Origin of the sequence: Marinobacterium sp. xm-d-564 (genome assembly GCF_013283345.1) — a bacterium.
In the GTDB taxonomy this organism is placed as follows: Bacteria; Pseudomonadota; Gammaproteobacteria; order Pseudomonadales; family Balneatricaceae; genus Marinobacterium_E.
In genome coordinates, this window is record NZ_WBYO01000006.1 from 57,408 (window position 1) to 114,510 (window position 57,103).

At 49.5% G+C, this 57,103-nt stretch carries 57 protein-coding genes (2 of these 57 only partly in view); 29 read left to right on the forward strand and 28 right to left on the reverse strand.

Annotation, left to right across the window (positions count from 1 at the left end; translation table 11 throughout):
- The 5 genes in view from apaG to lptD are tightly spaced (at most 26 nt apart) and all read right to left on the reverse strand, a layout consistent with a single transcriptional unit that may run on beyond the window.
- Window positions 1-131 carry the 5' portion of a Co2+/Mg2+ efflux protein ApaG gene (gene apaG / locus XMD564_RS07815; RefSeq protein WP_173481247.1) on the reverse strand. Its footprint begins 256 nt before the window's first position, so 131 of the gene's 387 nt are visible here — the first part of the coding sequence; the start codon lies at window positions 129-131; its stop codon lies off the left edge, out of view.
- A 26-nt stretch (window positions 132-157) separates the two neighbouring features.
- A complete protein-coding gene (gene rsmA, locus XMD564_RS07820) occupies window positions 158-973 on the reverse strand; it encodes a 16S rRNA (adenine(1518)-N(6)/adenine(1519)-N(6))-dimethyltransferase RsmA (protein ID WP_173481246.1) in 816 nt (271 codons plus the stop codon).
- Window positions 974-979: 6 nt separating this feature from the next.
- A complete protein-coding gene (gene pdxA, locus XMD564_RS07825) occupies window positions 980-1,969 on the reverse strand; it encodes a 4-hydroxythreonine-4-phosphate dehydrogenase PdxA (protein ID WP_173483049.1) in 990 nt (329 codons plus the stop codon).
- Complete coding sequence (locus tag XMD564_RS07830) at window positions 1,969-3,255, reverse strand: peptidylprolyl isomerase (protein ID WP_371740262.1); 1,287 nt, start codon at window positions 3,253-3,255, stop codon at window positions 1,969-1,971. Before XMD564_RS07830 ends, pdxA begins: the two co-directional genes overlap by 1 nt.
- Window positions 3,242-5,950 carry an LPS-assembly protein LptD gene (gene lptD, locus XMD564_RS07835; RefSeq protein WP_173508102.1) on the reverse strand — a complete coding sequence of 903 codons (2,709 nt, stop codon included), beginning with the start codon at window positions 5,948-5,950 and terminating at the stop codon, window positions 3,242-3,244. The genes XMD564_RS07830 and lptD overlap by 14 nt, the downstream gene beginning before the upstream one ends.
- Window positions 5,951-6,061: 111 nt before the next feature.
- On the opposite strand from lptD, the gene XMD564_RS07840 reads away from it, so the two are divergent.
- The 13 genes from XMD564_RS07840 (at window position 6,062) to dnaB (ending at window position 17,738) form a co-directional block, all read left to right on the forward strand.
- A complete protein-coding gene (locus XMD564_RS07840; RefSeq protein WP_173481242.1) occupies window positions 6,062-7,084 on the forward strand; it encodes an aminoglycoside phosphotransferase family protein in 1,023 nt (340 codons plus the stop codon).
- A 5-nt stretch (window positions 7,085-7,089) separates the two neighbouring features.
- Window positions 7,090-7,767, forward strand: a complete 678-nt coding sequence (gene murU, locus XMD564_RS07845; RefSeq protein ID WP_217363707.1) for an N-acetylmuramate alpha-1-phosphate uridylyltransferase MurU — start codon at window positions 7,090-7,092, stop codon at window positions 7,765-7,767.
- Window positions 7,767-8,573 (forward strand): co-chaperone DjlA, encoded by an 807-nt coding sequence (djlA, locus tag XMD564_RS07850; protein WP_173488683.1) that lies wholly within the window; start codon window positions 7,767-7,769, stop codon window positions 8,571-8,573. The genes murU and djlA overlap by 1 nt, the downstream gene beginning before the upstream one ends.
- Before the next feature lie 91 nt (window positions 8,574-8,664).
- A complete protein-coding gene (rpe, locus tag XMD564_RS07855; RefSeq protein WP_173483045.1) occupies window positions 8,665-9,336 on the forward strand; it encodes a ribulose-phosphate 3-epimerase in 672 nt (223 codons plus the stop codon).
- Window positions 9,333-10,013 (forward strand): phosphoglycolate phosphatase, encoded by a 681-nt coding sequence (locus XMD564_RS07860; RefSeq protein ID WP_173508103.1) that lies wholly within the window; start codon window positions 9,333-9,335, stop codon window positions 10,011-10,013. Before rpe ends, XMD564_RS07860 begins: the two co-directional genes overlap by 4 nt.
- Before the next feature lie 38 nt (window positions 10,014-10,051).
- Window positions 10,052-11,038, forward strand: a complete 987-nt coding sequence (locus XMD564_RS07865; protein WP_173494877.1) for an AEC family transporter — start codon at window positions 10,052-10,054, stop codon at window positions 11,036-11,038.
- Between the two features lie 140 nt (window positions 11,039-11,178).
- On the forward strand, window positions 11,179-12,204 hold the full coding sequence (gene trpD, locus XMD564_RS07870; protein ID WP_173481236.1) for an anthranilate phosphoribosyltransferase: 1,026 nt from the start codon (window positions 11,179-11,181) through the stop codon (window positions 12,202-12,204).
- The gene (trpC, locus tag XMD564_RS07875; RefSeq protein ID WP_173488681.1) at window positions 12,204-13,013 is read left to right on the forward strand and encodes an indole-3-glycerol phosphate synthase TrpC; all 810 of its coding nucleotides are present in this window, start codon (window positions 12,204-12,206) and stop codon (window positions 13,011-13,013) included. Before trpD ends, trpC begins: the two co-directional genes overlap by 1 nt.
- A 12-nt stretch (window positions 13,014-13,025) precedes the next feature.
- Window positions 13,026-13,430, forward strand: a complete 405-nt coding sequence (locus XMD564_RS07880) for an OsmC family protein (RefSeq protein WP_173481234.1) — start codon at window positions 13,026-13,028, stop codon at window positions 13,428-13,430.
- Window positions 13,431-13,574: 144 nt separating this feature from the next.
- Complete coding sequence (rpsF, locus tag XMD564_RS07885) at window positions 13,575-13,982, forward strand: 30S ribosomal protein S6 (protein WP_173481233.1); 408 nt, start codon at window positions 13,575-13,577, stop codon at window positions 13,980-13,982.
- Window positions 13,983-14,002: 20 nt separating this feature from the next.
- Entirely contained in the window at window positions 14,003-14,233 is a 231-nt protein-coding gene (gene rpsR / locus XMD564_RS07890) for a 30S ribosomal protein S18 (RefSeq protein ID WP_173481232.1), read from the forward strand.
- An 87-nt stretch (window positions 14,234-14,320) separates the two neighbouring features.
- A complete protein-coding gene (gene rplI / locus XMD564_RS07895; protein ID WP_173481231.1) occupies window positions 14,321-14,767 on the forward strand; it encodes a 50S ribosomal protein L9 in 447 nt (148 codons plus the stop codon).
- Window positions 14,768-14,870: 103 nt separating this feature from the next.
- Entirely contained in the window at window positions 14,871-17,738 is a 2,868-nt protein-coding gene (dnaB, locus tag XMD564_RS07900) for a replicative DNA helicase (protein ID WP_173483039.1), read from the forward strand.
- A 132-nt stretch (window positions 17,739-17,870) separates the two neighbouring features.
- On the opposite strand, the gene XMD564_RS07905 is transcribed toward dnaB, so the two are convergent.
- The gene (locus tag XMD564_RS07905) at window positions 17,871-18,470 is read right to left on the reverse strand and encodes a glutathione S-transferase family protein (RefSeq protein WP_173483038.1); all 600 of its coding nucleotides are present in this window, start codon (window positions 18,468-18,470) and stop codon (window positions 17,871-17,873) included.
- Window positions 18,471-18,472: 2 nt separating this feature from the next.
- A complete protein-coding gene (locus XMD564_RS07910) occupies window positions 18,473-18,904 on the reverse strand; it encodes a thioesterase family protein (protein ID WP_173508104.1) in 432 nt (143 codons plus the stop codon).
- Between the two features lie 88 nt (window positions 18,905-18,992).
- Between XMD564_RS07910 and XMD564_RS07915 the strand changes: the two genes are divergently transcribed.
- Together XMD564_RS07915 and XMD564_RS07920 are read left to right on the forward strand one after the other, a co-directional pair.
- Window positions 18,993-20,159 (forward strand): MFS transporter, encoded by a 1,167-nt coding sequence (locus XMD564_RS07915; RefSeq protein ID WP_173508105.1) that lies wholly within the window; start codon window positions 18,993-18,995, stop codon window positions 20,157-20,159.
- A gap of 150 nt (window positions 20,160-20,309) precedes the next feature.
- The gene (locus tag XMD564_RS07920; RefSeq protein ID WP_173508106.1) at window positions 20,310-23,465 is read left to right on the forward strand and encodes a PAS domain-containing sensor histidine kinase; all 3,156 of its coding nucleotides are present in this window, start codon (window positions 20,310-20,312) and stop codon (window positions 23,463-23,465) included.
- A 69-nt stretch (window positions 23,466-23,534) separates the two neighbouring features.
- Here XMD564_RS07920 and XMD564_RS07925 read toward each other — a convergent pair whose 3' ends face one another.
- The 5 genes from XMD564_RS07925 to XMD564_RS07945 are packed head-to-tail and all read right to left on the reverse strand — an operon-like array spanning window position 23,535 to window position 29,659.
- A complete protein-coding gene (locus XMD564_RS07925; protein WP_173481225.1) occupies window positions 23,535-24,413 on the reverse strand; it encodes an amidohydrolase family protein in 879 nt (292 codons plus the stop codon).
- A gap of 11 nt (window positions 24,414-24,424) precedes the next feature.
- Window positions 24,425-26,275, reverse strand: coding sequence for a feruloyl-CoA synthase (locus XMD564_RS07930; protein WP_173508107.1), 1,851 nt, complete (start codon window positions 26,273-26,275; stop codon window positions 24,425-24,427).
- A gap of 32 nt (window positions 26,276-26,307) precedes the next feature.
- The gene (locus XMD564_RS07935) at window positions 26,308-28,080 is read right to left on the reverse strand and encodes an acyl-CoA dehydrogenase (protein WP_173484361.1); all 1,773 of its coding nucleotides are present in this window, start codon (window positions 28,078-28,080) and stop codon (window positions 26,308-26,310) included.
- A 24-nt stretch (window positions 28,081-28,104) separates the two neighbouring features.
- Window positions 28,105-28,872, reverse strand: a complete 768-nt coding sequence (locus XMD564_RS07940) for a 3-hydroxyacyl-CoA dehydrogenase (RefSeq protein ID WP_173481222.1) — start codon at window positions 28,870-28,872, stop codon at window positions 28,105-28,107.
- Window positions 28,873-28,888: 16 nt separating this feature from the next.
- Window positions 28,889-29,659: a crotonase/enoyl-CoA hydratase family protein gene (locus tag XMD564_RS07945; RefSeq protein ID WP_173481221.1), complete on the reverse strand. Its 771-nt coding sequence runs from the start codon at window positions 29,657-29,659 to the stop codon at window positions 28,889-28,891.
- A 207-nt stretch (window positions 29,660-29,866) separates the two neighbouring features.
- Between XMD564_RS07945 and XMD564_RS07950 the strand changes: the two genes are divergently transcribed.
- From XMD564_RS07950 to pobA, 3 genes are all read left to right on the forward strand, one after another.
- Entirely contained in the window at window positions 29,867-30,337 is a 471-nt protein-coding gene (locus XMD564_RS07950; RefSeq protein ID WP_173481220.1) for a MarR family winged helix-turn-helix transcriptional regulator, read from the forward strand.
- Between the two features lie 4 nt (window positions 30,338-30,341).
- Window positions 30,342-31,241 carry a helix-turn-helix domain-containing protein gene (locus tag XMD564_RS07955; RefSeq protein ID WP_173508108.1) on the forward strand — a complete coding sequence of 300 codons (900 nt, stop codon included), beginning with the start codon at window positions 30,342-30,344 and terminating at the stop codon, window positions 31,239-31,241.
- Between the two features lie 110 nt (window positions 31,242-31,351).
- Window positions 31,352-32,563, forward strand: a complete 1,212-nt coding sequence (gene pobA / locus XMD564_RS07960; protein ID WP_217362084.1) for a 4-hydroxybenzoate 3-monooxygenase — start codon at window positions 31,352-31,354, stop codon at window positions 32,561-32,563.
- A 63-nt stretch (window positions 32,564-32,626) separates the two neighbouring features.
- Here pobA and XMD564_RS07965 read toward each other — a convergent pair whose 3' ends face one another.
- The 3 genes from XMD564_RS07965 to XMD564_RS07975 form a co-directional block, all read right to left on the reverse strand.
- Window positions 32,627-33,802, reverse strand: coding sequence for a YbfB/YjiJ family MFS transporter (locus XMD564_RS07965; protein ID WP_371740263.1), 1,176 nt, complete (start codon window positions 33,800-33,802; stop codon window positions 32,627-32,629).
- A gap of 79 nt (window positions 33,803-33,881) precedes the next feature.
- Entirely contained in the window at window positions 33,882-34,790 is a 909-nt protein-coding gene (locus XMD564_RS07970) for a DMT family transporter (protein ID WP_173481217.1), read from the reverse strand.
- 80 nt (window positions 34,791-34,870) lie between these two features.
- Window positions 34,871-36,370, reverse strand: coding sequence for a CoA-acylating methylmalonate-semialdehyde dehydrogenase (locus tag XMD564_RS07975; protein WP_173483030.1), 1,500 nt, complete (start codon window positions 36,368-36,370; stop codon window positions 34,871-34,873).
- A 111-nt stretch (window positions 36,371-36,481) separates the two neighbouring features.
- Between XMD564_RS07975 and XMD564_RS07980 the strand changes: the two genes are divergently transcribed.
- Both XMD564_RS07980 and XMD564_RS07985 read left to right on the forward strand, forming a co-directional pair.
- On the forward strand, window positions 36,482-37,360 hold the full coding sequence (locus XMD564_RS07980) for a LysR family transcriptional regulator (RefSeq protein WP_173483029.1): 879 nt from the start codon (window positions 36,482-36,484) through the stop codon (window positions 37,358-37,360).
- A 5-nt stretch (window positions 37,361-37,365) separates the two neighbouring features.
- Window positions 37,366-38,307 (forward strand): ketopantoate reductase family protein, encoded by a 942-nt coding sequence (locus XMD564_RS07985; protein ID WP_173488671.1) that lies wholly within the window; start codon window positions 37,366-37,368, stop codon window positions 38,305-38,307.
- A gap of 8 nt (window positions 38,308-38,315) precedes the next feature.
- Here the strand turns inward: XMD564_RS07985 and XMD564_RS07990 are convergent, their stop codons facing one another.
- Window positions 38,316-38,507, reverse strand: a complete 192-nt coding sequence (locus XMD564_RS07990) for a hypothetical protein (protein ID WP_173481213.1) — start codon at window positions 38,505-38,507, stop codon at window positions 38,316-38,318.
- Between the two features lie 105 nt (window positions 38,508-38,612).
- Between XMD564_RS07990 and purU the strand changes: the two genes are divergently transcribed.
- Window positions 38,613-39,482: a formyltetrahydrofolate deformylase gene (gene purU / locus XMD564_RS07995; protein ID WP_173481212.1), complete on the forward strand. Its 870-nt coding sequence runs from the start codon at window positions 38,613-38,615 to the stop codon at window positions 39,480-39,482.
- Here purU and XMD564_RS08000 read toward each other — a convergent pair whose 3' ends face one another.
- The 7 genes from XMD564_RS08000 to XMD564_RS08030 all read right to left on the reverse strand — a co-directional run bounded on the left by XMD564_RS08000 (window position 39,483) and on the right by XMD564_RS08030 (window position 45,818).
- Entirely contained in the window at window positions 39,483-41,027 is a 1,545-nt protein-coding gene (locus XMD564_RS08000) for a cryptochrome/photolyase family protein (RefSeq protein WP_173488670.1), read from the reverse strand. It lies immediately after the preceding gene.
- Window positions 41,024-41,167 (reverse strand): DUF2256 domain-containing protein, encoded by a 144-nt coding sequence (locus XMD564_RS11505; protein WP_173481210.1) that lies wholly within the window; start codon window positions 41,165-41,167, stop codon window positions 41,024-41,026. The genes XMD564_RS08000 and XMD564_RS11505 overlap by 4 nt, the downstream gene beginning before the upstream one ends.
- Window positions 41,167-42,471, reverse strand: a complete 1,305-nt coding sequence (locus XMD564_RS08010; protein WP_173494911.1) for a DASH family cryptochrome — start codon at window positions 42,469-42,471, stop codon at window positions 41,167-41,169. Before XMD564_RS08010 ends, XMD564_RS11505 begins: the two co-directional genes overlap by 1 nt.
- Window positions 42,472-42,538: 67 nt before the next feature.
- Window positions 42,539-43,501 (reverse strand): SLAC1 anion channel family protein, encoded by a 963-nt coding sequence (locus XMD564_RS08015; protein WP_173494912.1) that lies wholly within the window; start codon window positions 43,499-43,501, stop codon window positions 42,539-42,541.
- A gap of 57 nt (window positions 43,502-43,558) precedes the next feature.
- Complete coding sequence (tsaA, locus tag XMD564_RS08020; RefSeq protein WP_173494913.1) at window positions 43,559-44,239, reverse strand: tRNA (N6-threonylcarbamoyladenosine(37)-N6)-methyltransferase TrmO; 681 nt, start codon at window positions 44,237-44,239, stop codon at window positions 43,559-43,561.
- 4 nt (window positions 44,240-44,243) lie between these two features.
- Window positions 44,244-45,059 carry an SDR family oxidoreductase gene (locus tag XMD564_RS08025; protein WP_173481206.1) on the reverse strand — a complete coding sequence of 272 codons (816 nt, stop codon included), beginning with the start codon at window positions 45,057-45,059 and terminating at the stop codon, window positions 44,244-44,246.
- A 60-nt stretch (window positions 45,060-45,119) separates the two neighbouring features.
- Window positions 45,120-45,818, reverse strand: a complete 699-nt coding sequence (locus XMD564_RS08030; RefSeq protein ID WP_173481205.1) for a ComF family protein — start codon at window positions 45,816-45,818, stop codon at window positions 45,120-45,122.
- A 99-nt stretch (window positions 45,819-45,917) separates the two neighbouring features.
- On the opposite strand from XMD564_RS08030, the gene bioD reads away from it, so the two are divergent.
- Window positions 45,918-46,580 (forward strand): dethiobiotin synthase, encoded by a 663-nt coding sequence (gene bioD / locus XMD564_RS08035; RefSeq protein ID WP_173508109.1) that lies wholly within the window; start codon window positions 45,918-45,920, stop codon window positions 46,578-46,580.
- Here bioD and XMD564_RS08040 read toward each other — a convergent pair.
- The 4 genes from XMD564_RS08040 to xseA are packed head-to-tail and all read right to left on the reverse strand — an operon-like array spanning window position 46,569 to window position 50,204.
- Entirely contained in the window at window positions 46,569-47,327 is a 759-nt protein-coding gene (locus tag XMD564_RS08040) for an alpha/beta fold hydrolase (protein ID WP_173508110.1), read from the reverse strand. The genes bioD and XMD564_RS08040 overlap by 12 nt on opposite strands.
- A gap of 3 nt (window positions 47,328-47,330) precedes the next feature.
- A complete protein-coding gene (locus tag XMD564_RS08045) occupies window positions 47,331-47,957 on the reverse strand; it encodes an FKBP-type peptidyl-prolyl cis-trans isomerase (protein WP_173481202.1) in 627 nt (208 codons plus the stop codon).
- 49 nt (window positions 47,958-48,006) lie between these two features.
- Window positions 48,007-48,819: a peptidoglycan DD-metalloendopeptidase family protein gene (locus tag XMD564_RS08050; protein ID WP_173481201.1), complete on the reverse strand. Its 813-nt coding sequence runs from the start codon at window positions 48,817-48,819 to the stop codon at window positions 48,007-48,009.
- A gap of 29 nt (window positions 48,820-48,848) precedes the next feature.
- Window positions 48,849-50,204 carry an exodeoxyribonuclease VII large subunit gene (gene xseA / locus XMD564_RS08055; RefSeq protein WP_173481200.1) on the reverse strand — a complete coding sequence of 452 codons (1,356 nt, stop codon included), beginning with the start codon at window positions 50,202-50,204 and terminating at the stop codon, window positions 48,849-48,851.
- A gap of 170 nt (window positions 50,205-50,374) precedes the next feature.
- Between xseA and guaB the strand changes: the two genes are divergently transcribed.
- The 7 genes from guaB (at window position 50,375) to tadA (ending at window position 56,244) form a co-directional block, all read left to right on the forward strand.
- Complete coding sequence (guaB, locus tag XMD564_RS08060; RefSeq protein WP_173481199.1) at window positions 50,375-51,844, forward strand: IMP dehydrogenase; 1,470 nt, start codon at window positions 50,375-50,377, stop codon at window positions 51,842-51,844.
- A gap of 90 nt (window positions 51,845-51,934) precedes the next feature.
- Entirely contained in the window at window positions 51,935-53,515 is a 1,581-nt protein-coding gene (gene guaA / locus XMD564_RS08065) for a glutamine-hydrolyzing GMP synthase (RefSeq protein ID WP_173483014.1), read from the forward strand.
- A 3-nt stretch (window positions 53,516-53,518) separates the two neighbouring features.
- The gene (locus XMD564_RS08070) at window positions 53,519-54,064 is read left to right on the forward strand and encodes an NnrU family protein (protein ID WP_173481197.1); all 546 of its coding nucleotides are present in this window, start codon (window positions 53,519-53,521) and stop codon (window positions 54,062-54,064) included.
- A 30-nt stretch (window positions 54,065-54,094) separates the two neighbouring features.
- Window positions 54,095-54,646, forward strand: coding sequence for a hypothetical protein (locus XMD564_RS08075; protein ID WP_173508111.1), 552 nt, complete (start codon window positions 54,095-54,097; stop codon window positions 54,644-54,646).
- A 2-nt stretch (window positions 54,647-54,648) separates the two neighbouring features.
- Entirely contained in the window at window positions 54,649-55,200 is a 552-nt protein-coding gene (locus XMD564_RS08080) for a hypothetical protein (protein WP_173508112.1), read from the forward strand.
- Window positions 55,201-55,335: 135 nt separating this feature from the next.
- On the forward strand, window positions 55,336-55,638 hold the full coding sequence (locus tag XMD564_RS08085; RefSeq protein WP_173483010.1) for a hypothetical protein: 303 nt from the start codon (window positions 55,336-55,338) through the stop codon (window positions 55,636-55,638).
- A 102-nt stretch (window positions 55,639-55,740) separates the two neighbouring features.
- On the forward strand, window positions 55,741-56,244 hold the full coding sequence (gene tadA, locus XMD564_RS08090; RefSeq protein ID WP_371731755.1) for a tRNA adenosine(34) deaminase TadA: 504 nt from the start codon (window positions 55,741-55,743) through the stop codon (window positions 56,242-56,244).
- Here the strand turns inward: tadA and mltF are convergent.
- Window positions 56,228-57,103 carry the 3' portion of a membrane-bound lytic murein transglycosylase MltF gene (gene mltF / locus XMD564_RS08095; RefSeq protein WP_256415755.1) on the reverse strand. It continues 537 nt past the right edge of the window, so only the last 876 of its 1,413 coding nucleotides appear in the window; its start codon lies off the right edge, out of view; the stop codon is at window positions 56,228-56,230. The genes tadA and mltF overlap by 17 nt on opposite strands.

Genomic DNA, 57,103 nt, shown 5'->3' on the forward strand with positions numbered 1-57,103 from the left:
ATAGGGTTATGGTTGGTGATGGTGATGTGGTAAGAAAAGACGTAACGGTGTGTCTCTGGATCCGATTGGTCGGTCAGATAGTCGGTTGTCACATCGATCGCTACGTTTCGGCTCAGTTCATAATCTTGCATGTATAGACAGTCTCGTCGTGCAGTGCTTATTCAGCGCTGTTTCGTAAATCATAGATCGCGTCAGCGATGGCGACAAATTCAGCGAGAGAGAGGCGCTCAGGGCGTAATCCAGGATCAATACCCAAGGCTTCAAGTTGCTCGCCGGTAATCCAACCCTTCATATTGTTACGCAGAGTTTTACGTCGCTGACTGAAACCGGTTCTGACAACGTCAGCCAACAGCTCAGCACTTTTTGCTTGTATGGGTAGCGTTTTGTGCGGAATCAATCTAACAATGGCGGAATCGACCTTCGGTGCCGGATTAAAGGCGCCGGGTGGTACGATAAAGAGCTTCTCTACCTGACAGTAGTACTGCGCCATTATGCCAAGGCGGCCGTAGTGATTTTCCCCCGGCTGTGCAGCTAGACGTTCCACCACCTCTTTCTGCAGCATGAAGTGCATGTCGCTGATCAATCCTGAAAAACTCAAGAGATGGAAAATCAGCGGCGTTGAGATGTTGTAGGGCAGGTTGCCGATCACGCGAAGTGGGCGCTCATCTTGTTGCAGTGACGAGAAGTCAAACTTGAGAGCATCCGCCTCGTGAATCTTAAACTTATCTTCATACCTAAAAAACTTGGTACGCAGGACTGGGACGAGATCACGGTCTAACTCTACCGCTTCCAGCGCACCGGCGAGCTCTAGAATCTCTTCTGTAAGTGCACCTAAACCGGGACCAATCTCAACGAGGTGCTCTTCAGGTTTTGGATTAATCGCAGAGATGATACGACCAATAATAGTAGGGTCGTGCAGAAAGTTCTGACCGAAACGTTTGCGGGCCACGTGCCCAGGGTTTTTACTGCTCATATCAACCTATGATTGTTTACGGTTAGAAGCCATCTCGGCAGCATAACTAAGGGCGGTCTGCAAAGAGCCTGCATCGGCTCTGCCTGTGCCGGCAAGATCCAACGCGGTGCCGTGATCGACTGAGGTGCGCACAATAGGCAGACCCAAGGTGATGTTCACTGCTTGGCCAAACCCTTTGTACTTGAGAACCGGCAGCCCTTGGTCGTGGTACATCGCAAGCACCGCATCAGCGTCTTTTAGATGATGTTCGGTGAAGAGCGTATCGGCAGGGAGTGGGCCAATCAGGTTAACACCCTGTTCCCGGTAGCTATTCAATACCGGTTCGATCGTGTCGATCTCTTCACGTCCCATATGGCCGCCTTCGCCAGCATGGGGGTTTAAGCCTGCAACCAAGACGCTGGGTTTGTCACAACCAAAGTAGTGCTTCAGATCATCCAACAGAATATCGATGACCGAACGAAGTAGCGGTTGCGTTACCGCTTGAGGCACTTCAGATAATGGCAGGTGTGTCGTTGTAAGAGCAACTCGTAGCCCTTCGGTCGCCAACATCATAACAACCTGATCGACGTCACAACGCGATTGTAGAAACTCTGTATGGCCTGTGAAGGGGTAACCGGCATCATTGATAACACCCTTATGAACCGGTGCTGTGCAGATGGCATCAAACATGCCACCCAAAGCCCCGTCTACAGCTAAACGAAGGGTATTCAGAACATAGACGCTATTGAGCGGATCCAGTTGGCCTGGAATAACATCGGCATTCGATGGGGTGCCAATGTAAAAGAGCTCTCCAGGCTGACAGCCAACGGCAGGCTGGTCCGGATCAAACTCATGCAGTTTGATCGGCAAGCCTAAGAGTTTTGCGCGATCGACAATAATGTCAGGGTCACAGATGATGACCAGTTGGTGTTCAGAGCCTTGCTGGGCAATCTGAACACAAAGGTCTGGACCGATGCCGGCAGGCTCGCCCGGGGTTAGTGCAATTCGAAGAGCCACTACTTCACCTTAATGTCGACGTAGGCTTCTGAGCGAAGTTCACGTAACCAAGTGGAGAGTGCTTCATCGTACTTACGTTTACGGATTTCTGAACGGGCTTGGTTTTCACGCATCTCAGTGGTGAAGTCCTGTTGGCGACGCTCTTGTACTTGAACAATATGCCAGCCAAAGCGAGATTCGAAAGGCTCGCTCACCTCATTAATAGCCAATTTATCCATCTGCTGTTCAAACTCAACAACCATCTTACCCGGTTGTATCCAGCCCAGTTCACCACCCAATGAGCCGCTGCCCGGGTCATCGCTGTAGCGGCGCGCCAACTCTTCAAATGGCTCGCCCTCTTTGTATCGTGAGTAGAGCTCTTCAGCGAAGGCTTGAGCCTGTGCTGATGTGCGAATCTCTGAAGGGGCTACCAAAATGTGGCGTGCTCGAGTTTCTGTTACCAGTGTGGCTTGATCGCCACGACGCTCGCGCAACTGCAGTAGGTTAAAGCCTGAAGGGGTTCTAACCACTTTAGAGACTTCGCCATTTGATAGACCCGACACAGCAGAGAATATTTGGGTCGGTAGCTCTTGTGCTTTACGCCAACCCAGGTCACCGCCATTAAGCGCATTGGGTGCGTCCGAGCTGCGTACTGCTAGATCCGCAAAATTAGCGCCTTGATCCAGTTCGGCTTTGAGTTGGTTGGCGCGCTCTTGAGCAGATTTAATCTGTTCTGGTGACGCAGGTGAAGGGAGAGCCACTAGAATGTTGCTCAGTAGATATTCACTGCGGTCTTGGTTCTTCGCCAAATCTGAATTGAGGTAGTTCTGAACCTCTTGGTCCGTTACGGTAACTCGACGGTTGACGTTGCTCTGCTGAACACGGCTAATGATCAGTTCACGACGAATCTGATCACGCACCTGCTGATAGTCACGCCCTTCGTTGATCAACGCTTTACGGAAATCACTCAGGGATAGGTTGTTCTGCTGAGCGATGCGGTTCATCGTACTGTTCAGCTCACTATCACTGACGCGAATGCCTTGGCGCTCTGCCAGTTGCAGTTGAATACTCTCAATGATCAGCTGCTCTTTGACTTGATTAGCCAAAACCTCAGCGGGTGGTAGCTGAGCTTTACGTGCCGTTAATTGAGCACGGATATCACGAATTCGCTGATCCACTTCGGAGCTCATGATGATGCTTTCGTTAACTACGACGGCAACACGGTCCAGTGCAACGGGCTCTGCAAGCACGGAGCTGCTTGAGAGGGCAAGAATCGCCGATGCGATCAAATGTTTAAAAGTTGTCACGGTCATCCTCGTTATAACCCGTTAAATCCTCAAGGAACTGACGACCTTCGCTCTGGCCAAAGGCGCCCAGACCGCGAAGAATGAATTGAATGTAGAACTTGTTCTCACGTTCGAAATCGCTGCTGCCGTCGACAATGCTTCGCTGTCCGGTAAAGCGCACCTTCCAACAGCAGTTTTCGTACTCGATACCGGCAAGCGTCTCTAGGTTTTCAGACTCTTTGATATCTTGGGTGTATCGTGCAACGCCGCTCCACTCTGTCGTGATCGGCCAACGCGTGGCCAGATCGATCTGGTTGAAGGTGTTGTTACCGTCACTGCTCTGCGTTTTACGTAGGTTTGCGTAGAGTAGTCGCTCATCATCTGGACGGTAGTAGGCACGATAGTTTTCGGTCAGTAACGCAGCTGTTTCACGATCAATGCGCGAGTCATGGCTCAGCGTCAGCACTTCAGAGGGCTTCCAGCTGGCGTAGACAGCGTAATCCGATTGATCTGCTGTACCGGTTGAATCGCCTGGGCGAGCATCGTGATCACCAAAGTAGTGAGCCTGTGCAATGCCTGCCGAGATCAGCTCACGCCCCGTTAGACTGTAGACTTTGCTCTCTAGACCTAGGGTTGCTTGATCGGTATGGCTGACACGGTCATTACCGGAGTAGCCTAAATTATCGAACAGGTTGCCGTAGCTAAAGCCAAGGGCGCCTGAGTCAAAGTTAAGTGTGTCTGTATCCTCACCATCAACATGTATCAGTTTGATGCGTGGCTCTAGCGTCTGAGTGGCAATCTCGCCCTGACGTTCAAAGATCAGGCCTGAATCCAACGAGGCAAACAGGTTGGTGTGCGACGCACTGCTATTATCTGAGAAGTCATAGCTTGAGTGCCAAACGCCCGCTTCAGGTCGTAGGTAACCCCAAGTGGTCTCCGCGCTGTAACCGATTGACTGGCGGGCATGAAGACGACTGCCGTCGGTTGCGCTCTCATTGGTTGAATCAAACTGTGTGTACTGCACGGCGAGATTCAGCACTGTCTCATTCAGACTTTGGCTGGTACTGAAGTTGAGCTGAGGCATGCGCTTGTAGCTGGTTGAGTTATCTAGAATCTGATAATCATTAACCAGTGCCGATGCACTCCAGCCATTACCGCTATAGGCTACTTGAGCACGCTGAGAAAGTACATCAGCAGCCGGTACTGCCAGCGTTACCGGCGTTAGGTCGTCAAAGTAGTTGTCATCACTGACGCGAGTGAAGCTGACATCACTCGACCAGTTGGGTGCCGGAGTGCCGGTATGATTGAAGTCGATCAACCAACGTTCACTCCCCTGAAGATCATCATCGGGAAGCCAGCTGGTATTCAGCGTGTTCATGCTGAAGCTGTTGAGGTAGCGCGCCTCGTTTTCAAACAGTACGCCACGCTGTTCGATGATGCGCGTCGTTAGCGTGTCATCGATGTTAGGCGCAATGTTGAAGTAGTAGGGCAGAGCCAGATCGTAACCATCCTGCTCGCTGGTGCTGAGGGATGGATAGAGTAGGCCCGTTCTGCGCGTGTCATTCAATGGCCAGTAGAAGTAGGGCAGGTAGAAGACCGGTACACCAGCAACTTCAAAGCGGGTATTCCACGCCTCTCCATACCCCTCTTGAGGATAGAGCTCCATCTGCGCAGCTCGAATACCCCAATCGTTATTACCCGGTTCACAGTAGGTAATCAGTGTATCTTCGGCTTCAACTCGCTGATCACCAAAGCGAGTCATCGATTCTGCATCACCGCGCATATGTTGATCATGCATGACGAAACGCGCTTCATTGGCGATGGCGATCTTATTGTTCAGGTCAGCAGACATGGCATCTGCAGTCATCAACAGGTTGGGTTCACGGTAACGCACATCGCCACGCAGTAGGGCTTGTCGCGATTGCGCTTCAAACTCGGCAAGGTTGGACTTAATCTGGCGACCAGACTCTTCGATGATGACGTTGCCACGTAAAATGGATAAACCATCGAGATCGGCATCGGACTCATCAGCGTTGATGACGGTGCTGCTCTCTTCGTTACCGGGAGCCAGATCGCCAACCCAGATGTCAGGCTCATCATAGCGACCTTTGCAGACCAGTCCTTCAGCATCCAGAGGTGCTAAACGAACCCAGTCTAAATTGATGTCACGTCGATCATCACTAGGGTCGCGAATGATGGCTAGCTCACTGTTTGTATCTGGTTGTGGCTCTGGAGAAGGCTCGGGTCTATCTGCTAAAGCCGGTGGTTTAGGGGCGACACTCTCCTCTAGCTTAGCCGGAAGGGTGACCGCCTCAATCGTCTCTGCTGACGCTTCGTTCGTTGCAGTCGTTGCAACAACCTTAGTGTCAGGCTCTGGTTTAGCGTCCGTTTTAACGGGTTCAGGTTTGGCGGCGATTGTCTGTTCTGGTTTCTGCTCTGGCTCGGCGGTCAGAGAATTTTTGGGCTCTTGCTCTTTTTTGGGCTCTGGCAGCGGTTTAGGCAGCGGTTTTGTGATCTGTGCTTCGATCGCATCTTCAGTTGCTGAGATGCGAGTTAACGGAACCGGTTCAGGTTTGTAATCGGCAGAAGCACCGCAGCTCCAACCTCGGTCAGTCTGCTGACAGTCCCAGGCGCCCGCTGCATTAGCGGCGTTTGAACCACCTGCAACAACCAAGCCTAAAATGATTTTTGTAATTGCGTTTTTTTCGAAGGGCATTGAATGCGATCCGCTGGCTACCGAGACGACGTTTAAGTAGCCTCAAAAGTCGAGTAATATTGGGCACTTATAATAAAGATTCCCGCTCTTCAGTACCAGAGGTTAACGTAAATGGGTTCGCGCCAAGCGCAATTAAAAAACTGGGCTAGACAGGTTTGGCCCTATGCCGATCGCGACCAGCTAGAGATTACCCCTGTCAGCGGTGATGCCAGTTTCCGTCGATACTTCCGTGCGTCGACGCCTACAGCAGAGTTAATCGCTGTGGATGCCCCACCAGAGAAAGAGAATTCAGAGCCATTTGTGCGTATCGCTAAAGAGTGGTCTGAAAAAGGCATTCATGTGCCTGAAGTGGTGGCTGATGATCTTGCTTTAGGCTTTATGCTGCTGGAGGATTTTGCTGATCAGCAGCTCTTAGATCGCCTGAAATCCGAAGGTGATGCGTCCTATCTTCAGGCATTAGAGACGCTGTTGGGTATTCAGATGCTGCCGGCTGAGGGCTTGCCCAACTATGATGCCGCCGTGCTGACACGTGAGATGAATCTTTTCCCAGAGTGGTTCTTAGGTGAGATGCTTGGCATCACAGAGGGCTGGGATAGCCTTCTAGAGAAGACCTATCAGCAGTTGATCGAATCGGCGTTCAGTCAACCTCAAGTTTGTGTGCATCGCGACTATCACTCGCGCAATCTAATGCCGTTAGTCGATGGCGGACTGGGTGTGATCGATTTTCAGGATGCATTGATCGGTCCTGTCACCTATGACTTGGTGTCACTGTTACGTGATAGCTACATCGAGTGGCCAGAGTCAACGGTCGCTGAATGGGTAGAAAACTACCGCCTCATGCTGATGGATGTCGGTTTCTCTTTGCCAGACTCAGTAGGGTTTAAAAAGCTCTTCGATCTGATGGGCATGCAGCGTCAGCTCAAGGTGTTGGGTATCTTCTCCAGACTATACCTGCGTGATGGGAAATCGGGTTACCTTAAAGATATTCCATTGACCTTCGAATACCTCTATCGAGCTGCTTCGACCCATTCGGAATTCTCCGATCTAAAAGAGGCGCTATCTGGGCTGATACCTGCCATGCGTCAACACGAGCTGCTTGGTCAGCATATCGCTTCAGAGTGGCCAAAACCGTGAAAGCTATGATTTTAGCGGCGGGCTTGGGAACTAGAATGCGCCCGCTGACACTAACAACCCCCAAGCCTTTGATACCGGCTTTGGGAAAGCCTTTGATTGTTTATCAGATCGAAAATCTGGTTCGCGCGGGCATCACTGATATTGTGATTAATCACGCTTGGCTCGGTGATCAGATTGAGCGAACACTGGGCAGTGGCGAGCAGTTTCGTTGCTCATTGCGATATTCAGCTGAGCAGGAGCCTCTTGAGACGGCAGGTGGTATTCGTAAAGCTCTGCCGATGCTCAAATCAGAAGATTCAGATCAGCCTTTTATTTTGGTCAATGGGGATGTCTATCTCTCCCAAGAGTACTCAGATCTGGATTTAACTCTGGATTCAGACGACCTGGCTAAACTCTGGTTGGTTGATAATCCAAGCTGGCACAGCGATGGCGACTTTGCCCTGTCTGATCAGCGAGTCTCACTTCAGGGTGACGAAAAGCTGACTTTTGCGGGTGTGAGTCTGTTACGACCTTCACAGTTTGATGAGTTGGCGCTTAACGAAAAAGCGGCATTAGCGCCGCTTTTACGCAGAATGATAGAGCAGTCTAAAGTGGCCGGTGCTAAGCTAGGCGGATATTGGAATGATGTGGGTACGGTGGATCGCCTTGCCGATGTTGAAACCTTTTTGAAAGAGGCGGGTTGATGAATCCTCAAGCCATAGGCGAACAAATTTTTCGATACCGTACCGGTGTAGTCTTAGGTGCACTGGTAGGCCTGTTTACCGGTGGTATCTGGGGTCTGATTTTTGGTGGTTTTTTAGGCTTTCAGTTAGAGCGTGGCATTCGTTCAGCTAAGCAGATGGCACCACAGTTAATCTTCTTTCGAGCGACCTTTGCCGTCATGGGGCGTATCGCAAAAGCGGATGGGCGAGTAACCGAGGATGAGATCGCATACGCCCGCTCCGTGATGGATCGAATGCAGCTCGATGAGTCCAAGCGCCGAGAGGCGATAGAGTACTTTACCGAGGGTAAGTCCCCAGACTTTGATCTGGATCCACTGTTGCGCCCACTTGCTGCAGTCTTTAGACATCGTAATGACCTGCGCATGATCTTTTTTGAATTGCAGATGGCAGCGGCTTTTGCCGATGGTGAAATCAGCGATGCCGAGCGTTTGGTGATTGTCGATATCTGTCAGCGACTGGGTCTTAAACGCGATGCCATTGATGCTCTGATTCGTCGAATGCAGGCGCAAAGCAGTTTTCATCAGCACTGGCAGGGTGGTGCACCGACTCAGCAGCGTATCGATGAGGCCTATGGTGTACTCGGTGTCGATGCCAGTGCCACTGATGCACAGGTAAAAAGGGCTTGGCGTAAGCTGATGAGTCAGCACCACCCTGATAAGCTGGTCTCAAAAGGTTTGCCAGAAGAGATGATGCAGCTGGCTAAAGAGAAGGCACAAGAGATCCAGGCGGCCTATGACCTGATTCGAGAGGTCCGCAAAGCCAGTTAACGGCCCATTAAAAGAGTCTTCAGTTTTTCTTTCTGTTGTCTCTTTTAGCACTGACTTAAAATGAACCCAATTAAACAGCTAGGTTAGACCCATGAAAGATTTTTTGATTGCCCCTTCGATATTGTCAGCGGATTTTGCTCGTTTAGGTGAAGAGGTTGAAAACGTATTGGAAGCAGGCGCCGATATTGTCCACTTCGATGTGATGGATAATCACTACGTTCCTAACCTAACCATTGGCCCAATGGTCTGTAAGGCACTGGTTAACCATGGCATTAAAGCGCCAATTGATGTGCATCTGATGGTTAAACCTGTCGATCGTCTTATCGGTGACTTCATTGATGCTGGCGCCAGCTACATCACCTTCCACCCTGAAGCGTCTGAGCATATCGATCGCTCACTGCAGATGGTGCGTGACGGGGGGTGTAAATCTGGCCTGGTGTTTAACCCAGCGACGCCGCTGCACTACCTTGATCATGTCATGGATAAAGTCGACATGATTCTTCTAATGTCGGTGAACCCGGGTTTTGGTGGTCAGAAGTTCATTCCAGGAACGCTGGATAAATTGCGCGAAGCACGTCGTCGTATTGATGAGTCTGGTTTGGATATCCGACTGGAGATAGACGGTGGTGTAACGACCAGTAATATTGCAGAGATCGCTAAAGCGGGTGCCGATACATTCGTTGCAGGCTCTGCGATCTTCAATACCGATGACTACAAAGCGACCATCGACACTATGCGTGCGGAGCTAGCTACCACGCGATGAGACTCTTTGCCGATCAAGCACCCAAACTCATCATGTTGGATCTGGATGGTACTCTAGTCGATTCCGTTCCAGATCTTACCGTCGCGGTCGATCAGATGTTAAAAGCCGTTGGCAAACCCGAGGCGGGTGATGCCAAAATTCGAACCTGGGTCGGTAATGGTGCACATGCGCTGGTTGCTAGAGCGCTGTCGGATGCCATGGACTATCCCGCTGATCTTCAAGAGACACCTGAGTATCAGCAGGCTTATCAGTTGTTTCTTAACTACTACGAAGCCTCTAATGGCGTGACGGCTTGTACCTATCCTGGGGTTAAAGAGGCGTTGGCGCGTTGGAGCCAAAAAGGCATTAAGCTGGCGGTCGTTACTAATAAGCCTATGCAGTTCACCACTCCATTAATTGAAGGGGTGGGCATTGCTCATCTGTTTGATTTTGTCAGTGGTGGCGACTCGCTACCTAAACGTAAGCCCGAACCTGATCAGTTACTGGATATCATGGCTAAAGCGGGTGTGAGTGCCGACGAATCCCTCATGGTGGGTGACTCTTCCAATGACATTAATGCCGCTCATGCTGCCGGCGTAGCCGCTCTGGCAGTGCCTTACGGATACAATCATGGGCTCCCTATTGAAGAGTGCAACCCAGATCAAGTAGTCGAGTCACTGGACTCTTTTCACCACTAATTGGCTATTAACTTTCAAGGATTGATGGTTAGCGCTTTATGGATAAGCTCTCCTTTTCGCTGTTCATTATTTTTGCTGGTCTGGGCAGTGGCTACCTGCTGCGCAGAGTCGTTGAAGCGTCTTTTATTAGGCTCCCTTTTGCGTTAACAACACTCAGTCGTGTGACGCGTGATTTAGGTATCATGGTGATGATACCCATCGCCTTTCTATTAGCGATCTGGGTGCTCGAGTTTACCGATACGACTCTGCTGGCACTGCCTTTGATCTGCCTATTTGCTTTGATAGTCGGCGGTCTGTTGGGGTATGGCTTAGGGCTATTGAATAAACAGGATCGTCCCGGTCGCGCTGTGATGGGCTTAACCACCAGCTTCACCAATATTGGTGCCATGGGATCCTTGGTGGTCTACCTCTTCTTGGGCGAGGCGGGCTTTGCGTTGGTCACCCTCTATCGACTGTTTGAGGAGATCTTCTATTTTCTGGTGGGGTATCCGGTCGCGCAGTGGGTTTCAGGTAAAGGGAGTGAGGGGCTGACTCGTTTTCAGCGACTCATTAAGGTGATTAAGCAGCCATTTCTTATCGCCATTTTAACGGCGTTTAGCCTTGGGTTTCTGTTTAACCTCAGCGGAATAGACCGCCCTCTATTTCTAGACAGTGCGAATGATTGGGTCATTCCGATCGGGACCTTCAGTATGCTGGTGTCGGTCGGCTTGGGATTGAAAGTGACCAGTATCGCGCGCTACGCCAAATATTCACTGCAAGTGGCCATTACCCGCGTCACTCTGGTACCGCTGTTGACCCTCTCTATGGCCTGGTTGGTTGGATTGGGCGAATACGCCGGTGGCTTGGCGCTCGGCGTCGTGTTGATATTGAGCTCCATGCCCCCTGCGGTCAACTCAGTGGTGGCCAGCGCCTATTACGATTTGGATGTTGATCTGGCTAACTCAAATTGGATTGTCTCGACGCTTTCGATGGCGTTGGTGGTTCCTTGGCTCTACTTCGCTCTGCATTTAATGCAATTGGTCTAGGATCGCCTAAAGGCTAAGGATTTTCTTCTAAAGAGGTTGCGAACCCGATTGGGATTGGGCATCGTACAGCATCACCAAAAGATAACAGTGATTGTTATAACAGTTGCGCGTGCGCTGCGAGCACGAAGAAAGGAAATACCATGGATATTAAAGAGGCATTAGCCTTAGTTGTTGCGGGGCATCACCTATCGCGTGATGAGATGACCGCGGCTATGCGCCAGATCATGACAGGTGAGGCGACCGACGCACAGATTGGTGCTTTTCTAACAGCGCTTCGCATTAAAGGCGAAACGGTAGAAGAGATTACCGCAGCAGCCGATGTTATGCGCTCTCTAGCAGTGCCGGTGAGCGTCACAGACCCTCAAGCGGTGGATATTGTCGGTACAGGCGGTGATGGTTCAAACCTGTTTAATGTCTCTTCTGCGACCTCGTTTGTTGTCGCAGCTGCGGGCGGTACTGTAGCAAAGCATGGTAATCGTTCGGTCTCTTCAAAATCAGGTGCTGCAGATCTTCTTGAGGCGGCGGGGATTCACTTGGCGCTGAACCCAGAGCAGGTGGCTCGCTGTATTGATGAGGTGGGAGTCGGCTTTATGTTTGCGCCTCAGCATCACAGTGCGATGAAGCATGCCATCGGTCCTCGTCGTGAGTTGGCGATGCGCACGCTGTTTAATGTTTTGGGTCCTCTGACCAACCCAGCGGGTGCCAAGCACTACCTCATGGGTGTGTTTGATGAGTCTCTATGTCGTCCTATGGCTGAGGCTTTGCGCAGCTTGGGTGCCGTGCACGCTTTGGTCGTTCACTCTAATGATGGTCTGGATGAGATCTCGCTTGCGACCACAACGCAGGTGGCAGAGCTGAAAAACGGTGAAGTGACTGAGTATGAAATTACCGCTGAAAGCGCCGGTTTGGAGGCGCAAACCTTAGAAGGTTTGCAGGTGGCTGATGCGAACGAAAGTCTTGCTCTGATTCGAGCAGCGATGAGTGGTGCCAACCCTAAAGCAGCCGATATGGTAGCGCTGAATGCGGGTGCTGCACTCTACGCGGCAGACAAGGTTGAATCACTTAAAGCGGGTGTCCAGTTGGCGGTCGAGACGATCGCATCCGGTGCGGCGTTAGCGAAAATGGAAGAGCTGGCTCGTTTCAGTCAGGCGTTTAAGGAAGCCTAATGTCAAATATCCCAACGGTACTAACCCGAATTATTGATCGTAAATTTGAAGAGATTGCCGAGCGTTCAGAGCAGGTCTCTATCACTGATCTGAAAGCTCAAATTGAAGCGAACCGAGGCGGTGCCACTGATCCGCGCGGTTTCGTGAAATCGATGCGAAATGCATTGGCAGAAGGTCGCTCGGCCGTCATTGCTGAGATTAAAAAAGCGAGCCCCAGTAAAGGGGTGCTACGTGAACAGTTCCACCCAGCTGATATCGCGCAATCTTATGCCGTCGGCGGTGCAAGTTGTCTGTCGGTATTGACCGATGTTGATTTCTTTCAGGGGGCTACTGAGTACCTACAGCAGGCTCGTGCAGCCTGTTCGCTACCGGTCATTCGCAAAGACTTTATTGTCGATGAGTACCAGGTCTATGAAGCGCGTGCCATGGGTGCGGATTGTATACTGCTGATCGTCTCGGCGCTGGATGATGCCAAAATGAAAGAGCTCAACGACCTAGCTATATCGCTGGGTATGGATGTGCTAATCGAAGTGCACGATCGTGACGAGCTGCTCCGTTCTCTGCCGCTGGGCAACACCCTAGTGGGTATTAATAACCGTAACTTGCACACCTTTGACGTTAGCTTAGATGCCACCATACAGCTGTTGGCGGACATTCCTGATGATCGTATTGTAGTCACCGAGAGTGGTATTTTAGGGCCCGACGATGTGGCGCTAATGCGTCAGCATCAGGTTAACTCCTTCTTGGTGGGTGAGGCATTTATGCGTGCCGACGTGCCGGGTGAACGTCTGGCTGAGCTGTTTAAATAAAAGGATTTTATTATGCATGTTGAAGTGAGCTGGGAAGGGGAAGAGCGTTTTAAAGCGATTACCGACTCTAAGTTTGAAGCACATATTGATCGTGATTTAGAGACTGGGCCGCGTCCAATGGAGTACATCTTGGTTGGCTTAGGTGGCTGTGCCAGTGTTGATGTCATGAGCATTCTGAAAAAAGCGCGCCAGGATGTGGTTAGCTGTGTTGCCTCCATTGATGCTGAGCGAGCAGACGCTGTGCCTGCTGTCTTCACTAAGATCCATCTGACTTTTAAGGTGACTGGTCACAACCTCAAGCCGGCCGCGGTTGAACGTGCGGCTCGTTTGTCGGCTGAACAGTACTGTTCAGTCTCTAAGATGTTGGAAGGCGGTGGAGTCGAGATTACTCACAGCGTGGAGATCAACGACGTATAATCCCGCACTGGACTTGCAAAAGGGCGCGCAGATCAGTATGATCACGCGTCCTTTTTTATATCAACCTCCTTGCTTTTGGAAAGATCGGCTGTAAAGGGGCCGGTCACTGACGATCCAAAGGCTAATAAACCGTAAGGAGCTACAATGCGTCACTACGAAGTACTGTTCATGGTTCACCCGAACCAGAGCGAGCAAGTGCCTGCAATGATCGAGCGTTACACGACTCTGATCGAAGGCGATAACGGCAAGATCCACCGTCTAGAAGACTGGGGTCGTCGTCAATTGGCTTACTCAATTAACAATGTACACAAAGCACACTACGTTCTTATGAACATCGAAGCTACTCAAGCTGTAATGGACGAGCTAGAAAACTTGTTCCGCTACAACGATGCTGTGCTACGTAACATGGTTATTCGCACTAAAGAAGCGATCACAGAGCCATCTCCAATCAAAGCTGCTGAAGCACGTGAAGAGCGTAAGCCTCGTCGCGAAGAGCGTCCAGCGCCAGCTAAAACTGAAGAAACTGCTCCAGCAGCAGCTTCTGAAGAATAATTTAAGTAGGAGATATTCAGATGGCACGTTTTTTCCGTCGTCGTAAGTTCTGTCGTTTCACTGCAGAAGGCGTTACTGAGATCGATTACAAAGATCTAGACGTCCTAAAAGGTTACATCACTGAAACTGGCAAGATCGTACCTAGCCGTATCACTGGTACTAAAGCTAAGTACCAGCGTCAGCTAGCTACTGCTATCAAGCGCGCTCGCTACGTAGCACTTCTTCCATACACTGACGGTCACGACCGTTAATAGTGATTGATAGCTCTATAGCTATCTTTGGGTGATTGTTTAATTTTTTACTGCAGGTATACCTGCAGCCTAAATGAGGTTTGAGAGATGGAAGTTATCCTCCTCGAGAAGATCGGTAAACTAGGTGCACTAGGCGATAAAGTTAACGTTAAAGCTGGCTTTGGTCGTAACTACCTGATCCCACAAGGTAAAGCAGTTTCTGCAACTGCTGCCAACGTTGCACGCTTCGAAGAGCGTCGTGCTGAACTAGAAGCGGCTGCTGCTGAAGCACTTGCTGCTGCGACTGCACGCGGTGAAGCTCTAGAAGGCAAAGAAGTAACTATCACAGCTACTGCTGGTGATGAAGGTAAACTGTTCGGCTCTATCGGCGCACGTGACATCGCAGAAGCGATCACTGCGGCTGGTGCTGAAGTAGAGAAGAGCGAAGTTCGTCTTCCAAACGGTGTTCTACGTAACATTGGCGAATACGAAATCGTTGTTCAACTACACGCAGAAGTATCTGCTACAGTGAACCTTAAGATCGCTGCTGAGTAATCAGACGCTTTCTTAAAAAAAACCGCGCTTCGGCGCGGTTTTTTTATGCCTAAACAGGTATAGTTACTTGCTCTAATCATTTTATTTCTGCAGTAATTAGACCATGCTCGATTTCCAAGACGACGATCTTACACAGGCCAAAGTACCCCCTCACTCGATAGAGGCGGAGCAGTCGGTGCTGGGTGGCTTGATGCTCGACAACAACGCCTGGGACGTTGTGTCGGAAGTCTGTCTGGAACAGCACTTCTACACCGGTGGGCATCGCATGATGTTCCGCACCATGCAGAAGCTGATCGATCAAGGCCGTCCGATCGATGTTGTCACGCTTTCTGAAGAGCTGGACCGTACCGGTGAGCTGGAACGTGCTGGCGGGCTAGAGTATTTGGTTGATCTTGCGCGCAACACGCCAAGTACATCCAACATTCGAGCCTACTCAGAGATTGTCCGCGATCGTGCCTTACTGCGTCAGATGATTTCGGTCTCGACAGAGATCTCAGACGCCTCCTTCTTCCCAGATGGTCGTTCGGCCGATGAGGTCTTGAATGAGGCGGAATCTAAGATCTTTCAAATTGCAGAGAACCGTCCCAACCAGAGTGGCCCTCAATCGGTTAACCCGCTGCTTAAAGCGGCCGTTGAACGTATCGATGAACTGTTCAGTAATGGCGATGCACTCACCGGCCTAACGACTGGCTTTGATGACCTGGACGAGCGCACCGGTGGTCTGCAGCCGTCAGATCTGATCATCGTTGCCGCAAGGCCCTCGATGGGTAAGTGCATTGTTTCAGGTTCACGATTAGTCGACCCGAAAACGGGCTCACGATTAACGATCGATGAGATGGTTGCCGAACAATATGGTGCAGTTACTTCAGTTAATGATCAGTTTAAGTTAGTGGAAGCCCGTGCTTCACAATTTGTGGATGATGGCATTAAACCTGTATTTGAAGTCAAAACCGCACTCGGTCGCTCGATTAAAACAACGTTAACTCACCCATTTTTAACGGGTAAAGGGTGGAAAAAACTAGCCGATATATCCATTGGTGAAAAAATTGGTGTGCCAAGGGCGCTGCCAATTTTTGGCTCGACACCCTTGCCAGAGTATCAAGTTAAAGCCCTGGCTTATTTCTTGAGCGATGGCGGTACCACGCAAACTAACCCCATCTTTACTAATGTAAATAAAACCATTGTTGCTGACTTTAAACAGGCCGTTGAACAGTTTAATTCGGCTAAGGTGACTCGTACCAGTTACGATCATCGTGCGCCAAGCTACCGTGTTTCTGGGCGCTCTGAAAATACCAATCTAATGAGAGTTAGATTTGCAGCATATTTAGAAAACGCGATGCAAAGGTTTGGACTCTCAGGTAAAGCGTTAGCCAATAGATTATCACTCCAGCCGTCGACAATTAGTGCCTGGCGTAATGCCGTTTCTGTGCCAAATCCATTAGGTTACCAGTCCCTTTGTGATGTTTTTGGAAGTGAGTTCCAGCAGGAGACCTATGAGGTTTATGAGTCTGGTTCAACGTTAATTAACCCGGTGACAGTGTTCTTGAAAGAGCAGGGTGTTTGGGGTTGTTTAGCGCATGATAAGGTTATTCCAGAAGCAGTTTTTAGCTTGCCAAAAAGTCATTTGAAGCTCTTCCTAAATCGTATTTTTGCATGTGATGGTGGAGTCTCATTCAGTTCAACTGGGCAGATTCGGATTAGTTACAGCAGTGCCAGTGAATCCCTAGCGAGTGATATCCAACATTTGCTTTTGCGTTTTGGAATAGTTGCCAAGCTAAGAACTAAGACGCACCACAAGCGTGACCAGTTCGAAGTTGAGCTGATTTCGCGCGAATCGATAGAAACCTTTATCACTCAGATAGGAATGATTGGTAAAGAGGATCGTCTTGCAAATGCCAAAGCTGAGTTGTCATTAAAAAGATCTCACACAAACCGAGATGCACTGCCGGATTCAGTCAACGACTATATCCTTGAACTGAAAGGCGAGCAGAGCTGGCCAGATCTATTTGCACAGAAAGGGTTAGAGTGTCCGAATGGATTTAATCCACATTTACAGGGTGTAAGTAAGCGTTCGTTAAGTCGCCAAAAAGCTCGTTTTTATGCAGAGCTCTTTGATGATAGCTATCTGATGAGTCTCTCTAGTTCTGATCTATATTGGGATGAGATAGTTTCGATCGATTATGTTGGAAATGATCAGGTTTATGATTTAACCGTCCCTGAACTACACAACTTTGTCGCTGAAGATATTTGTGTCCATAACACCACCTTCGCTATGAACCTGGTGGAAAACGCCCTGATGGGGGACGATAAACCGGTTCTAGTCTTCAGCCTCGAGATGCCTGCCGCTCAGTTGATGACGCGTATGTTGTCATCGCTTGGTCGTATCAACCAGACGCGTGTGCGAAACGGTCAATTGGAAGATGATGATTGGCCTAAGCTGACAGCGGCCGTCAACATGTTGAAGAACAAGCCCCTGTATATCGACGATCAGCCGGGTATCAGCCCTAACGAGATGCGTACCCGTGCCCGTCGTATTGTGCGTGAGCATGGTGAGATCGGCATGATCATGGTCGACTACCTGCAGTTGATGCAGATTAAGACCGGTAAGAGCGAAGGGCGTACCGCCGAGATCTCAGAGATCTCCCGCTCGTTGAAAGCGCTAGCCAAAGAGATGAACTGTCCGGTTGTCGCACTGTCGCAGCTTAACCGATCTCTGGAGCAGCGCCCTAACAAACGCCCAGTGAACTCCGACCTCCGTGAATCCGGTGCGATCGAGCAGGATGCCGACGTCATCATGTTCATCTATCGTGATGAGGTTTATAACGAAGATTCGCCAGAGAAAGGGGTAGCTGAGATCATTATTGGTAAGCAGCGTAACGGCCCGATCGGTACTACTCGACTAGCCTTTATCGGCAAGTACACCCGTTTCGAAAACCTTGCACACAGCTACGAATACCCACCGGACGAGTAATGTTCTGATCGGAAAGTGACTGGCTTTAGCCTGTCATCTGCCGTTGCAGCCTTTTCCAGAGATTCACTGTTTGTAGTGAGCGGATGACAGGCTGAAGCCAGTCACCAAGACCTTGGGAGCTCGCTGACACCGTCAATAAAACTCGGTCAGATGAAACGGCTCAGATGCTTTTAACGGCTTACACCACTCTACCAGTTTCGCTCTTTCGGTCGCGTTCATTTCTGGAAAGCGAAACTCTAAGTATTCAAGCGCACACAGTAATAGTATCTGGCCCATTCCAGGCGTGGCTCCAACGACTCTTGGCGGGTGTTCAGCGAGCTCATCTAACAGGCGTTCAATGGCTCGTAATCGACGAGTAGGTAGTACGCTGTTACGGTTCTCGTCAGTCGCCAGTGATTTGTTAAAGAGCATCATCCAGACGGTTGCATCGAGTAAACCGATGGCTCTGCCTGCCAGCGACATCTCTTGAATGGCTTGAGCATTGGGAAAAAGCGGAGGGTTGGGTGCGCGGCGCTCCAAGTACTGCATGATCAGCAGGGTTTCGGTCAGGGTAGTGCCATCATCCAGAATCAGCGTGGGGACTTTGACACTGGGGTTGGCCTGAACCAGTTCAGGAGTGTTTGATGCGGGATCAACCCAAACCATGCTGCACTCTGAGTCTAGCCCTTTAAGCATGATCGCGATGCGCACCGCCCGTGCATAGGGCGAGGTATGTGAGAGCATTAACTGCATGGCTAAGCCTCTTTCAACAAATTAGCCCGAAACGCCTCTGGTAATCCCACCACTTTGCGTGCGTCATAATTAAAGAAGACGATGCCAGTTTTTACGTGGGCTATCTCAACGGCTGTGGCTCTGTTAGTCATCAGATAGAAGATGTCGCAGCCATACTTGTTGAAGTCCCCGACCGTGATGTCGATCTGAATTTGGTCACCATGGAAGCCTTCCGCTTTGTAGACAATGGCGCTGTCGGTCATGATGATGCCTAACCCCTCCACGTCCAACTCTGTATACCCGTACTGTCGCAAAAAACGGGTACGTGACTCGTGTACAAAACTCAGCACACTGTCGTTACTTAGATGGTTTGCGTAGTTGATATCGCTTATACGAACATCCATTACCGTTGAAAATAGGTAGTTATCGGGCATATCAATTTTTATACGTGCCATGGGCTGTAAATCCTTCTTGTAACACTAATCCCTATATGAGAACTTAGCCTGTTATCGCACACAGCACTAGTGCTTTTAAGGAAATCTTATGTCTTCTGCTTCAACCAATGTAAAACTCTACCCCGTTGCGCAAGCACTAGGGGCGTCGACTCCGCCAATCATCATCTCGTTGGGCGGTCTGGTCAGCCTCTCTCTTAATGCACCGCAAGACCTGATCACCATGCCGGTGTTTCTGTTCAATTTAGGGGTTGCGCTTAGTACTTTGCCGGCGGCCTTTATGATGCGTCAGTTCGGTCGAAAAGCCGCTTATCTGTTTGCCGCCATGGTCTGCGTATTGGCAGGAATTGTGGCAGGGACGTCAATCATCAATCAGTCGTTTATCTGGTTCTGTAGCGGCACCTTCTTGGCGGGTTTCTACGCAGCGCATGTTCAGAGCTACCGATTTGCCATTACCGAAGGGGTGGCGAGTGAAGAGCAGGGTAAGGCGATATCACGCGTTATGATTGGTGGTCTAGCCGCTGCGATTATTGGTCCACAGGTCGTTGTCTGGACCGAAGGGGCACTAGAAGCGCAATATGCTGGTAGCTTCCTGTCGATGTCAGTGCTGGGTGTGTTGGCCATTATACTGCTGACTCAGCTTAAACCGGTGGAGTCCGGCTCTAAAGCGAAGTCGGGTGGCTCAAAGTTGGAAGCGCTGGCGCTGCTTAAGCGCCCCGCCTATCTGACAGCGGTTGCTGCCGGTGTGGTCTCCTATGGCCTAATGGCCTTTGTCATGACCGCTGCACCGATCGCCATGGTCTCGCACGGTCACGAGGTACATCAAGCGGCGCTGGGAATTCAGTGGCACGTGTTGGCGATGTTCGCGCCGAGCTTCTTTACCGGGAAATTAATGGCTAAGTATGGCAAAGCGCGTATCACAGCCATAGGGCTTCTACTCATTGCGCTCTCTGGATTAATTGCGCTGTTTGGCTTGGAGCTGACCCACTTCTGGGGTTCGTTGATTCTGTTGGGTATCGGTTGGAACTTTGGCTTCATTGGTGCGACGGCGTTGGTGGCGCAAAGTGTTCCGGAAGAGGATAAGAGTGTTGCCCAAGGTTTAAACGACTTTTTGATCTTCTCCATTGTGGCGGTCGGCTCGTTTATGTCCGGTTTGCTGCTCAACTCGACCAGTTGGCAGGTACTTAATCTGGTGATCTTCCCGACTGTTGCGTTGGCGCTTGGTTTGATGCTGTTTAATCAAAAGCGTTCTAGTTGAGGATAAGTTGGCCTGAAAATTGCTTAGCTCTATTTAGGGCTTTATTAAGCTATTTTAGCTCCATCTGTCTTAAATGAGCCTTGTTATTTTGCAAATTCTCTCTATGTATTTGCAATTTGCAACGCAAAATAGTTAAAAGTTGGTTGATATATGAACAGTGCTTCAAAAACGATTTATGACAAGTTAGCGATTAAAGTCGCCTTTTTTATGGTGTTGCTATCGCTGCCAGCACTTGTGCTGAGCCTGTGGGGCGCTATCGCTATTGATGGTGCGTTCGGGCCAGTGATGGCCCAGGGTGTCTTGTTCATCTGTTTGATCATCGCGTCGCTGCGTTCTATTCCGCTGCGTTATCAGCACCGACTAATGATTTCGATCCTGGTTATCTTTATAGCGGGTGCAGTGGCAACGCTTCGTTATTCAAACCCAACGGTCGGTTATACCTACAGCCTGATCATCACACTGTTGATGTGTATGTTGCTTCCTCGTTTTGCGGTCTTTGCTCTCTTGGCTTGTATTAATGCTTTGGTAGGCGCTGTTGCCGTTTTGATCTTTGATCTGTCAGTGGTTCGAGTGCTGCTTCAGTTCGTCACCTTTACCGGGTTGACGATCATTGGGCTTGAGGTGTTGTTTCAACTGTTAAGTCAACATATGAACTCTAATAAATGGATTGAAGAGGAAAGTGCTCGACAAAAGGTGGTCTCATCTGAGGCTAACATCGGTTTTTTTGAATACGGTCTGGAAACCGGGCTTTTAAAAGGGGATGCCGTCAATTCATCTCGATTCGGTCTGTCGAAGTCTGATGCCCCGATAGTGTTTAGCGACTATACGCACTGCTTTCCAGAGGAGAGTCTGGCAGCTATTAGTGAAGTTTTTGATAAACTAGTCAAAGGTCCGGTAGGCACTCATACGAATTTTGTTCACGATATGCGTATCCAGCCAAGTGGAGTGTTGTGTCATTTTAAAGTGGTCGGTCAGTCCATAGAACGTAAGGGTGAAAAGCTATTTATCGGTGTTTCAATTGATATTACTGAAGAGGTTCAGTTCTCCAAAGAGGCCGAAGACTTAACCGATCAAATCAATCTTGTTTCAAATGTTGCTGGCGTTGGGCTTATCGAATTTTTCCCAGATACTCGCACCTTTAAGTGTAATTCTGAGGTATCGGCGCGTTTAGGGGTTGAACACTCAGAGTCAGAGCGTGACATAGAGCTATTCTATGCTCACCAAACGGAAGAGGTTCGCGCAACCTTCAAAACGCCCCGTGAAGTCTTAGCGAAGTCACCGAATGGCGAACTGCAGGCCTTTGTGCATCCATTTTACCTTGCTAATGGTGATCTTCATTACATGCGCGTTTCACGCATCAAGCGGGAGCTGAACGGTCGCACAAGTTTCTTAGGCCTTTCGCTGGATATAACCGATGAGGTGCAGGCCAAAGAGCAAGCAGAGAGACAGGCGGAACAGTTAAACCTGCTAGCGATGAGTGGCGAGGTCGCCTACTTCGAGGTGGATCTTGAGCGCGGTCTGATAGACGCTAATGCACTTCTGAAACAGCGCGCCGGACTGCCAGCGGATGCGCCGGCGTTTCCGATGGCTGAGATAGTCGCCAGTATCCCAGCCGATGCTCGCCCTGAATTTGAAAGCAATGTGCAGCGAGCTATAGAGGCGGGTCTAGGTGGAGTAACCACCTTCGAACACCCCTACTACAAAGATGATGGTGAATTGATCCATGTGCGCGTCACTGCCACCACACAGATGCGAGAAGGTCGTCTACATGCGCTCGGTGCCTCGGTTGAGATAACTGAGGCAGTGCGAGCTAAGCAGCAGGCCGAGAAACAGGCGGAACAGCTTAAGCTGATTACCGATCAAGGCAAGATTGGTCTTTATGAGTTTGACCTCGAAAACGGCGTTATGCATGCGAACTCGGTATTGTGCGAACGTTTTGGGGTTGATCCCGAAGTCGGTGAGATCTCACAAGAGCGAATGCTTGAAGGCCTCACGGAGGATTCAAGGCCTGGTGCGCTAGAGCATATAGAACGGGGTAAAACCGCACCTGAAGGATACTTTGCAACGTCGACGGTTGATCATATCTTTAGCGATGGCTCCGTTCATAAGATTCGTATCTTCGAGAAGCTTGAGCGTCGTCAGGGTCGTCCATTTTATGTGGGGGCCTCAGTGGATGTTACGGACGAGGTAGAGGCCCGTGAGCAAGCTGAAACTGCAATGTCCAAGCTCGCCCAAGAACAGGATCGCCAGGCCCAGATGTACGCCGTAATTGGCCATGAATTGCGCACCCCTGCGGCCAGTCTGCAGATGATGCTCGATGATCTTGAAGAGGGAGAGACGCTGGATAAAGCCCTTGTCGAAAGCAATATTGAGCATCTGTTGGGTGTAATCGATACTTTGCGAGCTGTGGCACAGCCAGAACGTATGGCGAAAGCCGCGTTTAAAGATGTTGTGATAGATGAAATGCTCACGGCTCAGGTTGCAAACCTATCGGCTCTTGCAGAGCGATCGGGTGTCGAACTTACCGCGGACTTATCGAATTTAACCAGTGAATCGGTTCATATCCAATCCACGTTGCTCAGACAGGTCATAGCGAACCTCATTAAAAACGCCATCATTCACTCGGGTGGGGATAAGGTTCAACTCCATGCTAGTGGCGAACTAAAAGGGAATCACACCAAGGCGTTGACGATTCGAATCTCAGATAACGGTAAGGGTATTTCTGACTCTAAAATAGATACTCTGTTTGAGGCATATCAACGCGGTGACACTAACGCAGAGGGAACTGGCTTGGGTCTGTTTGTCTGCAAAGAGATAGTGGCTTTGATGGGCGGGGATCTTCATTATGAAACCTCTGAACAGGGCGGCGCTGAATTTGTGATCGAGTTAGTGGTCAATCTATCCAAACAGACTAGTGAAACTCCAGTGCCGATCGATAATCCACTGGAGGGTAAGCGAGTCTTGATGGCAGAGGATAATAACGTCATCCAGATGCTAACCGCCAAGATGTTGAAAAAGCAGGGCGCTAGTGTGGTTGTTAACAGCGATGGCCAACAGGCCCTAGACGCCTATGCCGAGGGTGCTTTTGATCTGGTGTTGTCTGATATCTTTATGCCGGAACTGGATGGCTACGGTCTAGTGAAAGGGCTGCGTGAGAGAGGCTATACTGGCCCCATTGTCGGTCTGACGGCAGCCACCATCGGCGCAGAGACCGATCTTATGTTAGAGGCCGGCGCTGATATCGTGATCTCTAAACCGATCGAACTGGCTAAACTCCAAGCCTTCTTGATTGAGTATGACAAATAAGCAGTGCAGTAAGTGAGTTCAGACAATAAAAAACGGGCCCTAGAGGCCCGTTTTTGTCAGTTTGAAAGGTTATTTCAAACCGAGAATGCGTGCAGCGTTCTCTTTCATGATCAGAGGTTTTACCTCCTCTTTAACGTCGAGTTTTTCGAAGTCAGCAATCCAGCGATCAGGTGTGATGACAGGCCAGTCAGAACCAAACAGCATCTTCTTCTTAAGCATACTGTTCATGTACTGCAGCAGGATTGGTGAGAAGTACTTCGGAGACCAACCAGATAGATCCATGTAGACGTTTGGCTTGTGTGTCAGTACTGACAGCTGCTCTTCCTGCCATGGGAAGGCTGGGTGTGCCATAACGATGGTCATGTCTGGGAAGTCTGCAGCAACATCGTCAAGGTAGATCGGCTGTGAGTACTTAAGACGCATGTTCATGCCACCAGGTGCACCCGCACCCACACCGGTCTGGCCGGTGTGGAATAGGGCGATAGCACCCTCTTCAGCAATCGCTTCGTATAGAACGTACGCTGAGCGATCGTTCGGGTAGAAGCCCTGCATGGTTGGGTGGAACTTAAAGCCTTTCACACCAAACTCACGTACAAGGCGGCGCGCTTCACGAGCACCTAAGCGGCCCTTAGCTGGGTCAATAGAGGCGAACGGGATGAGGATGTCATCATTCTCAGCACAGATGCGTGCTACCTCTTCGTTTTCGTAACGCTTAAAGCCGGTATTACGCTCTGCGTCGACAGGGAAGATAACCGATGCGATCTTGCGCTCACGGAAGTAAGCCGCTGTCTCATCGGGTGATGGCATCATGTTGTGGCCAGCGGGGTTCTTGAAGTACTTCGCAAAGGCTTCTTGGAACTCAAAGTAGCCATCATCACGATCACAAGAGCAGGGCTCTTCCGCGTGTGTGTGGAAGTCGATGGCGATGATTTCGTCTAGATTAATCATTCTCTATCCCCTTAAAGTGAGATCACGTGGTCATCGGGTGACTCAACGTATAGTGATTCCATTATATCAGCACGGCGAGCCATGACAGCGCGCTGGTTGATTGAGCCTTTATCAGTGATCTCGTTACCATCAATCGATGGCAGTTCAGACAGTACTGTGATGCGTTTAACACGTGTTGAACTACCGGTACTGGTGCCCGCCATCTGCTCAAGACGTTCAGCCATCACCTCTTTAACGTGAGGTTGAGCAACCAATGTTTCGTTGTCCATCTCTTTGCCACCAGGAACCAGCGCCTGAAGGTGAGCCCAGTCTGGGAAGATCATCGCTGCAATGTAACCACGGTCACGACCACAAATTACCGCATCTTGCACGTAAGGTGCGAAGTGGTGGATCAGTGAAGCACGCAGTGTGCCTACGCTGACCCAAGTACCGGTATCGAGTTTAAAGTCTTCAGAGACACGGCCATCAAACAGAAGGCCGCGGTTAGGTTCGTTCGCGTCGATCCATTTAACCGCATCGCCTAGACAGTAGAAGCCCTCTTCATCGAACGCTTTCTTAGTCTGCTCTTCGTTACGCCAGTATCCTGGAGTAATGGTAACCGCTTTAACGCGAATCTCAGTCTTGTCACCGTTTGGAAGCAATTTAAGTGTAATGCCTGGGGCTGGGCTGCCGACAACGCCTGAAGCGGACTCTTCAACGGATGCGAACAGGACAGACGGTGCCGTCTCAGTGGCGCCAAGGCCGGTCACCATTGGAACCTTCTTACCTGTGTGTTCAACCGAAAGTTCGTCAAGCTGATCCCAGACGTGCTGAGCTAAGCCAGCACCGGCGAAGAAGAACATCTTCAAGTTTTTGAACAGCGATTTAGCGATATCAGGGTTCGCTTTTAGCTCTTTCGCCATCAACTCGTAGCCTTTAGGCACGTTGAAGTAGATGGTTGGTGAGATCTCTTTTAGATTCTCCATAGTGTGGTGAATCATCTTCGGTACCGGTTTACCTTCATCAATATAGAAGGTACCACCGTTGTAGATCGCCATTCCGATGTTCTGGTTACCACCAAAGGTGTGGTTCCATGGTAGCCAATCCAGAATAACGGGCTTCTCATCTTTCAGGAATGCGTAGACCGAACGCACCATCTCTTGGTTTGCACAGATCATCTGCTGAGTGTTGATCACCGCTTTTGGCATGCCGGTTGAACCGGAAGTCCATAAGAACTTTGCGATCGCATCACCAGTTAGAGCGGCGTGTGTTGCGTCAGCTTCTGCTGAAGCTTCGCAATTGAGCGCCAGGTCAAGGTGGGTCACATCATAGCTTAAGCCATCCGTTGCGTGGTCTGCTGAACAGGTCAGTACTGGTGCTTTATCGATGTTAACCGCGTCAATGGCATCACGGTAAGGACCTAGGTTATCGGTAAAGATAAGACCCGGTGTCAGTGTGTCAAAGACGTGACGCAGTTTGCCGTAGTCGCTCGAGATTAACGAATATGCAGTCGAGATGGGTGAGAAAGGTACACCGATGTACATCGACGCTAGAGCAACCAATAGGTGTTCTGTCGAGTTGCCTGACAGGATAACCACTGGGCGATCGTTGCTCAGGTTTTGCGACAGCATCCAGCTGGCAATTGAACGTACACGCTCAAGTGTCTGTGCGAAGGTGAGTGATTCCCACTCACCATTTTCACCGCGCTGGCTGATCAGTACAGTGTCTGGTGTCTCTTTAGCCCAGTGAACCAGTTTATCGGTTAGCTTAACTGGGTAATCAGCCAATGGCTCTGCACTGGTGACGTATTGCACGCCTTCGGCAGCGTTCTCTATCGTCACGCCGAAGTCCTTGATATTTACTGAATGAAATTCTGCAGTCATTTTTATCTCCTGATGCCTAATGCATCTAAGCGTTAAGCATCAAATTTGTAGTCCGCAATCCCGTCAGCTGCGGAATTGAAGTTAGCCACTTTTGCATACACCTGAGGTAACTGGTGCGCATTGTAGAACTTGGCTAGCGCAATCATGTTGCCAAAGAACTCTGGATCGTTGCTCTGTTCAGCAGTTGCTTTCAATGCAATCTCGCCAAGTTGCCATGCTGTCAGTAAGAAGCCCAGTGCATCCAGCATTGGGACTGCGCCAGCATTCAGTTGCAGTAGATCAGCCTCTTCAGCCAGCAGGGCAGGGAGGGTGTCACGAACGGCTGCGGTTGCTGCGGTAAGGTCCTGGCCCAGTTTGGCAAGATCCGTGTTTGTAGTGAGCTCATTAGCGACAGCATCGATCTCTTCAAGTAACTGAGTCAGTGCTACACCCTTATCCATACGAATCTTACGGAACAGCAAGTCGCTGCCTTGAACACCAGTAGTGCCTTCGTAAATGGTCGTGATGCGAGCATCACGCATAAACTGTGCAATGCCCGTCTCTTCAACAAAGCCCATGCCGCCAAATACCTGAATGCCGGTGCCGGTCATTAGGTTGGCCTGTTCAGTCGCGAAGGCTTTAAAGATAGGAGTGAGTAGTGCAATACGCGACTCTGCTGCAGCTTTTTCAGCTTCGTCCGTTGCGTGTTCTGATTGATCGAACAGTGCCGCGATTAGGTAACCTAACGCGCGCTGACCAGTCGCAAATGACTTCATGGTCATTAACATACGCGCAACATCGGGGTGCTGTGCGATGGCTACGCGACGCTCACCAGTAGCAAAGTGACGACCCTGTGGACGTTCAAGTGCATATTCACACGCCTGCTGATATGCGATTTGAGAAAGAGCTACACCCTGTACACCGACAGATAGGCGAGCTTCGTTCATCAGAATGAACATTGCCATCAAGCCTTTGTTCTCTGGACCGACTAATTCGCCGAAACAGTTGTCCTTGTCACCGTAGCTCATTGAACAGGTCGGGCTACCGTGTAGACCGGTTTTGTGTTCGATGCCGGTACAGACAACGTCGTTAAATTCACCCAGTGAACCATCGTCATTAATACGGTAAGTGGGTACAGCAAATAGAGAGATGCCACGGCTACCTTCAGGCGCATCCGGTGTGCGAGCTAGAACAAAGTGAACCTTGTTCTCAGTCATGTCGTGCTCACCGTAGGTGATGTAGATCTTTTGACCTTTAATTAGGTATTGGCCGTTATCCTGAGGAATCGCTTTGGTTTTGAGCTCACCCAAGTCAGTACCAGCGCTAGGCTCAGTTAAAGCCATGGCAGCAGTCCATTCGCCGGTGATGAACTTCTCGATGTAACGCGCTTTCTGCTCTTCCGTGCCGAACTTCATTAGGATTTCACTACAGCCCTGAATGACTGCGTGGAACATGACAAACGAAAGGTTAGCGCTATGCCACATCTCGTTAACAGGCTGCGCGATGAATTTAGGCAGCTCCTGACCACCGAAATCCATAGGTAGGGCTAGGCCCATCCAGCCGTCTGCTGCGAACTGATCGAACGCCTCTTTCCAACCGGTAGGTGTGAAGACTTTGCCATCTTCAAAGCGACAACCTTCGTTGTCACCCACAGCATTCATTGGCGAAAGCGATTTTCCAGCCAGTTCACTGGCCGCTTCTAGAATGGCTGCCACAGTATCGGCATCGAAATCAGCCAAAGCTTCATTGGCGTTCAGACCGGTATTTTCAACAGCGTTCTGAACCAAAAACTGCATCTCTTTTAGCGGAGCTTGATAGTCACTCATCGTTAACTGACCTCTGCTTAATGATTATTTGGCGGCCATGCGGATCGCACCATCAAGGCGGATCACTTCACCGTTTAACATCTGGTTTTCGATGATCTGCTGTGCAAGCATTGCAAACTCATCTGGATTACCAAGACGTGAAGGGAAAGGTACAGATGCCCCAAGCGCTGCCTGAACCTCTTCAGGTAGTTCGTCCATCAGCGGTGTGCGGAATAGACCTGGAGCAACCGTCATGATGCGGATGCCAAGTTTCGCTAGTTCACGCGCTAGTGGTAGTGTCATTGCTGCTACACCGGCTTTAGATGCAGAGTAAGCCGCCTGACCAATCTGACCATCAAATGCAGCAACCGATGCCGTGTTGACAATCACACCGCGCTCGCCAGAATCACCTGGTTCGTTGTTCTGCATGACGTTCGCAGCCAAACGTGCAATGTTGAATGTACCGACTAGGTTGATGTTTACAATGCGCTGGAAGCTCGCAAGGTCGTGTGGGCCATCACGGCCAACCAGACGTTTAGCACCGCCAACACCAGCACAGTGAACAACCCCTGAGAGTGCACCAAACTTAGCTGTTGCTGCTTCAATACACGCGCTTACAGAAGCTTCATCAGAGACGTCAGTTTTACAAAAGATCGCCGAGTCGCCCAAATCGGCTGCAACACGGTTGCCGCCTGCTTCATTGATATCTGCGATACATACCTTGCCACCCATCGCACTTAGACGACGTGCCACTGCTTCACCAAGGCCTGAGCCAGCGCCAGTCACTAGAAATAGTTTATCTGCAATCTGCATAGTGAACTCCGGCCGCTTACTGCTGTGGCTGTTTTTTACGGTTTAGGAACTTCTCTAGACGAGCAACAACGTCTGGGTGAGTCTGTGTAATACCGCAAAGTAGAGACTCAGTGTACATGCCGTCGTCATGAGACATGCTGTCGATGTGACGAAGGCCTGTTGTCATAGCCCAGTTTGAGTAGGGTGAGTTGGTGGCAATGTGTGCTGCTAGCTCTTTTGCTTTCTCCAGTGACTGGCCATTTTCAACAACGTAGTGTGATAGGCCTAGGCGGTAGCCCTCCTCAGCGTCGACATCACGACCCGTTAGCATCATCTCAGTCATGCGGCCGGCACCGATAACGCGTGCAACGTTACGTGATGCACCACCACCCACGAAGATACCGTGGCGGCCTTCTGGTAGGCGGTAGTAAGTGCCTTTTTCAGAAACACGAACGTGTGCACAGGTTGCTAGCTCAAGGCCACCACCGATAACAGCACCCTGCATAGCGGCAATTACTGGAAGGCCTGAGTTTTGAATATGTCCAAAGGTGCGGTGCCACATGTTTGAGTGCTTAACAACATCTAGGCCTTGGCGTGCTTTGTGTTCCGCAAGATCAAGACCTGAACAGAACTCTGGGCCAGCACCCGAGAAAATCACGACACGTACATCTTCAGGCATGGTGATAAATACCTGTTCGATCTCAAGACACAGTTCGTCGTTGATCGCGTTTTTCTTCTCAGGACGGTTAAGGTGTAGGTGGCCGATGCCGTCTTCAACAGTGAACTGGATGTAAGTGTAGTTGCTCATAAGAAGCCTCATTTTGTTTGGGTGCTATGAAGCACAGTGTCTGTCTGATATTTGTTTATCATATAAACAATTAAAGGGTTCAGCAATATGCTTTGGTCTAAAACTGTTTAGTAACTAAACAATTTTAATTTAAGTACAAAGTGTGTTTACAATATCCCTATCTTTTTAAGTGCTTTATAGCTGCTGTATTAGTGTTAAGGGTAAAGAATGGCGAGTCGTTCAAAACGTAAAAATGAATTAGATGTGGATCTTGGCCTATTGGGGAGCTCCCTGGGTTACCACCTGCGTCGTGCTCAGCTTGCTGCCTTTAATGGGTTTTCCAAAGGTTGTGCTGAGTTAGGCATCAGTCCAGGTCTGTTTTCAGTGTTGGAAATTGTTTACCGCAACCCTGGCCTGACGCAGACCGCAGTGGCGAATACCCTTGGTACTGACCGTTCGGCTATGGTCGCAGCGATCGATAAGCTAGAAAAAATGAATCTGCTAGAGCGTTGTGCTGCCGAGAATGACAGACGATCCTATGCGCTCAGAATGACTGAGCATGGCAACGAGTGGTACCAAGCGGCAGAGAAGAAGGTGCAGGCTAACGAAGAGGCCTTCTATGAGCCGTTACAAGATTCAGAGCGCGAACTACTGGTCGATATGCTGACTCGTTTATCGAATCGAGCTGAGGCTCAGTAAAAGCATGACCGCCTCAACGAGCATGAACCCTATTCCCCAGTTTGGGCTCTACGGTGAATCTAATATCGATGATCCGGTGTTTGTGCATGTTGAGAACATCGCGAGCCGCAGTCGTGATAATGGTTGGTCGATCCAACCACACCGACATGGACGGATGTTCCAAATCATTTTTGTCTTTGATGGCATGGCTGAAGTGACCATCGATGATCAAAAACAGTCTCTCACAGGCCCCTTTGCGATTTCATTGCCAGCCGGCGTTGTACACGGCTTTCGATTCTCGCCCGAAACTGAGGGTGTCGTGCTGACATTGGCAGAACCGCTGTTGACCAACGAGTCCTATGAGCGTTGTGAACCCTATTTTGGTTCCCTGTTTGCTGGTGCATCGGTGATCTCTTTGGTGGGCCAGGAGCGTATTGTCCAGGAGATTCAAGGCTATATAGGAATGATCGAGCGGGAACTGGCCTCTGTCGATATGGGGCATTCTCTGGTTTCAGAGTGGTTAGCCCGAGCGACGTTGATGCAGCTGCGTCGTTTGCTAGTGACTGATGCCGACAGCGCACCATCACTTCAAGCCGCCAAACCGGTAATAAGATACCGGAAGCTGATCGAACAACACCTTTATGACCACCTGTCGGTAGAGCAGTATGCGTCGTTTATCGGTATCTCTGCTGATCATCTTAACCGCCTCTGTAAACAGGAGGTGGGTAAAACCGCCAAGGCGATGGTGCAAGAGCGATTGCTGTTGGAAGCCAAGCGCCGTCTGGTGTTCACCCGTGGTAGTGTCGAAGAGTTAGCCTTTGATCTGGGCTTTAAAGATCCTGCCTACTTCTCGCGTTTCTTCAAGAAACTCACTGATCAAACCCCTGCTGTCTACCGTAGTTCTCATAACTACGACTCTAATTAAGATCGGAAAAGTACTATTAATGATCGTTAATGGCCCTGTTGGGAGCAGAGCCGTCGGTCCATTATGTTTGAACGATTTTGAATCATCTCGAGAGCAGAATAATGAAAACATTGAAGACACAAGTAGCGATCATTGGTGGCGGCCCTTCGGGTCTGTTGTTAGGACAACTGTTACACAAGAAAGGGATCTCTAACGTCATACTTGAACGTGTAACAGGTGATTACGTATTGGGTCGTATCCGCGCAGGTATCCTTGAGCAGGGCTTTGCAGATCTAGTCCGTGAAGCCGGTGTTGCTGAAAACATGGACAAGTGTGGTCACGTTCATGAAGGTGTCGTCATTGCAGTAAATGGTGAAAATCATCGTATCGACCTTAAAGGTTTGACAGGCGGTGACGTCGTTGTCTGTTACGGTCAGGTCGATATTACTGAAGACCTAATGGCTGCTCGTGAAGCAACTGAAGGCTTGGATACTTACTATGAGGCATCGGATGTTCAGCCACATGATGTGAAGAGTGATAATCCTTATGTGACATTCACTCACGGTGGAGAAGAGTACCGTCTTGAGTGTGACTTCATCGCGGGTTGTGATGGCTTCCACGGCGTTTCACGTCAAACGATTCCTGAAGATGTTCGTACTGAGCACGAGCGTGTCTACCCATTCGGTTGGTTAGGTCTACTGGCTGATGTGCCTCCATGTCACGATGAGCTTATTTATGCGAAATCAGAGCGTGGCTTTGCCCTAGCATCACAGCGCTCACCAACTCGTTCACGTTACTACATTCAGGTACCTTTGACTGACAAGGTTGAAGATTGGTCTGATGAAGCGTTCTGGGAAGAGCTTAAAAAGCGCCTACCTAAAGAGGCTGCTGACAATGTTACTACTGGACCAGCACTTGAGAAGTCTATTGCACCGCTCCGTTCATTTGTTTGTGAGCCAATGCAGTACGGCAATCTTTTCCTAGTCGGTGATGCGGCACACATCGTACCGCCAACAGGCGCTAAAGGTCTTAACCTGGCTGCTTCTGATGTGGCAACGCTATACAAGATTCTGACTAAAGTTTATGAAACGGGTGATCGTAAATACATTGATCAGTACTCTGAAATCGCACTGCGCCGCGTTTGGCACGGTGAACGTTTCAGCTGGATGATGACTAACATGCTTCACGACTTTGGTGACGAAGTTAGCGATGCAGGTACTGATCCAGAAATGCGTCAGCGCTTTATGGATTCTGAGCTCAGCTACTTCATGAACTACGAAAATGGTCGTCGTGTTATTGCCGAGCAGTATGTAGGTCTTCCTTACGAGGATGTAAAAGAGTAATTTTACGCATCTGCTAAAAACGCCAGGCTGCTTAGTTGCAGCCTGGCGTTTTTATTTGGTCATTCACTTCAGGTTATAGCCAATCTTATGCAGGAACAGCATGCCTGCAATCATCACAACCAATGCTCCAAGAAGTGCTCCAAGGTAGGAGCCAGATAGGTCTGCAACGTAACCGGCAAAAATCGGTGCAACGATCTGAGCAACCCCAAAGCTGATGGTCAGTTTTGCCATCGCTTTCGCTGGGTTGTAGGGGAATGCGCGTCCGACAATGGCCAGCGTTAAGCTGACGATTCCGGCAAAGGTGCCTCCCCAACAAGCGGCGGCAATGAAACTGGCCAAACTTTGGTCGGTCACAAGCGGCAAGATAAACGAAATGATTTGAATGATGTAGGCCAATTGCAGGGCTTGTATCTGTCCAATGCGGTTAGCTACCTTGTCCCAGATCAGTGCCGACGGCGCCGCACAAAGCCCCACGATGACCCACACCCAACCACCTTTGCCTGCTAACTGGGGTGTGTTTTGTAAAATATCGATAATGAACGTGGCACTGATCACGTAACCAACACCGGCACAGAAATAGGTGGCGATCAGTAGGTTCATAAACCGTGAATCAGGCTCTTCAGTTTGATTTGACGTACCTGCTTCAAATTTAGGTGGGTAGGGCATCCAAAGCCAAGCTGGAATTAGAAACACAGCGCCCATCAATGCAAGGTCTTGCCACTGTTGATCCCAGCTTAGATCGGCCGAAAATAGGGCTGTGATCAAACCGGTAAAGACAATACCGATGCCCATGCCGATGAAATGGACCCCTAATTGTGGCTTGAAATGATTGGCGCGCAACCAGTTTATGACCAGTCCAGAGGCGAGCAGCAGCCCCGCGGTACTGGAGATGCCAGAGAGAAATCTGAGTATTGACCAGAGCAGGTGATCATCTGTAAGGCCAGTACCATACGTAGTGACCGTCGCAAGAATTAGATAAAAACGGTAGAGATGAAGTTTTGCTGACAGCTCTTTGATATTCGCCGCTAAGATAGCTCCGACTAAATAGCCGATGTAGTTGTAGGTTGCTAACCAGCCTCCCACTAACTTTGAGAGATCTGTCTGCTCTAGCATTTGCGGTAGCAGAGGTGTGTAAGCGAATCGAGCTATGCCAACCGTCAGGATCATTGAACAGATGCCAGCAAAGATAACTTTGTTGCGCTCAATGATTAAATGTCTGTTTGAATCTGTGCTGCTCACAATGCTCAATTCCTAAAGGTGATCGATCACTCTAATGCGAAAAAGTAGATAAATGTATTAAACCTTTAGTGCATCGATTTTAAGATGCGGAATGCCCATTGGATCTTAGTCGTTTCGATTTACAGAAAACCTTTAACAATAGGTCTGCTCTGGATATGAAAACCGCGAGCAGAATCAACGTGCAACCAAGTAGTTGTGACGCGGACATCGTCTCCTTCAGCCAAATCATACCTAAGATAGCCACCCAAACAGGCTCCAATGTCAGGATCAGAGCACCTCGGCTTGCGGGGCCAAGTTTCAGTGAGTAGGTCTGAACAAAAAAGCGCAGACTGGTCCCAATTAACACACTGGCAAGAAACCAGCCTAGAATCGAGATCTCGGCGTTAATGGTCCAGCTTTCGGTTAATAATGAGATCGGCAACAGAACAGCGCCCGCTGTCAGCAGTTGAATCGACGTCAGTGCTCTTAATGGTGTTTTACCGGCGGCGCGACTATTGATGTTTAGGTAGATTGCAAAAGAGATTGCTGACGCTAAGTAGTACCACTCACCCAAACCAAAGACAAAGTTAGATGTTAAGGTGAGAAAAGCAGCACCGATCACAGCAACCGGCACCGCGAACCAGGCAAAACGTGTGGGTTGGTCACCAAATAGTGGCGCCAAAAGAGGTGCAAAAATGGCACCTAAACTGGTCAGAAACGCGCCGATTCCGATATGAGTTCCGTGGAACAGGCCTAATATCCAAAACCCTAGGCCTGCGGCAAATATCACACCAACCAAGGTCACCCGCGAAAGGTCACGTAAGGTGAAGAGTAACAACTCACTGCGTGCGAACAGGGCAATCAGGAGCCCCGCCAACATAAATCGACAGCCCATGAATAGAATGGGTTCAAGACCTAGCAGAACCTCTTTAGAGAATATCCAGCTAATGGCAGCTAACAGGGAGGCCAGCAGCATGAGTAGGTCAGATTTAAGGTATTGAGGGTTCAATGTGTGATCTCGTAAGGTTGAGTGGATAGCATAAACAAAAAAGACGACCCAAGGGTCGTCTTTTTGTTGCTCAATGAAGATTACTTCATTGTTGGCATTGTGAACTCTGGACCAGCACTTAGACCGGTTGGCCAGCGAGCTGTGATTGTCTTCATGCGAGTGTAAAAGCGAACGCCGTCTGGACCGTGCATGTGCAGTGGACCGAATAGTGAACGTTTCCAACCACCGAAGCTGTGGAATGCCATAGGTACTGGGATTGGCACGTTGACACCGACCATGCCTACTTGTACGTTTTCACAGAAGTTACGAGCCGTGTCACCGTCACGTGTGAAGATAGCCGTGCCGTTACCGTATTCGTGTTCGTTGATTAGGTTCAGTGCCTCTTCATAGCTGTTAACACGAACAACCGAAAGCACAGGACCAAAGATCTCTTCGTTATAGATGAGCATGCCAGGCTTAACGTTATCGAACAGCGTTGGGCCAACGAAGTAACCATTGTCGTGATCAACCACTTTGAAGTTACGGCCGTCAACGACAAGCGTTGCTCCTTCTTCTACACCTGAATCGATGTAACCCAATACTTTGTCAGCGTGAACACGGCTAACTAGAGGGCCCATGTGTGGCTCTGGTGAAGACATACCGTTGCCTACAGACATCTTCTCGATCTCTGCAGTCATATCTTTGATCAGGTGGTCAGCAACCGCATCGCCTACACAGACAGCAACAGAGATCGCCATACAACGCTCGCCTGCAGAACCGTATGCAGCACCCATTAGAGAGCTAACAACCTGTGATGGCTCAGCATCTGGCATTACGATCATGTGGTTCTTAGCACCGCCAAGAGCCTGAACACGTTTGCCGTGTGCACTCGCTGTTGAGTAGATGTACTCAGCGATTGGCGTAGAGCCTACGAAGCTTACTGCCTGAACTGCTTCATCTGTAAGAAGAACGTCTACTGCCTCTTTGTCACCGTTTACGATGTTGAATACACCATCTGGTAGGCCCGCCTCTTTAAGCAGCTCTGCTAGACGCATAGTCGTTGATGGATCTTTCTCAGATGGCTTCATTACGAAGGTGTTACCGCAGGCAATTGCTACTGGGAACATCCACATTGGAACCATTGCTGGGAAGTTGAATGGGCTGATACCCGCACACACACCCATAGGCATCATCTGACTGTAGCTGTCTACGCCACGGCCAACGTTTAGGCTGTGCTCGCCTTTCTGAAGGTGAGGGATACCACAAGCAAACTCAACAACTTCAAGACCACGAGTTAGTTCGCCTTTCGCGTCAGAGAAGACTTTACCGTGCTCAGAAGTAATTAGCTCAGCAAGTTCATCAGCGTTAGCTTCTACTAGCTCTTTAAACTTAAACATGACGCGAGCGCGCTGAAGTGGAGTCACTTTGCTCCAAGTTTTAAAAGCTTCTTGTGCATTGGCAATCGCTGCACGAGTCTCATCTGCAGTTGAAAGCGCAACCTCTTTAGTTTGTGCGCCAGTCGCAGGGTTGTAGACAGGTGCTGTACGACCTGAGTTTGAAGCGACGTGCTGGCCGCCGATGTAGTTACCTACGATAGACATAGAACTTCTCCTTTATTGGTATGGAGTTATTAGACATCATCATATTTGTTGTAACAATATAAAATAATTAATGTATGATATATCAAAATTGATAGATCAATTGGGTGGGTTATGCGCAGTTCAACATTTAACTGGGAAGATGCTCGTTACTTTCTTGCCGTTGCTAGGGCAGGGCAGATGGGAAAGGCGGCTGAGAGCCTAAATATCTCGACGATTACACTGTCTCGTCACCTCTCTTATTTGCAACAGAGGACTGGAACTCCGCTCTTTATCCGCCTGAGTAAAGGACTGAAACTGACCGACGAAGGCGTGCGTTTGATGCATTACCTCGAGCGTGCAGAGGCCGAAATAGAAGCAGCCGGCGAAATCTTTGGTAGTGATAGCAGCTCCGTCAGTGGCACTGTGCGTGTCGCAGCGCCAGAGGGGTTTGCGCTGCGCGTGCTGACACCGCAGTTGTCATCTTTTCTTCAGGATAACCCAGATCTAAATATAGAAATTGTTCCTCAGTCACGCGGCTTTTCGTTATCAAGGCGTGAAGCCGATATTGCGGTGATGGTGGGTAAACCAACCGAACCCAAGCTGGACTCTATCTGCATAGGTAGCTATAGCCTTGGTCTCTATGCATCTCAACAATATATTGATCAATACGGTATGCCGGACTCTATTGAGGATTTATCGGAGCATCGTTTGATCGGTTATGTGGAAGACCTTCTTTTTTCGGACAAACTCAATACACCTCGCTCTGTATGGCCTCAGTGGCAATCACAAACAGCAATCTACTCTCCTATTGGTCAGGTTGAAGCAGTTAAAGCTGGTTTAGGTATCGGTATGCTGCACAGGTTTCTACTAAGAGAGAGTGATCAACTGGTACGTTTGATCCCTGAGATTGAGGTACAAAGAGAGTTTTATCTTGTATATCACCAGAGTACCGAGAAGGTACCTCGAATCGGTGCTACCCTCGAATTTATGAAGGGACTAAAAGCTGAGTAGTGTCTATGAATGATGTGATGATTTTAGGAGCTGGCGCACTGGGTGCATATGTCGGTGGGTGCATTGCTGAGGCGGGTTACAGTGTACAACTGGTCAATCGCTCAAGCAGTAATGCTGAAGTGGTAAACGCTCAGGGGCTCAAAGTTGAAACCAGTGATGATACCTTTGTTGTTCACCCAAGTGCGGTGCAGTTAGAGCACGCGTGCGATGCTCGTTTTGTACTGCTGTTCACTAAAACCTACCAAAGTGTAGAGGCTATCAAGGCCATTGAACCAAAACTATCACCTTCATCGATCATAGTAACGCTTCAAAACGGTTTGGGTAATGGTCTGCGAATCGCTGAACATGTTAAACAGTCTGTGATTCATGGCGTTACGATGATTCCCGCAACTCAGGTTGAGCCTGGCTTTGTTCGCTCGCACGGGTTTAGCGATACTTGGTTTGGCCCACTCAATCCCAATGATCAGCATGCGCTTTCTGCAGCGATTGAGTTGGAGAAAATATTAACAGAGGCGGGTATTACCGCTGCCAATGTCGATCAGCCTTTGAACAAGATCTGGCAGAAGGCCTGTTTCAATGTCGCTATGAACGGAGTTTGTGCTTTAACTGATGCCGGCCCGGGTATTGTTAATGACACTAAGGCGTTGAAGCGGGAAGCTCACGCGTTGGCCGATGAGGCTGTCAGCGTCGCGAACGCAATGAATGTGACTGTGGATACAGAGGCGCTGCATAACCTAATCAACTTCGCTTGTGCCGAACACCGCTTTCATCAGCCCTCTATGTTGCAGGACGTGCGGGCGGGCCGCTTAACAGAGGTCGATTCGTTGAATGGATTTGTTGTTGAACAAGCGAAGCGGTTGGGTGTTTCGGTTCCCAAAAATGAGCTAATGACGGCACTCATATTTGCACGCCAGATTTCATCTGAGTTCTGGTCAGGAGTGAAGTAACTGAGTGGCTACAACTCTTTAGGATAGGTGTGAATCAATCGCCAGTAGGTGTATCCAAACAGACCCGTAGCGAGTATTGACCAGAATGGGGCAGCACCCCAAAAGAACCACTCGGCTGCAGCCCAAAGTCCTGTAAATATGACAGTACCGTAGCGGCGAGCTTTGGGTTTGAAAAAAGCTAGGTCATCGTCGCGAATCACAATTTGTATCCTCAGGTGGATTGCATATAAAAATGAAGCGTTTATTCTAAACGCATATTAGATATTCGAGCTAATTGAGTTCGAACTGCACTATTAGGAAACAGCGTGTCTACGTCACATCATTACACACTCAAGGTTGAGTGTCCCGGCCGTACTGGATTGGTGGCCGCAATCACTACTTTTTTAGCGAATCGTGATTTTTTCATTGTCGAAATGAAGCAGTTTGATGACGAGGTGTCGGGTCGTTTTTTCAGCCGTTTAGAGTTTACTACTCACACGCCATTGGATTTAGACCTGATAGCCGACGAGTTTAATCGTGAAGTTGCGGATGCGTTAGAGATGAACGCTCAGTGGCGCAGCGCTAAAGCGCCCATGAAAACTCTGATACTGGTTTCGCAACACGATCACTGTCTGATGGAGCTGCTCTACCAGCAGAAACGTGGTGAGCTCAATATCGAAGTGACAGGCATTCTGTCTAACCACCCAGACCTTGAGCCTGTCGCCAATTTCTACGGCTTAGATTTCGAGTTGTTGCCTACCCTGGAGACAAAACTTGAGACCAAAGCTGCTCGTGAAAAGCGCATTCTGCAAGCGTTCAAAGAGACAGGTTCTGAGTTGGTGATACTGGCTCGATACATGCAGATTCTGTCGCCAGAGCTCTGTTCGGCGTTGGCAGGGCAGTGCATCAATATACACCACTCATTCTTGCCAGGCTTCAAGGGCGCTAGACCCTATTTCCAAGCCTATGATCGCGGTGTGAAACAGATTGGTGCGACCGCTCACTATGTTACTTCTGATCTTGATGAAGGTCCGATCATCGAACAAGAGGTGGGTCGTGTTGATCACAGTTTTGGCCCTGATGACTTGCGAGATATGGGTCGTAACATGGAGAACCTGGCGTTATCCAAAGCCGTTCGTGCTCACACCGAACAGCGCGTCTTTGTGAATGGCCTTAAAACGGTCGTTCTCTCTTAGTTACAACGCATTTAGGTTCTGCAAATAGTGCTCGGCTGTTTGCAGAATCTCTGTTTTCTCCTCTTCAGGCTTTTTATCCCAGTTACGATAGACCATCGCGGTGCGTGGGTTGTTGCTGAAACGGCTGGCGTGGCGATGTTGGAAGTGCCAATAGAGGCTATTGAATGGGCAGCTGTTATCCCCCGAGCGTTGTTTCACATCGTAGTGACACCCTTTGCAGTAGTCGCTCATTCGATTGATGTACTGGCCTGATCCTGAATAGGGTTTGGAAGCTAGCAAGCCGCCGTCGGCAAACTGACTCATACCGAGGGTGTTGGGCATCTCTACCCACTCAATGGCGTCGATGTAGATGCCTAGATACCAGGCATCAACCTGTTTAGGATCAATGCCAGCCATTAAACAGAAGTTCCCTATAACCATCAGTCGCTGAATGTGGTGCGCGTAGGCGTACTCCAGTGACTGATCAATGCACTGGTGCATGCAGTTCATTTTGGTCTTACCATCCCAGAAAAAGTCGGGGAGATGCCTATCTGCATTCAGGGCATTCATGCTGGGGTATTCAGGTAGATTGATCCAGTAGATGCCACGAACAAACTCGCGCCAACCTAGAATCTGCCTGACAAAGCCCTCTATCTGAGCAAGATCGATACGTTCGGGTTGCTCGCGGTATGCTTGAATGGCTCGCTCAATCACCTGTGCCGGTGAGATCATTTTACAGTTCAGAGCGAAGGAGATTCGTGAATGGTAGAGACTCCATTTGTGCTCCGAGTTCGCCGTCATCGCATCCTGAAATTTTCCAAACAGAGGAAGGCAGTGAGTGCAGAAAAACTCCAGTAACTCCAACGCTTCACTTCGAGTTGTTGGCCAGACGAGCTGTTTGCCCATCTCACCAAAGTAGTTGATGCCGTGTCGATGCAAGCGTTGTCGAATCTCTTCTGTGTTGTGAGCAAACACCAGGGGTTCTGGTATATCCTCAAGATCCGCTTTTTTAAACGCTTTTTGGTTCTCGGTATCGTAATTCCAACGTCCGCCCTCGGGCTCTTTGCCCTGCATAAGGTAGCCATGTTTAACCCGCATGCGCCGGTAGAAGGCCTCCATACGGTGTCCAGTATTAGGTTTAAACTCTTTGCTGATCGCTTCAAATGGCAGTAGGAAGTGCTCGGTGTCGAACTCACGCAGACCGGTCCCTTCTGGTAGTGATAGGTTGCGACACTGTTCAAGAAGACGTATCTCATCAGGTCGCTGATACTCAATCTGTGTAAAACCGTGGCGTTTGATCAAATGGTTGATCAATGAGTCTAGGGATTCAAAATCGGCGGTCTCATCAAGCGTTAAATGAATGACCTGATGACCAGCGCTTTTAAGAGCCTCGGCAAAGCGCTGCATCGCCATAAAAAAAGCGGTGATCTTTTGCAGATGGTGTTTAACGTAGTTCTGCTCTTGGTGCAGTTCAGCAATGAGGTAGGTAACTTCGTCTGATTTGTCACGAAACCAGCTGTGTTTGGCGTTGAGTTGGTCGCCGAGTACCAGTCTAAGGGTGCTCATCGCTGTTGCTTAGCCTCGCGTCGACAGCGCTCCGAGCAGTACTTCACCTGCTCCCAATCGCGCTCCCACTTTTTGCGCCAGTTGAAGGGCTTTTGGCACTGCTCACAGATTTTGCTTGGTAGATTGAGTTTGTGGTGCATTATTTCATCTCGATGGGCCAGTCGTGGTAGTCGACACGATCGATTGGCAGCATCATCTCTTCACCGCCCCAACGCTGTATAAATAGCCCCTCAGGGTCATAGGTTTGTGTCTGCTTCGCCAGATTGAATTGTCGATGGCCGCGCGGGTCTGCACCAACTCCACCTAAGTACTGCCAGTTCCCCCAATTACTGGCCAGATCAAAATCGATCAGCGCCTCTTCAAAGTAGGCCGCACCGTAACGCCAGTCAATGCCAAGCTCATGCACTAAGCAGCTCGCCACCAGCTGTCTGGCGCGATTGGATTGATAACCCGTTGCTTTCAACTGACGCATGGCAGCGTTGACGATTGGGTAGGGGGTGGTGCCTTCAATCCAGGACTTCATTCGTTCTGGGTAGAAAGAGGTTAAGGGCTTACGATTAAATGGCCCAGTCTGGTGATAGATCTTGTTGCCCCACTTGTGGGCATACCACTGGAAATAGTCACGCCACAGCAGTTCAAAAAATATCCAGTAGGTCGAGTCATTTGCAACCACATCTTCCTCATAACGATTCAGCCTCTCAATGATGCGCTTGGGTGACAATACCCCTAGCGCTAACCAGGGACTGAATTTAGTCGAGCACGCCCACTCATCCAGACCATTCCTAGTCTCCTTGTAGGTGGCGGGTAGATCACTGGAGAAATAGTGTTCGAGATGGTCTAACGCGCTCTGCTCAGAACCGTTGAAGGCATTCTCGCTAGAGCAATCAATGTTGAATGTGGAACCCTGTTTATCGCCGAGAGGAGGTAGGCTGTCAGGTTCAGCAATACGGGCATCAACCTCGATCGACTCTATCTTCTTTCTAAAGGGGGTGAAGCTATCCGGCAGTTCCGCTAGGGCAAAGGGAAGTTGTCGCTCACCGTAAAGAGTGTGCGTCTCTAACACTGTTATCACTAGGTGCGGAAAGCGTGATGCGATCTCTTTAAGAGCGCTCTGCTCATAGCTGCCAGTGTGTCGAGAGGTGACTAAATGCTCGACTTGATCACGTAAAATGACCTGGCTTAACGCTTCGACGTAATCGCTTTCAATCACTTCTAACGCCTGGTTCAGCAGGCTAAGTTTGCTGTGCAAGCTTGACAGTGCTTGGTTTAAAAACTGTTGGCGATGCTTACCGATTCCTTTGAAACCAAATCGATTGGTGCGCTTATCCCTGGGGTGTTGGATGAAGAGACAGGTTAGCTGTTCGCTGTTACGGGCTTTATTAAAGACGGGGTTGTCATCAAGGCGTAAGTTGTTGGTGAACCAGAGCAGTGTGTGTCGATACATGGGGCGATCCTATGGTTGAATCTTTGATACGCACTGCTCTGGGCTTTAGAGCACGGAGTGACTGGAATCAATCGGGTTGGAAAATAGATCCTTTGATAGCCGCTTTGACCGTTTTGACAATCAACACCGTTAGCAAAATAGAGACCAGTGTCAGCATCAGGTGGCTCAATGTTTGGAAGAAGAGAGTCTGGCTCTGCTCAAACATGATCAGTGTGCCAATGGTGAAGGCTGCAATTGGGAAAGAGTAGGCCCACCAAGAGACAAAGAAGGGGATTCTTGCAAAACGTGGAAGCTGCGACACAAGTAGCAGAACCAAGAACATCGCCGCGTAGTAGAGGATGTGTGCAAAGTTATCGACAACGCCCTGATTGAGCTTCAAATAGGCAATAAATCCGACCGCGGGCGGCGCGATCATGATAAACAGTGTCGGCAGTAACTTCTCTGGGAGTGGCTCGTGAAAAATGATGCGGTTAAAAACTAATACCTTTAACACAATCCAGTAGACTATTCCGATCGCAAAGAAGAACCAGCTGACCTCGGTAAAGCCCAGCGTAACCCCGCCAATGGGTGCAATGATGTTGCCCACAATCGGGATGAACCAAGCAGGGGTCGTGTGTTGTACCTGCCAGCGAGCGTGGTGTATCCATTGATTCATCAAATAGAGCGTCAAGATCAGTTGGATTGAAGCGCCCATCCACCATACGGCCGTTGCCAGAGGTGTCATGATCTCCGCCATTGCGACCGCGATCAGCATTAAACCGATGGAAAAAGCAGGGAAGAAGCTGATTTTGATGGGGTGATTAAACTCGGCAATCACCTGATGAGCATGACGGCGCATCTTTAATAGGTAGCTGATTGCCAGTGTTGCTAATAGAACGGCCGTAATCACTAACAGTACTTGCCACACAAGGTTAGTAATACCTAGAACCTCAGAGGCTTTTTTCCAAGCGAGGGTTAAGCCACCCATTCCCATTACCGTTGCGAACAGAGCCACCGGCATATGGGCTAGACGAGATGTCACATCATTCATTGTTTAATCCTGTGAAATTAGATGGATCTAATATAAGGGCTAACCTTAATGGCAACATTAAGATTGATCAATTGCTATCACCTCTATGGCATCTCTACTGATCGAAAACTGAATGTTGAAGCGCTCCAAACTGATTCCGTAAATACGTGTCTCATCAGAGTGAAAGGCGGGTCTAGGGTCTTGCCTTAGAACCTCTTCAATGAGTGTCGATAGTTGTGGTTCTTTAGAGATAACCTCTAAGGCCTGTTCAGAAAATTGAATAGGTTGTTGCAAGGGTTCGGGCTGTTCCATGCCGGGGTAAACGGCATCTGGCAGCGCGTCGGAGTAGGGGATGTAGGGTTTGATATCAAAGACCGGAGTGCCATCGACAAGGTCGATACCGGACAGATTCAGGTGAACCCCTTGGTTTGTATTGATTGAGTCGAGTTTCACAACCGATAACCCCATGGCGTTGGGGCGATGTGTGCTGCGTGTGGCAAACACGCCTAGCTTCTCGTTGCCACCTAGGCGGGGTGGTCGAGTTAAAGGCTTCCAGCCGGCATTCAGGTTCTCACTGAACTGAAAAATCAGCCAAACGTGAGAGCAGTGCTCTAACCCCCTAACGGCATCAGGGTCGTTGTAGGGTGAGACTAGCTCCAATACAGCTTGCGCGGAGGGCGCAAGGCCAGGCTGGCGCGGTGCGCCAAACTTCTCTTTGAATGGTGTTTTGATGAAACCGATCGGTTCAATACTGTGCATTCAGTTACATCTCTTCAATCGGTCTATCAGGAACGGCAGCGTCATCGTAGGCCCCCCAAATGGTTTGATCGAACTGAATGACGGATCCCGTCATCATGCCGCTGTCCTCTGAAGCCATCCATAGCACCGCTTTAGCGACCTCATCAGTCTGAAGAATTCTGCCTGCCGGAAGGGTGGCTGCTTTCCGATCAATAAATGAATCATCCCCCGTCTCTTGAGCGATCAGCTCTCGCTCGTGATCAGAGTTCATCCAGCCTATATCGAGCTGATTGACGCGAATTTGGTTTCTTAACAGGGCATAGCCAGAGTTTCTGGTGAGTGTCGCCAAGGCACCTTTTGATGCGCAGTAGGGGGATAGAAAAGGTTGTCCGGCATGTTCTGACATCGATCCAATGTTGATGATGGCTCCTTTGATCTTCTCGCGAATCATCACTTTGACACTCTCTTGCATGAGAAAGAAGGGCGCCTTTGTGTTGATGGCGAACATTTGATCGAACAGTTCTGGAGAGGTCGTCAGTAGGTTGCCTCTATCCGTTAATCCTGCCGCATTCACCAATAGATCAACCCGTCCAAACTGCTGATCGGTCTCGGCCACAATGTTGCGAACCTGGTCTATTTGATCGAGTTCAGCCGCAACAAAATGGGTTTTAATGCCATACTGTTCCGCGATCTCTGAAGAGACCTGTTTGCCTCTGATCTGGTTGCGGCCGGTGATAACAATTCCTGCTGCGCCTGCTTGGGCAAATTGGTGTGCGATGGCTGCGCCCAAGCCTTGAGTGCTGCCTGTAATGATTGCTACTTTTCCATCGATACGGTTCATCAATCTGTCCTAGTTTGATACTGACATCACCATACTGTTAAGAAAGGTTTGTGAAAAGTCTTATCGTCCTGGCGTTCTACAAATACTAATCGCTTCAATGTAAACCGTACCCGCTGCTTTGAGTGCTTCAGATGCTCGGTCAAAGGTGGTGCCGGTGGTATGAATATCATCGATCAATAGGACGTGACTGGGCGCTGGCTGATTGCAGTAGAAGGTCGAACCTAAATTGGTTTTACGTTCTGCACGATTGAGTGAGGCTTGATGGTCTGTTCGACGCTTTTTTTGAAGGGATTGTCGATCAAGGGGGAGCTTTAAATAGCGACTCAAATGTTGGGCAATGATCTCCGCTTGATTAAAGCCACGCAGTGCACAATCGATTGGGTGACTGGGTATCGGTATCAGTGTGGGTTGGGTGCCGAATCGAGAGAGATCGATCTGCTTTGCCAGCAGCTGGCTCATCCAGAAAAGGGGCTCTGGATTCTTTCCCTGTTTGATCTTCTGGAATAGCTCTCGCATGGGGAACTGGTAGATCAGTGGTGATTGTGCGGTATCAAAATGAAACCACTCGCCATAGCAGTCTGGGCAGGATTCGTCTGGTTGATTAAGAGGGTAAGCGCAGACCTGGCAGGGGGTGCTGTTTTTAGCAAGGTCTGCAAAGCAACCCAAACAGAGTGGCTCATTGAACGGTTTGCTTAGTCTGCATAATGGACATTTTGCTGAGTCAAATAGCCACTCAACGATCGACTCTATCTGAAACATCAGTCTGGCCTCCTTGCCTATGATAAATTTAGTTTAGTCAGCGTTTTTAACTCTGTAAAATAGTCGCTCAAACTTAATCTGAAAGGGGCAGTGCGCGGTATGAAGCAGCGTTTTTTTGTGACGGGCACTGAGGTCTCTTCACCCGTCAATGAATTCAGTTGTGCGCTTTTAAAGCAGGCTAATCAGAAAGGGTTTAGCTCTCTGGGTCTTAAGCCCGTTGCGACTGGCTGCAGTGAAGTGGATGGAGAGTTAAAGAGCCAAGAGGCGCTGAATTTAATGGCGTGCTCCTCCATTGAGCTCTCCTATCTTCAGGTGAATCCTTTCTCGCTAGCCGCAAATGCTTCGCCACACATTGCTGCTGAGATGGCGGACGTTAGAATGAGTGCTGATCGAATTAAAGCCTACATGAGTGGCGCACTGATGCGTTCGGTTAACCTGGCATTGGTTGAGGGAGTCGGTGGATGGCGGGCGCCCATCAATGATCGTGAGTCGATGGCTAGCGTCGCCCAGGCTTTGGGCTTTCCAGTGATATTGGTCGTCAGTCTAAATGAGAATGCGATCAATCAGACCTTGTTAACTCTGGAAGCTATCCGTCGTGACGGTCTCACTTTGGCCGGCTGGGTTGTTTCGCATATTCAGAGTGAGGTTGAACAGCAGTCTGTGGATTGGTTACATCGAGTAGTACCGGCGCCTTTGTTGGGGGCTATCTCTTCAGAGGTCGGTGAATCAGATGAGTTAGATCTGGTACAGTTAGGATTGTAAAAACCGCTCAACGATTTTTGTAAACAGCGCAGGCTTCTCTGCATGTGGCCAGTGCCCAGTTCCTTCGATGATTCTTAGCTGTACTTTGGGGAAGCGTTTAACCACCTCGTTTTGGTATTCAGGTTTGATGTAGTCTGATTCGCTGCCTTTGATGAAAAGGGTTGGGCCTAGGTATTCACCCTCACTCATTGGGCTGGCGATCTGATCATACTCGCGCTCAAGTGCCTCTAAGTTCATTCTCCAATCAAAGCCCGCCTCGGTGCGATAGAGGTTCTTCAGCAGAAATGCTCGAATACTAGCATTGTCAATGTGATGACTTAGGTGTTGATCAGCCTCGGTTCGGCTTTTGATCTCGTTCAGTGGGACCTGTTTTAGCCCTTTGAACACATCGGTGTGGTGGTGAGGGTATTGCACGGGAGCAATATCAACCACGATTAATCGTGAGACTCGTTCGGGATTATTCAGTGCCAGCTCCATGGCGATCTTTCCGCCCATAGAGTGCCCCAATAGATTAAATTGCTGCAACCCAAGTTGGTCGGCCAGTGCCAGGACGGAGTCTGCAAAGGTGCTGTAGTTAAACTGATCAACCTGAGGAGAGCGGCCATGGTTCAGCATGTCGGGAGCGATGACATCAAACTGCTGTTGCAGTGCTTTGATGGGACCGCCAAGATTTTCCCAGCTGCCGAATAGGCCGTGTAACATCAAAAGCGGTTCACCAGAACCGCTTCGATGAAAGTGCAAGCTCATCGCTTACAGAACGTCCAGTAGCTCAACGTCAAATAGAAGCGTTGAGTAAGGAGGGATGCCGCCCGGAGAACCTTGCGCACCGTAGGCTAGGTTGTAAGGGATAAATAGGCGCCATTTAGAGCCTTTAGGCATCAACTGAAGGGCTTCAGTCCAACCTGCGATTACACCTGTTACGGGGAATTCGATCGGTTGACCGCGCTCGACAGAGCTGTCGAAGACAGAACCGTCTGTGAATGTGCCGTGGTAGTGAACGCGTACTTTGTTAGCCGTTGTTGGCTTTTCAGCATCCGCATCACCTGCTGATAGGATTTCGTATTGCAGACCCGATTCAGTCACCGTTACTTCATCACGCTTTGCGTTGTCGTCTAGGAACTGTTGGCCAGCAGCCGCTTTCTCTTTGGCTTCTGCTTCTTGTTTAGCGCGTAGGCGTTCAGTCAGCTCGTTGAATGCCGCTTGTAGATCTTCTGGTTCTACGTGCATCGCTTCGCCGGCGAAAGAGGCTTTAAGGCCAAAGGCAACTGCGTTGATGTCTACGCCGTCAAAACCGTTTTGTGCCAGTTGGTCACCCATCTGACGACCAATGCCGTAGCTGGCGCGCTGTTCAATTGTTTCTAATGTAATGTCGCTCATGATTATCCAAATGTTTCGTTTAAGAACGGCGCGCAGGGTAACATATTCGTTACTGTTGAACGAATAGCAGTGGGTCTACGCGTTGGTTATTCAGACTCACGCCCCAGTGTAGGTGGGGTCCCGTCACTCGTCCGGTGGCACCTACCAGACCGATCTGTTGTCCCAGATCGACTTGATCACCGACTTTAACGTCAATTTTGCTCATGTGGCAGTACATGGTGGATAGGCCATGGCCATGGTCGATGATCACGGTATTGCCATTGAAGAAGTAATCTCCTACGGCGGTTACTTTGCCTTTAGCCGCTGCTTTAATCGGTGATCGATCGGGTGCAGCAATGTCCAGTCCAGAGTGGGGTGCACGAGGCTGATCATTGAAAAAACGTTTAAGTCCAAAGGCGCTGGAGTAGGGGCCTTCAGCAGGCATAGCCAAAGTCAGTATTGGGTCTTCGTTTTTGGTAAACAGTTTGTAGGCGCTCTTTTGCTCAGCCGACTCTCGTTTCCAACGTGCAACCTGTTTGGGGTCGGGTTCGACGTATTTACGCTGCTTAATCTTCAAACGCTGTTCTGGATAGGCTTTATCGTCTAATTGAAAGGTTAGAGTCTTGCCACTGAATTTGAGCTCCTGTGCTTTGCCAACGGTTGCCTTAAGGCTAATGCCGGCAACGGCAGTCCACTGTCCCTCTTGATCGACAACCATCACTCGGTAACCGTCATACGTCACTTCAGGTGCAGGTTCGCTGCTGGGCAGGCCTAGGTCTACGATGGCGATACCGCCCGGTACACGAGACTCTGTGGGCAGTGCTTTTGCAGTTAGGCTGAATAGAGCCAGTGACAGTGTCATCAGAAACAGGGGTAATCGCATACTCTCTCCCTTAATTATTAGTGTGCTTATCAATCGTTGGTTTCGGTGTGGATATCTGTAACCGTTGATGTGATGGAGCCTTTTTGCAGTCGAATATTGATACTCTGCCCGGCCTTAACTTGGCGTGAATCGCGTATCACCTCGTGCTGATCAGTCGTCGCCAATGCATAGCCACGCTCAAGCGTCGCTAGCGGGCTAATGGCCTGAAGGCGGCCCACCTTTTCAGCCAGCTCCAGCTTTCGTCGATCAATTTTACTCTTCGTAAGACTCTCTAACCGACTCATCAGTTGTTTAACCTGTTCCTGATGAGCAGTAAGAGTTCTACTCGGATTGAGACGACTAAGCTGGCTCTGGTTCTGATTGAGTTGGCTGCGTTTGTCGCGCATCAAGCGGTTCATCGCGCTGTGCAGTCTCAGCTCCAATTCGTCACTACGCTGAACCTGTTCGCGGATACGCTCTCCGGGGTGTCTAAGCCGCTGTTGTAGGCTCTTTAACTGTGCCTGTTTTGCTGACAATAACCAATCAAACCGCTGTTTAAGAGCGCGCTCAGCTCGATTGATGTTGGCTAATATCTCTGCGCCATTGGGGCTGAGTAATTCGGCTGCTGCTGACGGAGTAGGGGCTCTTAAATCCGCCACCATGTCGGCGATGGAGAAGTCGACTTCGTGCCCGACCGCCGAAACGGTCGGGATGTTTGAGTTGGCTAGACTGAGCGCAACGACCTCTTCGTTAAAGGGCCAGAGATCTTCAAGCGAACCGCCACCGCGACCCACAATGAGTACATCCGCGATCCCTTCGCGGTTTGCCAGTTCAATCGCCTTAACAATTTGCCCAGTGGCTTCATTGCCTTGAACCGCCGTTGGGTAAAGTCTGACGGGTAGTCCAGGGTAGCGACGTTTGAGTACCGTCAAGATGTCGTGAATCGCTGCTCCAGTGGGGGAGGTGATCACGCCTATGCATTTAGGGTGTTCAGGGATCGGTTTTTTGCGGTCCGCTTCAAATAGCCCTTGCGCTTGCAGTTTTAGCTTAAGTTTTTCGAATAGGACTTGGAGTTGCCCTTGGCCATCTTGCTCCATAGCGCTACAGATCATCTGATAGTCGCCACGCCCTTCGTAAAGACTCACGCGTCCGGTGACAACCACCTGGTCACCCTCCTTGGGGGCAAAGTTCACCCGCAAATTGTTACCACGGAACATGGCGCAGCGAACCTGTGCTTTCTGATCTTTAAGTGTGAAGTACCAGTGGCCAGAGCTTGGCTTGGCTAAGTTGCTGATTTCGCCGACGACCCTGATCGAAAGAAACGAGTTCTCCAGCAGCGATTTCACCTGCTTATTCAGCTCGCTAACTGCGATGGCCGTTCGGTTTGAAGAGGTTTGAACATTCATCCGGTCATGCTAGCGGTTGTTGCTTCTTTTTAACAGAAAAAATCCTATTGTGCGGCGCAGAAAAAAGGGTGAAAAATGCCGCTATTTACTGCGACTTTAGATTGATAAAAAAGGCGAATTTTAGTAATGTATTGGGCTAATTTTTTGCCCATTTAGACAGGTTTTTTAGAATGTTACGAATTGTTGAAGAGGCTTTGACCTTTGATGATGTACTTCTCGTTCCCGCTTATTCAGAAGTGTTGCCTAACGCCGTTAGTTTGAAAACACGTCTGACCAAGGGTATCGAACTCAACATCCCACTGGTTTCTGCGGCGATGGATACCGTGACTGAATCTCGTCTTGCGATTGCTATGGCGCAAGAGGGTGGTATCGGCATCATTCATAAAAACTTAACCATCGAACAGCAGGCTGAAAATGTTCGCCGAGTGAAAAAGTTCGAGGCGGGTGTTGTTACTGATCCAGTCACTTGTCAGCCGACTACAACGGTTCGTGAAATCATCGCGCTGTCTCGTGAAGTGGGCTTCTCTGGTTTTCCTGTTGTTGAGAACGGCGACCTGGTTGGTATCGTCACTAGCCGTGATGTTCGCTTTGAAGAGAACCTAGACACCCCAGTCTCTAACATCATGACACCCAAAGAGCGTCTAGTGACGGTGGGTGAAGATGCGACTCACAAAGAGATCTCTGACCTTCTGCGTAAACACCGTATCGAGAAACTTCTAACCGTAAACGAGCAGTACCAACTGACCGGTATGGTGACGGTTAAAGATATGAACAAGGCGCAGGCTTACCCTAATGCGGCTAAAGATTCTCGCGGTCGTCTACTGGTAGGTGCTGCGGTAGGTACTGGTGCGGATACAGAAGCTCGCGTTGCAGCACTGGCTGAAGCGGGTGCCGATGTCATTGTTGTTGATACGGCACACGGTCACTCAAAAGGTGTTATTGATCGTGTTCGTTGGGTTAAACAGAACTTCCCAGATGTACAGGTGATCGGCGGTAACATCGCAACAGCAGATGCTGCCATCGCGTTAGCGGATGCGGGTGCTGACGGCGTTAAAGTAGGTATCGGCCCTGGTTCTATCTGTACGACACGTATCGTCGCAGGTATCGGTGTGCCACAGATCAGTGCGGTAGCCAATGTGGCTGCGGCGATGGCTGAGCGTGGCGTGCCTCTGATTGCTGACGGTGGTATCCGTTTCTCGGGCGATATTTCGAAAGCAATTGTTGCGGGTGCCTCTGCGGTGATGGTGGGCTCTATGCTTGCCGGTACTGATGAAGCGCCAGGTGAAGTTGAGCTGTTCCAAGGTCGTGCTTTCAAGTCATACCGTGGTATGGGTTCGTTAGGTGCGATGTCAGGATCGACTGGCTCTTCAGACCGCTACTTCCAAGATGCGAAAGCGGGCGAAGATAAGCTTGTCCCAGAAGGCATTGAAGGTCGTGTGCCTTCGAAGGGGCCGCTGGCAGGCGTTGTACACCAGTTGATGGGTGGTCTTCGCGCCTCTATGGGTTACACCGGTTCAGGTGATATCGATACCATGCGCACCAAGCCAGAGTTTGTTCGTATTACCAATGCAGGTATGAGCGAGAGCCACGTGCACGATGTCAGCATCACCAAAGAGGCACCAAACTACCGCGTCGGTTAAGACTCGATAGTTAGAATTTCAGTGGGGTAACTCAGGTTGCCCCATTTTTAGTTTTAAGGGCAGCTTGCCCGCAGTTGGAATCAGAAAGAAATGAGCCAAGATATCCATTCGCAACGCATACTTATTCTAGATTTTGGATCGCAGTACACCCAGTTGATCGCACGTCGTGTTCGTGAAATCGGCGTCTACTCTGAGATCTATGCTTGGGATATGGACGAAGCTGACATTCGTGCCTTCAATCCAAAGGGTATCATTCTAGCCGGTGGTCCTGAGTCTGTGACGGAGTTGGATTCGCCACGTGCTCCACAGGTGGTTTTCGATCTGGGTATTCCGGTTTTGGGTATCTGTTACGGCATGCAGACCATGGCAGAACAGCTTGGCGGTAAAGTGGCTTCGTCGGACGAGCGTGAATTCGGTTATGCACGTGTCCGTTTGATGGATAACGCAAGTCGTCTACTTGAAGGTATCGAAGATCATATGGCAAACAACGGTGTCATGTCGTTGGATGTCTGGATGAGCCACGGCGATAAGGTCGTTGAGTTACCTGAGGGTTTCTCAATCATCGCTGCGACTGAGTCAGCACCCGTTGCCGCTATGTGTGATCCTGCTCGTCAACTTTACGGCGTGCAGTTCCACCCAGAGGTGACTCATACGAAACAGGGTCTGCGTATTCTTGAGCGTTTTGTCCGTGACATCTGTGGTACTGAAGCACTTTGGACGCCGGCCAATATCATTGCGGATCTGGTTGAGCGTGTTCAAGCTCAGGTGGGTGACAATAAAGTATTGCTTGGCCTATCGGGAGGTGTCGATTCCTCTGTGGTTGCAGCGCTTCTGCATAAAGCGATCGGCGATAAGCTGACCTGTGTCTTTGTTGATAACGGTCTTCTTCGTAAGAACGAAGGCGATCAGGTCATGGAGATGTTTGCGAACAACATGGGTGTTCGTGTTATTCGTTCTGATTCTGAAGATCTTTTCTTGGGTCGTCTTAAAGGTGAAGCGGATCCTGAGAAGAAGCGTAAGATTATCGGTAATACCTTCATTGAAGTATTTGATGATGAGGCGGCTAAACTAACTGAGTGTCGCTTCTTGGCTCAGGGCACCATCTACCCGGATGTGATTGAGTCGGCTGCCTCGAAGACCGGCAAGGCGCATGTGATCAAGTCGCACCACAACGTGGGTGGTCTTCCTGAAGATATGGCATTTGAGTTGGTTGAGCCACTGCGTGAACTGTTTAAAGACGAAGTTCGCAAGATCGGTCTTGAACTGGGTCTTCCCTACGATATGGTCTACCGTCACCCCTTCCCAGGCCCTGGTCTCGGTGTTCGTATTTTGGGTGAAGTTAAGAAAGAGTATGCCGACATTCTTCGTGAAGCGGATGCGATCTTTATCGAAGAGCTGCATAAAGCGGATTGGTACCATAAAACGAGCCAAGCCTTTGCCGTATTCCTACCCGTTAAGTCGGTAGGGGTTGTGGGTGATGGCCGCCGTTACGAATGGGTGATTGCGATTCGCGCCGTTGAAACGATCGACTTCATGACCGCTCGCTGGGCTCACCTACCTTACGAGCTGCTAGAGACGGTCTCTAGCCGTATTATCAATGAAATTCCGCAGGTCTCTCGTGTGACATACGATGTTTCGAGCAAACCACCTGCAACCATTGAGTGGGAATAATCGATGTTTCTTTTAAGTTCAGGTGTTTTTCTCTGGTCATTAGCGCACCTTCTTAAGCGCATAGCACCCACTTTTAGGGCCTCTTTAGGCAATCTTGGAAAAGGCCTGATCGCTGTTGCGATTCTGATCTCAGTGTTAATGATGGTGTTTGGTTATCAGCAAGTTGAGACGACTTACTACTGGGGTCGCAACCCCGCGATGGTGGGTATCAATAACCTGTTGATGCTGCTGGCTGTCTACCTACTGGTCGTTTCAGTCGTTAAAAGTGCATTGGCAAACCGTGTGCGTCATTTGCAACTGAGCGCTGTCAAAACCTGGGCGATTGCGCACTTGATGGTTAATGGTGACAGCGCGTCGTTTGTTCTGTTTGGTGGTCTGCTCGCTTGGGCCGTGATCAGCGTGATACTGATTAACAAAGCGGGTAAGCCTGAACTTGAAAAACGACCAACGAGTCTTGTTCGTGAACTGATTGCCGCCATCGTTACGGCTGTTCTGTTTGGTGCCATAGCCATGGCTCATATGAAACTGGGCTACCCAGTTTTTGGTTAAGGGTCGACTGAGCGTTTAGGGATGAAGCAGATGAAACCATTAATCTTTGGATATCTCATTTTAATGGTCTCTATGCTGCTTCAGTTCCAGGTCATTTGGCCGGCAGAGGCTGTGTTACTGTCTCACTGGTCAGAAGGGCCCGCAAGTCTTCTGTTTCTTCCTCATGGCATCAAAGCGCTGTTGATCGTTTTGGTCGGACCGATTGCGGTTTTACCTATCACTTTAGCTCATTTAACGACCGATATCCTGATCGGAGTCGATGCCGGAAGGATTCTCTTCTCTGCGTTTGTTAGCTCGGTTGTCATGTTAATACCGATGTTGATGTTTAACTACGTCTCGCAACGTCCACTCTTATCGGGTGTAATGGGATCAGGGTTCTCATTGCCTCAAATGACTCGGCTGACCTTCTCGGTTGGTTTGATTGCTGCACTTCTTAATGCATTGGCGAATGCGGCCTGGTATAGCGAGAGCGGTGTAACGCTTTTGGCGTTTCGATATTTAACGGGTGATCTGTTGGGTATATTCGTGGCTCTTCTGCTTTGGAGTCTATTGTCTCGAATTGCTCATAGAGTGAGTGATTAGTTGTGCTGCAGATTACGTTGTTTGCGCTACTCTCTGTTGGATTGCTTATCCAATATGAAGTGATCTTTCCTTTAGAGTTCTATCTACTGCCTGCTTCAGCGGCTAGCTTTCTTTATATTCCGCACGGCATTAAAACGGTGATGGTGGTGTTGTCTGGTTATCGAGCGCTTCTACCGATTTTTACCGCCCATCTTATGGCCTATGTGATATGGGCGGTTCCGACACCGTCGATCGCTTTAGATGCCCTAGTTAGTACACTGGTGATGTTTATTCCATTGGTTATTTGGAACTTTAATCGACTTGCACCACTGTTGGCGCCCCTGCCCATTGCTGACGACTCTAAATTGGTTCTGTTCAGAATTGTTCTGGCTGTCGCTTTTGTATCATCACTATTTAATGCACTTTTGCATACTCTACTGTTCACTAATGAGTCGATCGGACTGTTGTCGTTTAGATTTTTGGTAGGTGACTTGCTAGGTACTCTGCTCGTACTGACTCTGTTGATGCTGTCTAAGAAACACCTAGTGAATCTTATTAAGAAGCAGGTAAACTGACTTTTTAGTCAATTTCGCGATGTGGAATACCTTAGTTGATTGCTAGGTTTAATAAGTCTGCTATAATGCACCAGTTGATAGCAGTGAGAGGCTGTTAAGGCCGAAGTTCCTGCTGAATAATTAAAGGAACTCTGTATGAGCACTTTGAAATTTTATCTAGGTTTGATCAAGCTAATTGATTCAACCTCAAAAGAGCTGGGTTTGGATTCGTTGACTGATTCTGACCGTCAAGTTCTTAACATGCTTTGGGAAGTGGCTGATCAAAATACGGCTAAAGCCTCTCTTAGCTACGAAGTCTTTGCTGACTCTGCGATTGCAAAAGGGATTAAAGTCTCTCGCTCGCAATTCTTTAAGTCATTGAAAAAACTTGAAGATGTTGAGTTGATTAAGCGTGTTGAAGGGCCTCGTAGCTCTACTTACCAGCTGAAAGCTGAGTAATCGCTCGTTAAAAGCAAAACATCAGATTAAAGCTGCACACTGTGCGGCTTTTTTGTTTTTGGGGTGCAAGTTACCATAGGGTTTTAAAATTTAGGACGTAATGTGGACGATCAGTATTGGATGAGGCAGGCGCTTGAGCTAGCGGCGCAGGCGGGTGAGCACAACGAAGTGCCTGTGGGTGCAATTGTTGTCCTTGATGATCAAGTCATAGGTCGTGGCTTTAATCGTCCAATCAGCGGCTGTGATCCATCAGCACATGCAGAGATCCAAGCCCTCAGGGATGCTGCTAATCGTCTTGAGAACTATCGCCTTGTGGATGCAACGCTCTATGTCACGATAGAACCCTGTTCTATGTGTGCTGGTGCCATTGTGCACTCTCGTATCAAGCGATTGGTGTTCGGAGCCTTGGAGCCCAAAGCGGGGGTGGCAACTAGCCAAGCTCAATTTTTTGTTCAGCCTTGGCTCAATCATCGTGTGGAAGTGCAGGGTGGGTTACTGGCAGATGAGTGCTCATCAATGATCAGTGACTTCTTTGCACGCCGTCGAGATGAAAAGCGACAAGCCAGGCTCAACAAGTTTGGCGAGGCCTCTAATCCAGAGGTTTAAGTTTGATAGAACGGTTTTGATTCAACCGCCTGAACGGTTCAATGATCTGCGTATACTTTTGAATGTTGTTCACATAGGTGACGGGTTCACTACCGCGAGCCTCTCCATGACGGGTTTTGGCCGCAATCTCTGGATCTTCAAGTAGTGGTAAAAACTGCGCTACATCCTCCCACCTGTCAGCATTTTTGCCGCCACGTTGAGTCAGTATGCGAGCATCCTCTAGGTGTCCAAAGCCAACATTATAACCGGCCATGGCTAACCAAAGTCGTTCGGGCTCTGGAATACGATCAGGCACTTTTTCTTCCATTTTTCTCAGGTATTTTGCACCCCCGATGATGCTCTCTCTGGGGTCTGTTCTCTCCTCAACCCCCATCTCTTCTGCTGTCGCTTGCGTGAGCATCATGATGCCTCGCACGCCTGTGCTAGAAACGGCATCCTCATCCCAGTGCGACTCTTGATAGCCCACCGCGGCGAGAATGTGATGATCGAGCCCAACCAACTCGCCTGCTTCAACGAAGTAGGGGTTTAAAGGCTTATAGCGCTCCTCAAGTGCCATGCGAAAAGCGTGTGTCTCGACAAAGTTAAGGGGATTTTTGGGTGGGGTAGAGTCTCTGTTGAGCTGCTCAATCAGCCTCTTGGATTCGGGTTTTTCTAACCAATCGCTTACGGCTTGGTTTAGAGTTTGATCTTCACTTTTTAGCGAGTACCAAACAGCAGGAGCATCGCTTTGGATCTCAAAGGCTTTTGCTAACTCGGGGTGATAGCTTTTCACGCGACTGAAAAGATCGGAAGGTACAACCGCGAAGGTGGCCTCTCGGTTCTGCAGCAGTGTCATCAGATCTAGATGATTGAGCTCCTC

Bases quoted from the DNA above. Each gene is read 5' to 3' on its own strand.
- rsmA (WP_173481246.1), bottom strand. From the start codon at position 973: ATGAGCAGTAAAAACCCTGGGCACGTGGCCCGCAAACGTTTCGGTCAG.
- lptD (WP_173508102.1), bottom strand. From the start codon at position 5,950: ATGCCCTTCGAAAAAAACGCAATTACAAAAATCATTTTAGGCTTGGTT.
- XMD564_RS07840 (WP_173481242.1), top strand. From the start codon at position 6,062: ATGGGTTCGCGCCAAGCGCAATTAAAAAACTGGGCTAGACAGGTTTGG.
- murU (WP_217363707.1), top strand. From the start codon at position 7,090: ATGATTTTAGCGGCGGGCTTGGGAACTAGAATGCGCCCGCTGACACTA.
- djlA (WP_173488683.1), top strand. From the start codon at position 7,767: ATGAATCCTCAAGCCATAGGCGAACAAATTTTTCGATACCGTACCGGT.
- rpe (WP_173483045.1), top strand. From the start codon at position 8,665: ATGAAAGATTTTTTGATTGCCCCTTCGATATTGTCAGCGGATTTTGCT.
- XMD564_RS07860 (WP_173508103.1), top strand. From the start codon at position 9,333: ATGAGACTCTTTGCCGATCAAGCACCCAAACTCATCATGTTGGATCTG.
- XMD564_RS07865 (WP_173494877.1), top strand. From the start codon at position 10,052: ATGGATAAGCTCTCCTTTTCGCTGTTCATTATTTTTGCTGGTCTGGGC.
- trpD (WP_173481236.1), top strand. From the start codon at position 11,179: ATGGATATTAAAGAGGCATTAGCCTTAGTTGTTGCGGGGCATCACCTA.
- trpC (WP_173488681.1), top strand. From the start codon at position 12,204: ATGTCAAATATCCCAACGGTACTAACCCGAATTATTGATCGTAAATTT.
- XMD564_RS07880 (WP_173481234.1), top strand. From the start codon at position 13,026: ATGCATGTTGAAGTGAGCTGGGAAGGGGAAGAGCGTTTTAAAGCGATT.
- rpsF (WP_173481233.1), top strand. From the start codon at position 13,575: ATGCGTCACTACGAAGTACTGTTCATGGTTCACCCGAACCAGAGCGAG.
- rpsR (WP_173481232.1), top strand. From the start codon at position 14,003: ATGGCACGTTTTTTCCGTCGTCGTAAGTTCTGTCGTTTCACTGCAGAA.
- rplI (WP_173481231.1), top strand. From the start codon at position 14,321: ATGGAAGTTATCCTCCTCGAGAAGATCGGTAAACTAGGTGCACTAGGC.
- dnaB (WP_173483039.1), top strand. From the start codon at position 14,871: ATGCTCGATTTCCAAGACGACGATCTTACACAGGCCAAAGTACCCCCT.
- XMD564_RS07905 (WP_173483038.1), bottom strand. From the start codon at position 18,470: ATGCAGTTAATGCTCTCACATACCTCGCCCTATGCACGGGCGGTGCGC.
- XMD564_RS07910 (WP_173508104.1), bottom strand. From the start codon at position 18,904: ATGGCACGTATAAAAATTGATATGCCCGATAACTACCTATTTTCAACG.
- XMD564_RS07915 (WP_173508105.1), top strand. From the start codon at position 18,993: ATGTCTTCTGCTTCAACCAATGTAAAACTCTACCCCGTTGCGCAAGCA.
- XMD564_RS07920 (WP_173508106.1), top strand. From the start codon at position 20,310: ATGAACAGTGCTTCAAAAACGATTTATGACAAGTTAGCGATTAAAGTC.
- XMD564_RS07925 (WP_173481225.1), bottom strand. From the start codon at position 24,413: ATGATTAATCTAGACGAAATCATCGCCATCGACTTCCACACACACGCG.
- XMD564_RS07930 (WP_173508107.1), bottom strand. From the start codon at position 26,275: ATGACTGCAGAATTTCATTCAGTAAATATCAAGGACTTCGGCGTGACG.
- XMD564_RS07935 (WP_173484361.1), bottom strand. From the start codon at position 28,080: ATGAGTGACTATCAAGCTCCGCTAAAAGAGATGCAGTTTTTGGTTCAG.
- XMD564_RS07940 (WP_173481222.1), bottom strand. From the start codon at position 28,872: ATGCAGATTGCAGATAAACTATTTCTAGTGACTGGCGCTGGCTCAGGC.
- XMD564_RS07945 (WP_173481221.1), bottom strand. From the start codon at position 29,659: ATGAGCAACTACACTTACATCCAGTTCACTGTTGAAGACGGCATCGGC.
- XMD564_RS07950 (WP_173481220.1), top strand. From the start codon at position 29,867: ATGGCGAGTCGTTCAAAACGTAAAAATGAATTAGATGTGGATCTTGGC.
- XMD564_RS07955 (WP_173508108.1), top strand. From the start codon at position 30,342: ATGACCGCCTCAACGAGCATGAACCCTATTCCCCAGTTTGGGCTCTAC.
- XMD564_RS07975 (WP_173483030.1), bottom strand. From the start codon at position 36,370: ATGTCTATCGTAGGTAACTACATCGGCGGCCAGCACGTCGCTTCAAAC.
- XMD564_RS07980 (WP_173483029.1), top strand. From the start codon at position 36,482: ATGCGCAGTTCAACATTTAACTGGGAAGATGCTCGTTACTTTCTTGCC.
- XMD564_RS07985 (WP_173488671.1), top strand. From the start codon at position 37,366: ATGAATGATGTGATGATTTTAGGAGCTGGCGCACTGGGTGCATATGTC.
- XMD564_RS08000 (WP_173488670.1), bottom strand. From the start codon at position 41,027: ATGAGCACCCTTAGACTGGTACTCGGCGACCAACTCAACGCCAAACAC.
- XMD564_RS11505 (WP_173481210.1), bottom strand. From the start codon at position 41,167: ATGCACCACAAACTCAATCTACCAAGCAAAATCTGTGAGCAGTGCCAA.
- XMD564_RS08010 (WP_173494911.1), bottom strand. From the start codon at position 42,471: ATGTATCGACACACACTGCTCTGGTTCACCAACAACTTACGCCTTGAT.
- XMD564_RS08015 (WP_173494912.1), bottom strand. From the start codon at position 43,501: ATGAATGATGTGACATCTCGTCTAGCCCATATGCCGGTGGCTCTGTTC.
- tsaA (WP_173494913.1), bottom strand. From the start codon at position 44,239: ATGCACAGTATTGAACCGATCGGTTTCATCAAAACACCATTCAAAGAG.
- XMD564_RS08025 (WP_173481206.1), bottom strand. From the start codon at position 45,059: ATGAACCGTATCGATGGAAAAGTAGCAATCATTACAGGCAGCACTCAA.
- XMD564_RS08030 (WP_173481205.1), bottom strand. From the start codon at position 45,818: ATGTTTCAGATAGAGTCGATCGTTGAGTGGCTATTTGACTCAGCAAAA.
- bioD (WP_173508109.1), top strand. From the start codon at position 45,918: ATGAAGCAGCGTTTTTTTGTGACGGGCACTGAGGTCTCTTCACCCGTC.
- XMD564_RS08040 (WP_173508110.1), bottom strand. From the start codon at position 47,327: ATGAGCTTGCACTTTCATCGAAGCGGTTCTGGTGAACCGCTTTTGATG.
- XMD564_RS08045 (WP_173481202.1), bottom strand. From the start codon at position 47,957: ATGAGCGACATTACATTAGAAACAATTGAACAGCGCGCCAGCTACGGC.
- XMD564_RS08050 (WP_173481201.1), bottom strand. From the start codon at position 48,819: ATGCGATTACCCCTGTTTCTGATGACACTGTCACTGGCTCTATTCAGC.
- xseA (WP_173481200.1), bottom strand. From the start codon at position 50,204: ATGAATGTTCAAACCTCTTCAAACCGAACGGCCATCGCAGTTAGCGAG.
- guaB (WP_173481199.1), top strand. From the start codon at position 50,375: ATGTTACGAATTGTTGAAGAGGCTTTGACCTTTGATGATGTACTTCTC.
- guaA (WP_173483014.1), top strand. From the start codon at position 51,935: ATGAGCCAAGATATCCATTCGCAACGCATACTTATTCTAGATTTTGGA.
- XMD564_RS08070 (WP_173481197.1), top strand. From the start codon at position 53,519: ATGTTTCTTTTAAGTTCAGGTGTTTTTCTCTGGTCATTAGCGCACCTT.
- XMD564_RS08075 (WP_173508111.1), top strand. From the start codon at position 54,095: ATGAAACCATTAATCTTTGGATATCTCATTTTAATGGTCTCTATGCTG.
- XMD564_RS08085 (WP_173483010.1), top strand. From the start codon at position 55,336: ATGAGCACTTTGAAATTTTATCTAGGTTTGATCAAGCTAATTGATTCA.